The organism is Corallococcus sp. M7 (assembly GCF_054512695.1).
The window spans coordinates 457,930-515,299 of record NZ_CM137252.1; the positions used below are offsets into that span (position 1 = coordinate 457,930).

Genomic DNA, 57,370 nt, shown 5'->3' on the forward strand with positions numbered 1-57,370 from the left:
CACACGCGCGGTCCCTGAAGGCCCAGGCGGCGACGCTCGCCGCCGAGGGCAAGCTGGAAGCGGCGCTGGCCGGCTACCAGGAGGCCCTGCGCGCCGAGCCGGAGGACGCGGAGGTCCACCAGCGCGTCGCCGAGCTGCTCGAGTGGCTGGAGCGCACCCCGGAGGCCGCCCACGCCTACGCCGACGCGGCGCTGGCCTGGACCCGCGCGGGAGGGCTCCTGCGCGCGGTGGCCGCCGCGGTGCTGTCGCGAGGCCTGCGGGGCGCGCGTCCCAGGACGGTGCGCACGCTGGCGGAGCGCTTCGCCCTGCCGCCCGGCGCGCTGGCCCCCACCTTCGCCTGGGTGCCCGACGGCAAGGACCCGGGCGTGCCCGTCCTGTCCGGCGTGGGGCGCGACGCCTTCGTGGCGCTGGTGGAGGCGCTGGAGGTGCGCGCCTTCTGGCCGGGCCAGCGCGTGGTGGAGGAGGGGCAGCCGGGCGACTCCATGTTCGCGCTGGTGGAGGGCCGCGCGGAGGTGACGCGCAAGGTGGAGGGCAACGCGCGCCAGGTCGTCGCCACGCTGGGGCCGGGGGACTTCTTCGGCGAGGTGGCGCTGGTGTCCGAGGGGCCCAGGCTGGCCAGCGTGGAGGTGCGGGAGCGCTCCGTGCTGCTGGAGTTCAAGCGCGGCTCCCTGGCCCGCGTCAGCGCGGCGCACCCGGAGGTGGACGCGGCCGTGCACGCCTTCTACCAGCGCCGGCTGGTGGACAACCTGCTGCGCACCAGCCCCCTGTTCACCAACCTGTCGCCCGCGCTGAAGCAGGCGATGTCGCGCGAGTTCGACCTGCGCGCCGTGCCCGCGGGCCAGGTGCTCCTCACGCAGGGGCAGCCGGGGGACGCCTTCTACCTGCTCTTGCGTGGCCAGTGTCAGCTGTCGCTGGAGCAGCCGGGCCGCATCGTGTTGCTGCCGGAGCTGCGCGAGGGCGACGTGTTCGGGGAGATCTCCCTGCTGCTGGACAAGCCCGTGTCCGCGACGGTGCGCACGAAGACGCCGTGCGTGGTGCTGCGCCTGGAGCGCGCCGCCTTCGAGCGGCACGTCGTGAGCCAGCCCGGCCTCAAGGGCCAGCTCATGCGCATGGGCACGGAGCGCCTCCAGCAGACCGCGAAGGCGCTCTTCGTTTGAAGTGAGGCGTGATGAAGCGCGTCAGGCCTCCGCGTCCAGCCGCACGGGGTGCTCGCGCAGCCAGTCCTGCGCGCGGCGGATGCGGTCCGCGCCGGACGCGCGGCCCTCCTTCTCCATGAGCTGCCGGTAGGGCTCCAACTGCTCCGGCGTCCACGCGGGCAGGGCCTTCAGGTCCGCGAGCGCCACCATCTCCTCCGCGCTCCGTCCCTTCGCCTCCTGCCGCGCGGTGAGCAGCGCCGCGAGCACCAGCCGCGCGGGCTCGGCCTCGAAGGCGATGGCCGCGTCGGTGAGCCACTCGCGCGTGGGCTCGTCCGCCGCCGGGTCCTTCGCCCCCGCGCGCATCCGCTCCAGCATGCCTTCGAGGAAGTCCGCGTCCACCGCGCCCTTCACGGCCTTCAGGAGCGCGGCGATGACCTGCCGGCGGCCTTCGGGGTCCTTGGGCTGGGACTTCATCGCGCGCAAGGGCTCCCACAGCACGACGGTGAGCCACAGCTCCTCCTCCGGGGAGAAGACGGACGGCGTGGCCGGGTCGCGCAGCTTCGTCTCCACCCGCTGCGCGCGCTCCTTCGCCTCGCGCGAGATGCGCTCCACCAGCGCGGGGTCCGCCTGCACGTGCTTCACCAGCGCGTCCAGCTCGCCGGCCTCCGCCTTGCGCATCGCCTCCGAGGCCTCGGGCGTCAGCTCCTCCTCTTCCATGCTCGCGACCAGGGACTCGTACTTGCGCACCACCTCCGCGTGCTTCTGGCTCCACTCGCGGAACTGCACGTCGAAGACGACGTCCAGCACGGGGTTGTCCTCCGGCCGCACCTTGCCCGTCTTCTTCGCCGCCGTGGCCAGCAGCGCGCCCACGCACAGCGCGCGCCGCTCCTCCGGCGTGCGGCCGCTCTTCGCCGCCTGCGCGAGCAGCCCCGCGCCCAGCTTCTCCTGGAAGCCGCGCGTGCCCAGCTCCCGCACCACGCCCACGCGCAAGGAGTTGCGCGCCTGCATCGCGTCCAGGCCCTCCTGCGCGGCCAGCTTCGCGAGCGCCTGGCCCACGTGGTCGCTGAAGGCCTTGTCGTCGTAGCGCAGCCCCGGCTGGGGCCCCGCGGCCTGGAGCAGCACGCCCAGGTGCTCCAGCGCCTGGGACAGGCGGGACACGTCCGCGTCGCCCAGGAGCGACATGGCCGCCTCCAGGTCCTGCTTCAGCGGGTGGGCGGGGGCGGCGGTGGGAGGCGGCGCGGCTTTCGCGCGGTCCTCGGCGGCATGACAGGCCTTGTACTTCTTCCCGCTGCCACAGGGGCACGGGTCGTTGCGGCCGGGCTTGGAAGGGCTCACGGCCCGGCACCGTAAGCGAAAGCGCCCGGCCCTTCCATGAACGGAAGGAGCCGGGCGCCCCGGTGCTTCAGGAAATGCTCAGCCGGTTACTGGAGGTTGAAGCCCAGCGTCAGGCCCAGCACGTGCGCGTTGCCGGAGTACGTGCCCGGCATGCCCGGGGCCGTGCTCTCCTTGTCCGCCAGCGCGACGAACTGGTAGCCCAGGTCCGCGCGGAACGGCTTGAACTGGTAGCCCACGCCCGCGGACACCTTGAAGCGGTTGGCGTCCGGGAGGTCCGGCGTCAGCGTGCTGTTGGGGCTGGGGGACGGGTCGTACGTCAGACCCAGGCGCACCTGCAGCGCGTCCGTCACGCCGTACTCGCCGCCCAGCGAGTACTTCCACTTCGCGCGCCAGCGCTTGGGGATCGGGTTGTCGATGGACGGGTTCTCGAAGCGGATGGCCAGCTCCGCGAACGAGGACCAGTCCACCCAGCTCGCGTCGAACGCCAGCAGCAGGTTGTCCAGCGGCCGGTACGCCAGGTCCGCCGTCACGGTGGACGGCAGGACGACGTCCGCGTGCGCCTTCTGGTCCGTCAGCCGGCTCTGGAACTCCACAGGGATGTTCTGGAAGTCCGCCTGGCCCTGGAACTGGATGTCGATGGCGCTGCGGTAGTGGATGCCCAGGTCCAGGTTGTCCAGCACCTTGGCCTGCACGCCCACGTTGAAGCCGGAGCCCCAGTCCGCGCCACCCAGGTGGATGGAGCCTTCGCTGTTCACGAAGTCCAGGCCACGCGTCAGCTCGATGGTGGCCCGCGCGATGTCCAGACCCACGCCGAAGCGGAAGCGCGGGTGCAGCTCATACGCGAACGACGGGTTGATGTAGTACGTCGCCAGCGAGGACTCGTAGCCGCGGAAGCGGCCGCTGAAGCCCTCCTCCCAGCGGCTGCGCGCGCCGTAGGGCGTGAACACGCCCACGCCGAACGCCGCCTTCTCGAACGGCTTGTAGACGACGAACAGGTGCGGAGGAGGAGACAGCGTGGTGCGCTGCCCTTCCGCCTCCTGGCCCGGCCGCTGGAACGTGATGCTGGGGAGGATGCCCGTGTCGCCCAGCGTGATGTCCAGCGTCTTCACGCCGACCATGTTCGCCACGTTGTAATAGATGGAGGACGAGTCCTCCAGCCATGCCGTGGCCGCGCCGCCCGCGCCGGTGGCGCGAGCGCTGTGGGTGTCGACCTGGAAGCCCGCGGCCTGGCTGGTACCGGCCGCCAGAATCGCCACGAGGGAGAGTGTCTTTTTCATGTGAGTGTGATTCCTCTCTCAGTGGGTGCCGTTACTGCGCGACGGCGCCGGTCTTCAGGAAGCCGATGAGCTGGTCCTGGGCCGCGTTGCGCACGGTCTCGGGGATCTGCGGGTTGTTGAGGAACGCGTGACGGCCGGCGGCCGGGATGGCGCCGATGACCGCCTCCGGGAACATGTACGTCGCCACGGTGCGCGGCGCGTCCGCGCGGTTGGCCGCGTTGATCAGCGCCTGCGTGTTCGCGTTCGGGATGACCTGGTCGCCCTCGATGTACTGGATGAACGCGCGGTGCACGGCGGGGTCCTCACCGGCGGCCGGGTTGTTGTCCAGCAGGTACGCGTAGTTGCGCGCGTCCGCCGGGTCCAGGATGGTGTTCGCCAGGCTGATGAACGTGTCGAACGTCGGGGAGCCCGGGTTCACGCCCGCGGAGGCGAGCGAGGCCAGGAACGCGGTGCGCTGCGCCTGGAAGGCGGGCGCGGTCAGCAGCACGCCGGCCAGGTTGCCGCCGGCCACGTTGAGCACCGAGCGGTGCACGCGCGGGGACACCGCGGTGGACATGGTGCCCAGGATGCCGCCGAGGCTCTGGCCCACGTAGTCCACCTGGGCCGCGTTCAGGCCGCCCACGGCGTCGGACAGCTCCTTGCTGCCCAGCACGCGCAGGAACTGGCTGAAGTCCACCACGTGGTGGCGGAAGTTGTCGCGCGTGGTGAACAGGTTGCCCAGGTTCAGGAAGTTCCAGCCGGAGATCTGCGGGACGCCCTGGGCGTTGCGCAGGAAGTCGCCGCCCTCGCACTTGTTGTCGGCCATGCACTGGCCCTGGTTGGCGATGTTGGAGCAGTACACCTGGCCGTTCGGCACGCCCTGCGGCAGCGACGCGGCGCTGCAGTCCGCGCGGGCGGCTTCCGTGCGCGCCACGCAGCGGCCGTAGGACAGGCTGGCCGGGTTGGTCTCGCAGCGCTGGGTGGAGGGGTCGGCGCACGCGGCGTCGTCGCCCACCGGGTTCGGCGTGGGGAGCACCGCGGCGGCGCCCACGCAGCTGGTGCGCTCACCGTGGTAGACGGCGTCCATCGCCGCGACCGCGTAGCCGGCGCCGGTCAGCTTGTTGGCCACGCCGAGCACCGCGGTGCGGTTGCTGGTCAGGCCGTGGCCGAACACCACCACCGGCCAGCCGCCCGTGGGCGCCGCGGTGGCGGGGGTGAACAGCATGAACGGGTAGCGCGTGGGACGGGGCTCGGCCGGGTTCAGCGTGCCGAAGGGGCCGGTGAGCAGCCACGGCGTGTTGGCCCGGACCTCGTAGACCGCGCCGACGTTGGTGGACGCGAAGCCGGCACCGGCCATCGCGGACTTCACCTGCGACGTGACGGGGAAGACGGACGTGGGCGCCGCGGGCGTCCCGTACACGCCGCCCGGCAGCGTGTAGAGCTGCTGCAGGATGGACGTGGTGCTCTGGGTGGTGAACGCCCAGCCCAGCGCGACCTTGGAGCGCGGCAGGCCGGCGGCGGCCAGCGCGTCGAAGAACGGCTTGTGGGCCGCGCGCACCGGCTCCAGCGCCTGCGCCAGCTCGTTCGGCACGGAGGAGATGGTGCTCTTGCCGTTGGCGAACACCGGGTTGGCCAGGCGCAGCAGCGCGAAGGCCGTGGCCGGAGCGACGTTGCGGCCACGGGTGTCCTTCAGGTCCGTGGTCAGCACCGCGCCGTACTGGGTGGCGCCATCCAGCGGCGCCTTCGGGACGATCTGCAGCTGCTGCGGGACTTCAACGACGCCCGCCGCGCCCACGCTGGTGCCGCAGTCACCGGTCTTCTCCACCAGGCAGGGCGCCACGTCCGGCTTGGTGCCCTTGTCCAGGTTGGACAGCTTGAAGAACTTCACGCCCGCGGCCAGCGACGCCGCGTCCACGCGGGGGGCCGGACCGTCCGCCGCCTCGCGGAACATGGTGCCGTCCAGCACGCCGTGCGCGTCGCCGTTCTCCGACACGAGCGCGCCCGTGGTGGAGAAGCCGTCCAGCGTGTTCAGGCCCGTGAACAGGTCCTGCTGCAGGCCCGGCGTCGTGGGGATGGGGAAGTTCAGGTGCGCCGGCGCGGTGGCCGTGGCCGGCACGCGCAGCAGGTCGTTGGGGAAGGGGATGATGGTGGGGACGCGCGCGTTGGCCGCCAGGTTGATGGTGGCCTCCGGCTGGTTGACGATGCTGAAGGTCCAGATGAGGACGATGTCCTCACGCTTGAACCCCTGCGGCGCCAGGGCCTTGTTGAAGACGTCCGCGTAGCCGCGGCGCAGCTGCTCCAGCTGCAGCGACTTGGCGGTCTGGTCCGCCAGGCGCTTGGCCGGGTCCGTCTCCGTGGAGGGGATGAGCTCCGTGGCCGGGCCGCAGTCCGGCGAGGTCAGGTCCTCGCAGGTGACCAGCGACTTGTCGGAGTTGATGAAGGCCCACGTGGCCGACCCGATGATGGACTGGCCGGAGTTCGTCTTCAGGCCGTTCTCACCGCCGACCAGCGCCACCGCGTAGCGCGAGCCCTTCGGCCACGCCGGCAGGCCGGTGTTCGGATCCACCGGGGGGATGATGTTGAGGAGGTCCGTGTCCTCGTTGTACGCGAGCGTCGGCGTCACCGGCTTCGTCGCCAGCGGCGTGCCCTGGTACAGGTCGATGAAGATGACCGTCTTCGGGCTCACCGTGCGCGGATCCAGATCCTTGATCTTGGTATTCGCGATGGCGGACGTGGGGAAGCCGTTGAGCGAGTTCAGGTAGTCGCGCGTGAACTCCTGCTCCGCCGCGGACGCCGCCGGGTTGATCGGCGCGTTCACCCGCTTCGTCTGCGCGTCGATGGTGATGATGGCCAGGTCGTTGGGGGAGGGGACCACGGCGGGTGACGCCGAGGGGTCGAACTCCGCGAGGCCGACGTTCAGATTCGGAGCGTCCTGCGCGATCTCCGGCGTGCAGGCGACAGCTCCCAGGGCCATGGCCCCGAGGAACAACTGTTTCTTCATGGTGGGAATCCCCTCCAGCCCAAGGTGAACTGCTGGAAACAATGCAGTGAGTAGCACGCCGTCCCCCGGTCACAAAGTGAGAGGGATTGACGCGCCGAGTCAGGTGTGGGGGGCCCGCGCGTGCACGCGGGTGGACGTCTCACGCGGCGTGCGCGGTCGCGAGGGCGTGACGCGCGGAGGAACGCGGATACGCTGCCGGCCATGAAACGACTGCTGACTGTGTTGGCGATGACCGTGGCGATGGGCGCGAGCGCGGAGGAGGCCGGAGGGCTGACGTGGAGCGCGCCGCCGGAGTGGGCCGCCCAGCCTCCGCGTCCGATGCGCGCGGCGACGTACAAGGTGCCCGCCGTGAAGGGAGACGCGGAAGACGCGGAACTGGCTGTCTTCTACTTCGGGCAGGGGCAGGGCGGCGCGGTGGACGCGAACGTGAAGCGCTGGGTGGCGCAGTTCCAGAAGCCCGACGGCAAGCCCCTGGAGGACAAGGACGCGAAGACGAAGCAGGAGAAGGTGAACGGGCTGCCCGTCACCACGGTGGAGGTGAAGGGCACGTACGCGGGCGGCGGTCCCATGATGGGGCCCTCCACGCCCAAGCCGCACTTCAAGCTGCGCGGCGCCATCGTGGAGGGGCCGGAGGGCGCCATCTTCTACAAGCTCACCGGGCCGGAGAAGACGGTGAACGGCGCGGAGAAGGGCTTCCGCAAGATGGTGGAGTCGGTGAAGCCCGCGCCGAAGAAGTAGGGCGGGCAGGCGGATCCGCGGGGGCCCTGGAGACGCTCCGGGCCCCTTCGCGGGGCGTTGGCAATCGGATTGCTAAGGCCTTCCGGCACACGGCGCCCGAACGCCGAGCACCGGAGGCCTCACGTGTCGATGTGCCGCAGCCCTGAGTTCCAGAACCTCGTCTCCCGCGCCATCACCCTGTTCCCGGAGGACACCGTCCTGGGAGCGCTCCAGCAGATGTACCGCCACGGCGTGCACGTGCTGCCCGTGGTGGAGGGGCGTGGGGGCGACCTGCTGGGCGAGGTGACGGAGGACGAGCTGCACCGCGTGGCCCGCCGCCGTCCGCTGGCCCGGCTGGCTGAAATTCTGACCGTGAAGGCGCTGGCGGCGCCGGAAGAAACGACCGTGGAGACGGCCGCCCCGCTGCGGCTTGCGACCTCCAGCGGCTGGCTGCACTGAAGGGCCTCCTGGCGCCCATCCGGCGCGGGGGTGGGGAAGCCCTTGGGGCCACCCGCCTGACCGCTGGTGGACACCCGGCCTTGCCCAAAGGGCTGGCAGCGAACACCTCCTCGTGTGACTGGCGGCTGTCTGACGACTCGTACTGGCGGGCGGGCTGCAATCCCGGAAGGAGGTCAACAGCCTGTTGGCGGTGCCCCCGGCTTTCCGTCGAGGGCGAGGAGGCGGGTCATGAAGGCAGTGGCGATCATCCTTGCGGCGGGCAAGGCCCGGCGGATGTCCCACCCCAAGGCGCTCATCGAGCATGAAGGGGGCAAGAGCTTCCTCCAGTCGCTGGCGTCCACCTTCGGAAAGGCGGGGTGCGGGGTGCTGGGTGTGGTGGGCAGCGACGAGGCCGCGGTGCGCGAGCAGCACCCGAGCCTGGAGCTGGTGACGAGTCCGAACTGGGAGCGCAGCCTGCTCTCGTCGGTGAAGGCCGGGTTGGAGGCGGCCATGGCCGAGGACGCGGACGTGGTGCTGCTGCATCCGGTGGACATGCCCGCGCTGCGGGTCACCACCGTGAAGTCCATGCTCAAGGACATGGAGCGCGGCGGCACCGACGGCGTCCTGGCGCTGAGGCCGGAGTACGACAACGCCACGGGCTGGCCGGTGGTGCTGTCCAAGGGCGCGGCGCGCAAGCTCCTGGAGGCGGAGGGCGAGGACCTGGAGGCGGCGCTCAAGGTGATCAACCCGCGGCGCCTGAACGTGAAGGACCCCGGCGTCATCGTGAACATCAACACGCCTGAAATCTACGGGCGCGTCTTCAGCATGGAGCCCAAGCTGGCCCCGCCGCCCAAGCGGCGCATGAAGCGCGCGGGCGCGTCCAACGGCTCCGGGGCGGACACCACCCCGGCGTCCTACGCGGCGTCGTCGGAGGAGTAGCCCCGACGCGAAGACTCCCGGGGCCCGCGCGATGCGGGGACCCCGGGAGTTTTTACTTCAGGCTTCCAGGCCTCCGGTTCTTCAGAACGACAGGCCCAGGCCCAGGTAGGGGCCGGTGAAGTGGTCCGCGTGCACCACGCCGTCCAGGTGGCCACCGTCGCTGAGGTACAGGGTGCGCCAGCCGCCGCGCAGGTTGAGGGCGCCCAGGTGCAGCGCCAGGCCGGCCTGCATGTCCACCTGGCGGTGCGGGAAGGGCACCACCTGGATGCGCGCCTCCACGTCGAAGGGCGAGGGGCCGATGCACGCCTCCAGCGACGCCGCGAGGCTGGGGCCCACGAAGATGGCGTCCGGCGCGTGCGCGCTGGCGATGCCGGCCTCCATGCGGAAGCGGCCGCGCTCGGTGGACCAGGGCGAGATGGTGAGGTGCGCGTCCAGCAGCGTCAGCCGGTCCGTGTCCGGCGAGCCGTCATCCGCGTCCAGGGCGATGCCGCTCACGCGCGCGTCCATGCCCCAGCGCTGGCCGTCCAGGGCCATGAAGAGGTCCAGCGCGCCGCCCACCTCGCCAAAGCTGTTGCCCTGGAGGTTCAGGTGCACGAGCGGCGCGGGCCGGGGCGCGCGCTGGCCGCGGGGCACCTCCGCGCGAGCGCGGCGGTGGTAGCTGGCCGGGCCCGCGATGAAGAGGACGTCGAACCAGCCAGGGCCGACGCCGGAGGAGCGCACGCTGGAGCGCACCGGCGCGTCCGAGGCGCGGCCCACCGGCGTGGCGCGGTGCTCATGCTTGCCGTCCTTGTCGTCCTTGTCCTTGGAGTCGGAGGTGTTCGGCTTGGAGCGCTTGCCGAAGCGGGCCTCGGCGGGCGCGGACCCCAGCAGGACAGCGACAGCAAGCGCGGCACACAGCGTCTTCCAGAAGCCCACGGCGACCCCTCCTCTTCTTCATGGGCCCACGGGATGGGCCGCGGCATGTGGACGCCTGCTCGCCCGGAATATTCAACCCTCATCACCCCCGGTGGAACCAGGGCCCCGGGGACGGGGAGCGCTGTCCGGAAGGGGGCATGTGCACCCCCGGACATGCGGGGGCTTCAGAAGGCCAGACCGACGCCCGCGTAGGGGCCCACGAAGCTGTCGATGTGCTGGATGCCGTCCACCCGGCCCGCGTCGTCCAGGACGAGGCCGCGCACGCCGCCGCGCACGTTGAGGGCGCCCAGGTGCAGCGCCAGGCCGGCGCTCGCGTCCAGCTGCCGGTAGGTGCCGGCGGTGCCCTGCACGCGCGCCTCCAGGTCCAGCGGGCCCGCCACGCAGACCTCCAGGGACGTGGCGAGGCTGGGACCCACGAAGAAGACGTCCGGCGCGTGGGCGGTGGAGAGGCCACCCTCCAGGCGCCAGCGCACGCGCTCGGTGGACACGGGCGAATAGGTCAGGTGCATCGTCGCCAGGCGGATGTCGTCCGTGCCGGGCGAGCCGTCGTCGGTGGGCAGCACCAGCTGCGTGCCCTGCACGGCGATGCCCAGCGCCTCGCCCTCGATGCCCAGGAACGCGTCCCCGGCGACGCCGCCGCCCAGGACGCCCCCGTTGAGGCCCGCGCGCAGGTGGAGCGGCTGGACGTCGCGCTGCTCACGGACGGCCATGGAGGGCCCGGGGCTGGAGGGCTCCGTGACGACGGCCAGCACGTTCGCGGCCGCCACGATGGCGTCACCGTAGATGCGGGCGGAGTACGAGGGCCGCTCGCGCGGGGCCGGGCGGTAGGAGCGGGATTCGCTCCGCGAGCTGGAGCGGATGGGCGTGGCGGCGTGCACCTTGGAGCCCCTGTCGTCGCGCTTCTTGTCGTCCTTCTTGTTCTCGGACGTGTCCGGGGACTTCTTGCCGAAGCGGGCCTCCGCGGGAGACGCGGCCAGGAGCAGGCCGGCGGCGAAGGTGGCGCACAGCGCGGGGCGGAAGGCGGACACGGGAGGCTCCGAAGCGGGGGCGAGGTGAACCCTCTGCACCCCTGGACGGGCAGCCAGGCGTTCTATTCACTCCGTGCGTCAGCGCTGCGCCGTCTTCTTCGCCTTGGCCTTCGCCTGGCGCTTCATGGGCCGCGGCGGCGGCTCCGTGCGCGCCACGGCCGCGCTCTCCGGCGTCACCGGCGTGGGGGACACCCGCAGCGTGATGCGCCGGTTGCTGGCGCGGTGGGGCGGGCTGTCGTTGGGCACCCGAGGCCGGTACGCGGCGTGGCCCGTGGCGCTCAGCCGCTCCAGAGCGAGCCCCTCGCGCTCACCCAACTGCCGCACCACCACCACGGCCCGCGCGGCGGACAGCTCCCACGCGGTGGTGGCGGGAGCGCCGGGCGCGGCGGGGAGGACTTCATCGGTGTGGGCCTCCACCGCCACGCGGTGATCCGCGAGCGGCCCCCGGAGCACCGCCGCGGCCTGCTTCAACACGCCAGCGCCCTCCGGCGTGAGCGACGTGGTGGCGGGAGCGAAGAGGAGCCGCTCGGACACCTCCACGCTCAGGGCATCGTCCTCCAGCGCCACGGTCACGTCGCCCGCCTTGAGCGCGTCCTGCAGCGTCCTGCCCAGCGTCTCGAGCGCCGCCTCGCGCTTCGTGCGCTGCGCCTCCGCGCTCTTCGCCTGGAGCTCCGCCGCCGCGCCGCCCCACTCCTGCGCCTGCTGCTGACGCTCCAGCGCGCGCAGCCGCCGCTCCATGGCCTGCCGCAGCGTCTGCAACTGCGCGACGTGGGCCTCGGACTCGGCGGCTTCGCGCTCCAGTTGCGCGCTCCGGGTCTCCAGCGCGTGGAGCGAGCGCGAGCCCAGCCACGCACCCGTGGAGGCCACCACGCCCGCGACGGCCAGCAGCCCCCAGGGCAGCCACCGCCAGCGTCCGAGCGCTGCTGTCGTCCGCGCGTCGTCCATGGCCCTGGAGGGTAATGGCCCCCGGGGTGTGGGCGGCAAGGTGGCGCCGTGCGACATGCGCCCGCCTGCTTCAGCCGGGGCCGCTCAGGACGGTTTCTTCCACCGGGGAAGGTGCAGCACGAAGCGCGAGCCGGGCCCGCCCTCCGGTGGCGCCTCCACGAGCAGGTCGCCCCCGTGCGCGCGGGCGAGCTGCCGGGAGATGTAGAGCCCCAGGCCCAGGCTCGCGCGCGCGTGCTCGCCGGTGTTGCGCGCGAAGCGCTCGAAGATGCGCTCGCGCGCCTCCGGAGGGATGCCGGGGCCCCAGTCGCGCACGGCGATGATGGCCTTCTCCGCGTCGCGCTCCACGTACAGCTCCACCGGCAGGCCCGGCGCGTACTTCATCGCGTTGGTGAGCAGGTTCATCAGCACCTGCTCCACGCGCGGCCGGTCCGCCAGCGCCACCACCGGCTGGTCCGCGTGCACCACCGCCACGCAGCCCGCGGTGGCCAGCGCCTCCTCCATCCGCGCCACCAGCGCGTGCACCAGCGAGGACAGCTCCACCGCGCCCAACTCCAGCGCCATCTGCCCCGTGCCCAGCCGGGCCACGTCGAACAGGTGCGCCACCAGCCGCGTCAGCCGGTCCGCCTGCCGGAGCGCCCCCGACAGCCCCTGGCCCAGCCGCTCGGATTCATCCGACGCGAGCTTGTCCACCGTGCGCTGTAGCGACGACAGCTGCAGGTGCAGCGCGGACAGGGGCGTGCGCAATTCGTGCGTCGCCACCGCCACGAACTCGTCGCGCGCGGCCACGGCCTGCTCCGCCTGCCGGTACAGCCGCGCGTTGTCCACGGCCAGCGCCGCGCGCCAGGCCAGGTCCTCCAGTTGTGACAAATCCCGCATGTTGAAGCGCCGCGTGGGCGAACACGTCGCCGCGCTCACGATGCCCAGCGTGCGCCCGCGCGCCATCAGCGGGACGACCATCACCGAGCGCGGGCTCAGCCCCTCCAGCACCTCCCGGTGCACGTCGTTGACGGCGAAGGCGCGCATGGCGTTCTCGTCCACCTCCGCCACCAGCTCCGAGCGGCCCGTCTCCAGCACCCTGCGCAGCAGGGTCTGGGCGCCGGGTTGCGGCGCGTAGGGCATGGACTTCTCCAACTGGGCCTGGAGCCTCTCATTGCGGGCGCGGCGCTCCACGCGCTCCAGGTGCTGGCCGTCGTCGCCCAGCATGTCCACCAGGCAGTAGTCCGCCATCTGCGCCACCACCAGCTCCGCCACGTTGCGCACGGTGGTGCGCCAGTCCAGGGACGTGGCCAGCCGGGTGGTGGCGTCCGTGAGGAAGCGCAGGTGCGTCTCCATGCGGCGCTGCTCGGTGATTTCGCGCACCACGCCGCCCACGCCCAGCAGGTCCATGCCGGAGCGCACGGGGAAGTACGTGGCCAGGAAGGTGCGCGGCTCCGGGCCCTTCACGTACTCCACCGGGTCGTCCACCACGGCCACCTCCGACTTCAGCACCTGGCGCAGCAGGTCCTCGATGGGGCCGCCCGCCGGGCCCATCAGCTCGCGGGGCGTGAGGCCCAGGTGCTTCTCCAGCGGGATGCCGTTGTTCTCCGCGATGACCTTGTTGAGCCGCACGTAGCGCAGGTCCTGGTTCACGAAGCCCATGCCCACCGGTGACGCGGCGAAGAAGGACTCCAGCATGGCCGCGGAGGCGTCGCGCTCGCGCAGGGCCTCGCGGGCCTCGCGGTACAGCCGGGCGCTCTCCACCGCCAGGGCGGCGCGGCGCGCGAACTCCGTGGCATAGCCCAGCTCCCGCTTCGTGTAGCGACGCGCGGGCGACGCGGAGACCAGGTTGATGATGCCAAAGCGCCGGCGCCCCACCGCCAGGGGCAGCAGCATGGACGAGCGCGGCGCCAGTTCCTCCAGCAGCCGGCGGTGCTCGCGGGAGCGGGAGGCCTGATCCAACCACTCGGGCGTGATGTCCGCGATGAGCACGGGCTTGCCGCGCGCGAACGCCCGGCCCAGCGGCGTGTCCGAGCCGACCTCCGGTGGGAAGGACATCGTCTGGTCCAGCAGCGACTGCTTGCGCGGGTCCTTCGCGCTGAGCGCCAGCCGGTGCAGCGCGCCGTCCGGGCCCAGCACGTCCACCATGCAGTAGTCCGCCCACTCCAGCGTGGCCAGCCGCGCGATGGCCTTGAGCGTGGTCTCCCAGTCCAGGGACTCGGCGAGCAGCCGGCTCGCCTCGCTGACGAAGAACTCCGCGCGCTCGGTGGCCTTGCGCTCGGTGATGTCCACGTTGATGTTCACCGCGCCCACCAGCCCGCTCTCCGCCGAGTACAGCGGCGCGGAGGAGTTGAGGATGGTGCGGCGCGCGCCGTCCTTCCCGACGATGTCCACCTCCTCGTTGGAGACGGTCTGCCGGGTGCGCAGCGTGCGCGCCACGGCCCACTCCTCGCCGCGCAGGCGCCTGCCCGTGCCGGGCCAGTACGCCTCGAAGGTGCCGAAGTCCTCCAGCTGCATCCGCGCCAGCGCGTCCTGGCCCCACAGCGCGCTCGCGGCGGCGTTGGCCGCGAGCAGGCGGCCCGCCGTGTCCACGATGACCACGCCTACCGGCAAGAGGTGCAACACCGTGCGCAGCCACTCCTGCGGCACGGGTGTGGACTCCGCCAGAAAGGTGCCAGTCGGCTCGGACATGGGCGCGGAGCCCCCCTCCCCCGCGGGAGGCTCTAGGGTGGGGGTGACGACGAAGGGGGGCCACCCGACCCGGGTTCCATCCGGCTTTCCGGGAGTTGGCATCCGCCTCCACCCGGAGGCAGGGCAGGGGGCTTGATTCGGAGCGGCCGACGGGGCGTCATTCGGGGCTTTCGTTCACGGCCGCGCTTCCAAGCGGCCGGGCTGCAAGGACAGGTGGATGGGAATCGCGTGCGTGGTGCTGGACTTCGATGGGACCTTCACGGACGTGCTGGCGGAGGGCGAGCCCTTCCTCAAGCACTTCCAGGACGCGCTGTACGGGGTGCTGGGGCAGGACGCGTCCCAGGCGTGGGCGGAGGAGGTCGCCGCGCTGCATGAGGGCGTGGACCAGTACGGCTGGGAGGTCGCGGGGCGCATCGTGGCGCCGGCCACCGCGGACCCCTACCTGACGGCCACCTGCACCGCGCACCGGCTGCTCAAGCGCTTTGGCAAGGGCGACGACGAAGCGCTGCGCACGGACACGGTGCAGACGCTGTACCGCGAGGCGTACCGGCACTCGGCCACGGCCTTCAAGGCGGAGGCGAAGGAGGTGCTGGAGGCGCTGCTCGCCACGGGCCTGCCCGTGTCCGTGGTGACGAACGCGCACACGGAGCTGGTGGAGGCGAAGCTGGACAAGCTGGCCCCCAAGGGCCGCGAGCGGCTGAAGGTCTTCGGCGACGCGCGCAAGTTCCAGCTGGAGGACACGGAGCCCAGGGACGCGCGCTTCGACGCGCTTCCGGAAGCGCTCCACCTGGACGGCGTGCTGGGCCGGCCGGTGTACCTGCGGCGCGGGCGCTACTTCTCCGCGCTCAAGCGCATCTGGGACGCCACGCACACGGGCCCGGAGTCCACGCTCGTCGCGGGCGACATCTTCGAATTGGACCTGGCCATGCCCGCGGCGCTGGGCGCGCACGTACAGCTGGTGGAGCGCGCCAACGTGATGCCCTACGAGCGCGCCGCCGTGCAGCGCCTGGGCACGCGGGGCAGCGCGGACAAGAGCCTGCGCGCCATCCTGCCCCGGCTGCGCTGAAGGCAAACGAAAAGCCCCGCCTCCCTTCTGAAGGGAGGGCGGGGCTGTCCGTTACGGCCACCGCGCGTGGGGCGCGAAACTCAGACCTTGGCGCCCGGGGTCGCCTGGAACAGGTCGTTGAACTCCGTGAGCGCCTTGTTGATGTTCGTCTTGATGTCGGCGGTCAGCTCGCGCTTGGCGACCAGGTCGGAGACGATGTTCGGGTACTTGCTGTCCACGAACTCCAGCATCTCCTTCATCCAGCGGACCACGTCACCCACCGGCACGTTGCGGATCCACCCGCGCTTGCCCGCGTCGTCCTTGTTGGTGGCGGCGTAGATCTGGATGACCTGACGCTCGACGGAGAGCGGCTCGTACTGGCCCTGCTTGAGCAGCTCCACCATGCGGGCGCCGCGCGCCAGCGTCTCCTGCGTGGCCTTGTCCAGGTCGGAGCCGAACTGGGCGAAGGCGGCCAGCTCGCGGTACTGCGCCAGCTCCAGCTTCATGGAGCCCGCGACCTGCTTCATGGCCTTGATCTGCGCCGCGGAACCCACGCGCGACACGGAGAGACCGACGTTGATGGCCGGCCGGACGCCGGAGAAGAACAGGTCCGTCTCCAGGAAGATCTGCCCGTCGGTGATGGAGATGACGTTCGTCGGGATGTAGGCGGACACGTCACCCGCCTGCGTCTCGATGATGGGGAGCGCCGTGAGGGAGCCCGCGCCCTCCTCGTCGGACAGCTTGGCGGCGCGCTCCAGCAGGCGGCTGTGGATGTAGAACACGTCGCCCGGGTACGCCTCGCGGCCCGGCGGGCGGCGCAGGAGCAGGGACAGCTGGCGGTACGCCACGGCCTGCTTGGAGAGGTCGTCGTACACGATGAGGCCGTGCATCTTGTTGTCGCGGAAGTACTCGCCGATGGCGACGCCCGCGTACGGCGCGAAGTACTGCATGGGCGCCGGGTCGGACGCGTTCGCCGCGACGACCGTCGTGTACTCCATGGCGCCGTGCTTGGTCAGCTTCTCCACCACCTGCGCGACGGTGGACTGCTTCTGCCCGATGGCGACGTAGATGCAGTAAACGCCCAGGCCCTTCTGGTTGATGATGGCGTCGATGGCGACGGCCGTCTTGCCCGTCTGGCGGTCACCGATGATGAGCTCGCGCTGACCGCGGCCCACCGGCACCAGCGCGTCCAGCGCCTTGATGCCCGTCTGCAGGGGCTCGTGCACGGACTTGCGCTTCACGATGCCGGGCGCCTTCACCTCCAGGCGGCGGTGCTCGGTGGCCTCGATGGGGCCCTTGCCGTCCACCGGCTGTCCCAGCGCGTTCACCACGCGGCCCAGCAGGCCCTTGCCCACCGGCACGGAGGCGATCTGCCCGGTGCGCTTCACGGAGTCACCCTCGCGGATGTCCTTGAACTCGCCCATGATGGCGACGCCGACGTTGTCCTCTTCCAGGTTGAGGACCAGGCCCTGCACGCCGTTGGCGAACTCCACCAGCTCACCGGCGAGCGCGCCCTCCAGGCCGTACACGCGGGCGATACCGTCGCCCACGGTCAGCACGGTGCCGGTCTCGGCGACGGTGACCTTCTTGCCGTAGTCCTTGATCTGCTCCCGGATGATTTTGCTGATCTCGTCGGCGCGGATTTCCATGGGCGTCTAGCGTCCTTGCGGAGGGGGCGGCCTGAGGAAACGGGGATGGCCGCCGCGAATCTTGATGTACCGGGTGGCCCCCTATCACGGGCACCGGGACTCTCGCAACGCGCCACGCGCCAGGGACTTCCCCCACCCCCGCGCTCCTTTATCGCGCACGTAAGCCGACCCCCCGGACACAGGGGGCCCCGCCCGGCCGGAAGCCCAAGGAGCCTGGCGTCCGAGCTGGCCTCAGACGCCGGAGACGGAGAGGCCGTCCTCGCGGGGCAGCCACACGATGAAGCGGGTGCCGTCCGCCGCCCCCGACTCCACGGAGATGCGCCCGCCGTGGGCCAGGGCGATCTGCCGCACGATGAAGAGCGACAGCCCCAGCCCGTCATCCGCGGAGCACAGGGCCCGGTGCTTGAACGGCTCGAAGAGGGTGCCCTGGTACTCCGGCGGCACACGGCAGTCCGGGTCGTGCACCTGCACCGTCACGCCGTCGAAGCGCCCCGTCAGTTGGAGCACCACGGAAGAGGACACCGGGCCGTGGTGCAGGGCGTTGCCCACCAGGGAGTCCATCAACTGGGTGAGCCGCTCGCCGTCCCAGGTGCCCCTCAGGTCGCCCGTGGCGACGAGCCGCAGGTCGCGGCCCGGGTGGGCCCGCTGCCGGTCCGCCAGCACGCGCTCCGCCAGCTGTCCCAGGTGGATGGGGGAGGGGTACACGGGCAGGCCGTTGGACAGCCGGGCGCGGGTGAAGTCCAGGAGCTGGCGGATCAGCCGTTCCACCCGGCGCACGCCCTGGCCCACCCGGCCTACCTGCTCGGTCAGGCCCTCCGGCATCGCCGGAGCGTGTTGGAGGGCGAGCACGTCGCACTGGAGCGACTGGAGCGGGGCCTTGAAGCCGTCCCCCGCCGCGTCCAGGAACTGGTCGCGGAAGTGCTCCATCCGCATCAGGCGCTCCTCGGCGGCCTTGCGGATGCTCACGTCCCACACCGCGCCCATGCGCACCGAGCGGCCCTGGAACGTCGCCGGCCGGCCCATGACCTCCACGGGGATGCGGCGGCCGTCGCGGTGGAGCACGGCCAGCTCGTACGGCGCCTCCACGCCGCGCTCCATCACGTCGCGCGCGGGGGCGCGGAACTCCGGCGCCACGCACTCCAGGATGTTCCGGCCGATCAGCTCCGCCGTCTCATAATAGCCCAGGAGGCGCCCCAGGCCGGGGCTGATCTCCAGGAACTGCCCGCGGTCGTGGAAGAAGTACCCGTCGCAGGAGATCTCCACGATGGAGCGCATGTGCTCCTCGCTCGCGCGCAGCGCCGCCTCTTCACGCAGGCGCGCGGAGGAGTCCCGCAGCAACAGCAGCACGCCCACCCCGGGGCCCGCCGGCATGGCGCTCACGGTCAGGTGGCGCAGCGTGCCCACCTCGCCGAAGCGGCCGGACACCAGCTCCTCCGCCACGCGCTCACCGGACTGGGCCCGCGCGAGCAGCGGCGACAGCGGCGGCGCCAGGCCGGGCCACGCCTCTGAAAGGAAGCGCCCCACGCACAGCTGCGCCGGACGGCCGCACAGCGAAGCCAGCAGGTCGTTCATCCAGACGAGGCGGGAGTCCCCGTCCACCAGCGCCACCCCCCAACCCGGCGCGTTGAGCAACGCACCCAGGAAGGGCAGGGTCTCCTCGGGAACCCCCGGGGTCGGAAGGGCTCCGGGAAGCCGTTGGAACACAGGCTGCGGCATGGGCGGGTCGTCTCGGAAAACGCGGCCTTGTCCGCGTTGCCCAGAAGTATACCCATTCCCCGAGCCGACGGGAAATACAGGTTTGACTAGGACTGCGGGGCAACCCGGACAACCCGGCACGTCCACCGTACCGGGAGTGCGGTTCGGGTTACTTCAGCTCGCGGCGCATCTGCTCCAGCTGGGTGCGCAGGGAGCCGTCGTAGAGGGTGCCACCGACCTGGGCAGCCACGCCGCCGAGCAGCGCGGGGTCCACCTTGGTCTCCAGCACGACGTTGCGCTGGGTGATCTGCGTGAGCGACTGCTGGAGCTGGGTGACGGCGTCCGCGGAGAGCGGGACGGCGCTGGTGACCTGGCCCCGGACGCGGCCCGCGCGGGCGTCCGCCATGTCGCGGTAGAGCCGGGCGATGTCGGGCAGGTAGCCCAGGCGGTTGCGGTCCACCAGCAGGCGCACCGCGTTGGCCAGCGCGGGCTCCGCGGGGGAGGGCATGGCCTGGAGCAGGGCCTCCACCACGCGGCTGCGCTGGGCGCGGCTGTAGGCGGGGTTGAGCAGCACGTCCGACAGGTCGGGGCTCTTGCCCACGACGGCGGCGAAGGCGTTGAGCTGCTCGGCGACGGCGTCGGTGCGGTTGCCTTCCGCTGCGACGTCGAGGATGGCGCGGGCGTAGCGGCGGGCGATGGAGACGTTCACCATGACGCTGGCGCCCTTAGCATGGGGCGTCCCTGGCGGCAATGATGCCGGCGCCATGCGTGGATCGCCGTGGCCGCTTGGGGCCTCCCGGGGTCTGGAGGGAGCGGGCGGGGAAGCGTCTCCAGGTGGGCGCTCCAGGTGTGTGCTGGTGGCCGTTCTTGGAGCCCGAGGGGGCCCCGTGAGGCAGGCCGGCGCCCGGCAACGGACGGCCTGGGTGCGACAGGACTTGGCGGAAGCGGGCGCTTACCCGTAGCGTGGGCCCCACCCTCGCCATGCAAGAACCTGTCATCGGCATCGACCTGGGCACCACCAACAGCGTCGTCGCGACCGTGGAAGACGGCCGTCCGCGCCTCATCCCCTCGCGCTCGGGAGGACGCCTCACGCCCTCGGTGGTGGGCCTCACCCGGGCGGGCGACCGCCTGGTGGGGCAGCCGGCCCAGGCGCTGGGGGAGGAGCACCCGGACGCGGTGGTGTGGGCCACCAAGCGCTTTCTGGGACGCCGCTACACGCCGGAGCTGGTGCAGCAGGCGAAGGCGGTGGTGCCGTATCCCCTGGTGGCCGGCCCCACCGGCGACGTGCGCGTGAAGCTGTCCGGCCGCGTGCTGCCCGCGACGCAGGTGTCCGCCTTCATCCTGGGCGAGCTGCGCCTGGACGCGCAGGCGCACTTCGGGCGCGACGTGCGCAAGTGCGTCATCACCGTCCCCGCGAACTTCGACGACAACCAGCGCCAGGCCACGCGGGAAGCGGCGGCCATCGCCGGGTTGGAGGTGGTGCGGCTGGTCAACGAGCCCACCGCGGCGGCGCTGGCGTACGGCCTGTCCCGAGGCTTCGAGGGCAGCGCGCTGGTGTTCGACCTGGGCGGCGGCACCTTCGACGTGTCCATCCTGGACGTGAAGGCGGGCGTCTTCGAGGTGAAGGCCACGGGCGGCGACCACGCGCTGGGCGGCGAGGACTTTGATCAGCGCATCGTCCAGTGGCTGCTGGCGCAGGTGGAGGACCCCTATCAGGAGGCGGTCTCCAAGGATGCGCAGTCGCTGCGGCGCCTGAAGGTGGCGGCGGAGGCGGCCAAGCGCGAGCTGACCGAGTCCGAGGAGGCCACCATCTCCGTGTCCGGCCTGGGCGACCACACGGCGGGCGTGAAGCGCTTCACGGAGATCAACACCGCGCTCACGCGCAGCTTCTTCGAGACGCTCTCCGAGCCGCTGTCGCGCCGCTGCCTGGAGGTCTGCAAGAGCGTGATGGCGGAGGCGCGGATGGATCCGCGCTCGGTGGACGTGGTGCTGCTGGTGGGCGGGATGACCCGCGTGCCGCTGGTGCGCCGGCTGGTGGCGGACTTCTTCGGCCGCGCGCCCTCCACGGACGTGCACCCGGACGAGGCCGTGGCGCTGGGCGCCGCGGTGCAGGCGGACGAGCTGGTCCGCCAGGCGGGCCAGGCGCTGCTGTTGGACGTGGCCAGCCAGAGCCTGGGCGTGGGCGTGATGGGCGGCCGGGTGAAGCGGCTCATCCCCAAGAACACGGGCGTGCCCGTGGTGGCGCGCGACATCTTCTTCCCGGGCACCTCCGGCCAGTCCGAGGCGCGCATCCCCGTGTACCAGGGGGAGAGCGAGTTCCAGGACGAGAACCACAAGCTGGGCGAGGTGGTCCTCAAGAACCTGCACGTCGCCAACCGCGGGGAGACGCCGCTGGAGGTCGTCTTCGAGCTGTCCGGCGAGGGCATCCTCTCGGTGCAGGCCACCGACCTGACCTCCGGCAACATGGAGCTGGTGCGCCTGGAGGCCCGGGCCGGCCTGCCCCAGGGTGAGGCGGAGAAGCTGGGCCAGGAGCAGTCCCACTACGCGCAGGCGCAGGGCGTGGTGGACGCGCGCAAGGCGGAGGAGACCTTCCGCAAGCTCTTGGAGCGCGGGGAGAAGCTGGCCCGGCTGCTCCAGCAGAGCGCCCGGGAGAACCCCAGCCCGGAGGCCGAGTCCGCCGTGGGCACCGTGCAGCAACTGCTGGTGGGCGGCAAGGACGCGCTGGCCGCCGGTGACGCCGCGCAGTGCGCCCTCATTGCCCGTCAGCTCACGAAGCTGCTGTCCGGCCGCGCGGAGCCCCGCGGCTGACGTCCCGCGGCACACGGAACAGCCGTCCACCAGCTCACGTTGTGGCGCCGGGTGCGTGGTGCCTTCCCCGGAGTCCGCGTATCTCCGGGAGTCATGACGACCCCCGGCTTTTCTCCCCGCCCGAGAGATCTGGTCTTCGTGGTGGACGACTCGCGGACGGCGCGGGACGTGATGCGGCTGCACCTGTCGCGCATGGGCTGCGACGCGGTGGGGCTGGAGGGCGCGGATGCGTGCCTGGCGGAGCTGGCGCAGCGGACGCCTGCGCTCATCCTGATGGACCTGCACCTGGAGAAGCTCCAGGGCGACGAGGCCTGCCGCCTGGTCAAGGCGCACCCGGCGGGGCGCAACGTCCCGGTGGTGATGTTCACCGCGGCGGACGAGCCCCATGAGGTCATGCACTGCGGGCGCGCGGGCGCGGACGACTTCCTGCCCAAGCCGGTGAGCCAGGAGGCGCTGGCGGCGAAGGTGGCCGCGGTGCGCCTGTCGCGCGAGCGCGCCTGGACGGGCCCTCCGCGCGGGCGGGGCGTGCTGCTGGTGGAGGGCGGCCGGTTCCTGCACACCTTCCTGGGCGGAGCGCTGGAGCACGAGGGGCTGCACGTGCTCTACGCCAAGGACCTGGACGACGCGGCGGCGCAGGCCACGGCCCATGGCGACCGGCTGGACGGCTTCGTGGTGGACGTGTCGCGGCTGCCGCGCGAGGCCCTGTCGCTGGCCACGCGCCTGCGCGAGCAGTTCCCGCGCAAGCCGCTGGTCCTGATGTCGCGGGTGGAGGAGGCGCCGGACGTGCTGGCCCGCGCGCAGGAGCTGAGCGGCGCGCCGCTGCTGCTCAAGCGGCAACTGGGCGCGGACGAGCTGCTGGCGAAGGTGCTGGCGCGCCTGTCGCCGGGCACGGTCCCCTTGAGGGCCGCGGAGCGGGTGCCCTTCTTCACCGTGGTGGAGTTCAACACGCCGGGGGGCCCCACGCTCAGCGGCTTCAGCCATGACGCCAGCCCCCAGGGCCTCTTCGTGCGCACGCTCACGCCCGCGCGCGAGGGCTCGCGGCTGTCCCTGCGCCTGGTGATGGCCGGCCAGCGCACGCCCTGCGAGGCGCAGGCGGTGGTGGCGTGGTGCAACCCGCCCGGGATGGGGAGCGCGTTCCGCTCGCAGACGGGCATGGGCTTGAAGCTGGAGGGCATGGACGCGCAGCTGCAGCAGCGCTTCGTGCGCTTCGTGCCCCAGTCCCTCGGTTTTCCCACCGCGGGTCCGGTGCGCGCCTCAGGTTTCTGAGAGCGGCGGTCGCCCCCGCACGCTTCCCAACCCCCCGCAATCACGGACAGACGCGACGGGATTCTCCCCTGGCATGGGCGTGGCAACGCGCCGAGCCCCACGAGGCTTTCGAGGGAGGATTCACGGATGCGCTTCAGTCTTTTCGGAACGGTGGGGCTCACGCTCCTGGCGGTGGGGTGCGGTGACGGTGGGGGCAAGGCCCCGGACGGGCTGGACAACGAGCCCGTACAGCAGTCGCTGAAGCTGGAGACCTTCAACGACTGCTCGGCGCTGGAGCGGTACATCGAGGACACCGCGACGAAGCAGATGCGCGCGAGCCTGGAGCAGCAGAAGCCCGGGTACTGGGACCGCTTCGGCCGGCGGGGCGGAATCGTCTTCGGGCCCATGCCCGCGGAGGACTCGGCGGGGGGCGGCGTGACGTCCGGCTCCGGCAACCAGGCACCGAAGGACTCCACCGGCACCAACAACCAGGTGGAGGGCGTGCACGAGTCGGACTTCGTGCAGAACGACGGCACCCGCATCTTCGTGCTGTCGGGCAACCGGCTGTACGCGCACCGCTCGTGGCCCGCGGAGCAGCTCACGCTGGCGGCGACGCTGGAGGTGGAGGGCTGGCCCCGGGAGATGCTGCTCGACGGGCAGAACCGGCTGGTCATCGTCTCGCAGGTGGCGCAGTCGCTGCCGGGCAACCCGGCGAAGGGCGGGGGCGTGGGCGGAGGCATGGTCCCCGCCGTGGACATGGCCTGCCAGGGCTTCGGCTGCGGCTACTACAACGCCGACAGCACCAAGGTGACCACGGTGGACGTGTCGGACGTGGAGCACCCCACGGTGGTGGATCAGGTCTACCTGCCCGGCGTCTTCAACCAGGCGCGCCGCGTGGACAGCAACGTGCGGCTGGTGCTTGCGGACGCGTTCCGCTGGCCGGAGGACGTGAAGTTCTGGGTGGACTACTCGGAGGACCTCTACAAGGACGAGGGCAAGCTCACCAAGGCCATCGACGCGCTCATCGACCAGAACGAGAAGCGCATCCGCGCGAACACGCTGGCCCAGTGGCTGCCCGCGGGCCGGCACGTGGACGCGGCGGGCGTGGAGACGGCGCTGCCCACGTCCTGCGGTGACTTCTACCGGAGCAACGCGCCGTCCGCGCTGGGCTTCGTGACGGTGGCCTCGCTGGACCTGGACGCGCGCACGGCGGCGCCGGGGCGCACCAGCCTGGTGGCGGAGCCGGGCACGGTGTACGCGTCCAAGGAGTCGCTGTACCTGGCGCACCCGCATTACTGGTGGTGGCCGCTGCCGGGGCAGAAGGACTTCACCTACCTGCACAAGTTCGACCTGAGCCAGCCGGGCCGCGCGGTGTACGCGGGCTCCGGCACGGTGGAAGGCACGCCCATCAACCAGTTCGCCCTGGACGAGTACGAGGGCGTGCTGCGCATGGCCACCACGGTCACCACCCGCATCCCGGAGCCGGAGCATGACGACTGGTGGTGGGGCCGCACCACGACGGCCAGCCGCGTGACGACGCTGGGCCTGAAGAACGGGCACCTGAAGGAGCTGGGCCGCAGCGAGGACCTGGCCGAGGGCGAGCGCATCTTCAGCGCGCGCTTCGTGGGCAACCGCGGCTACGTGGTCACCTTCCTCCAGGTGGATCCGCTCTTCACCTTCGACCTGAGCGACCCGGCGAACCCGCGCAAGGTGGGCGAGCTGAAGGTGCCCGGCTTCTCCACGTACATGCACCCGGTGGGCGACCACCACCTCCTGACCCTGGGCATCCACACGGATCCGAACGGCGGCTGCTGCGGGACGCGCGCGCTGAAGCTGTCCCTCTTCGACGTGGGCGACATGGCGAACCCGAAGGAGGTCTCCACGCAGCTGGTGGGCGAGGCCTACGGCTGGAGCGAGGCCATCTACGAGCACAAGGCCTTCAACTACTTCGCGGCCAAGGGGCTGGTGGCCATCCCGTTCACGGACTACTCGCGGTCCTACGGGTCCTACGAAGACTACTGGAGCGGCTTCCGCACCGACCTGCGCGTGTTCCGCGTGGACCTGGCGGCGGGCATCTCCCCGGTGGGGGTGCTGCCCATGTCGGACCTGTACCCGACCACGGGCCTGCCTCAGTGGAGCTACTACTACACGCCAGACGTGCGCCGCAGCGTGATGGCGGATGACTACGTCTACGCCATCAGCAACGCGGGGGTGCGCGTGTCGAAGGTGCAAAGCCTCCAGACGCCGCTCGTCACGGTGCCGTTCCAGGTCAGCGCGCCCTGACGCAGGAGGGCGGGCGGTCAGACGGGGTGGGGGATTGCGTCGCTTGCACCAGCGCGATCCCTTCCCTATAGGCCCCGTCATGCCGCCCGAAGCCGTCGAGACCTCCGTGTCGTCCTCCCCCCCGGCCCGAGGCGCCAAGGGGGAGCTGCGCGCCCTGCTGCGGCTGGCGATTCCCCTGTGCATCGCGCAGGCGGGCCAGTCGCTGATGAGCGTGACGGACACCTTCATCGTCGGCCGGGCAGGCACGTCCGCCCTGGCGGCGGTGGGCTTGAGCCACGCCCTCTTCTTCGCCGTCAGCAGCTTCGGCATGGGGCTGATGATGGGCGTGGACCCGCTGGTGTCCCAGGCCATTGGCGCCGGCAACCCGCGCCGCGCGCGGGACGTGCTCTGGCAGGGCGTGTGGCTGTCCGCCTTCGTGGGCGTGGTGCTGTGGGCGGTGCTCATCACCGTGCCGTCCGGTCTGCCGTGGGTGGGCGTGGCGGAGGAGCAGATCGTCCAGGTGCGCGCCTTCCTGCACTTCCGCGCGCCCAGCCTGCCCCTGATGCTCATCTTCCTCACGGTGCGCGCGTACCTGCAGGCCATCGGGACGCCCCGGCCCCTGGTGGTGTCCGCCGTGCTGGCCAACATCGTCAACGTGATGCTGGTGCCGCTGTTCGTCTTCGGCGGCGGGTCGTTGCCCGCGTGGGCGGGACCGCTCACGCACGTGCCGGCCATGGGCGCGGCGGGCGCGGCGCTGTCCACGCTGCTGTGCACGGCCATGGAGGTGCTCATCGTCGCGCGGGCGGTGCAGGCCATCCCCGTGCCGGGCACGCCGTCACGCAGGCCGGTGAAGGCGGATCAGCTGCGGGCCTTCCGCGTGGGGCTGCCCATCGGCCTGCACATCGCGGCGGAGGTGGGCGTCTTCGCGCTGGCGGGCGTGCTGTCCGCGAAGCTGGGGCCGGAGAGCGTGGGCGCGCATCAGATCGCCATCTCCTTCGCCAGCCTCACCTTCACCATGGCGCTGGGCATTGGCAACGCGGGCAGCGTGCGCGTGGGCTGGGCCGTGGGCGCGCACGACACGCCCCAGGTCCGCCGGAGCGGGCTGATGGCCTTCGCCCTCGGCGCGGTGGTCATGTCGCTCGGCGGGCTCGTGTTCGCGCTCTTCCCCCGGGGCCTGGCGAGGCTGGCCGGGGCTCCGGAGGACGTGCTGCCGCTCCTGCTGCCCCTGCTGATGGTGAGCGCCATCTTCCAGATCTTCGACGGCGTGCAGGGCGTGGGCGCGGGCGTGCTGCGCGGCGCCGGCCAGACGCGCTTCACCTTCGTGGCCAACATCGTGGGCCACTACGCCGTGGGCCTGCCCCTGACCCTGCTCCTGGGCTTCCACCTGGGCATGGGCGTGCTGGGCATCTGGTGGGGCCTGTGCGCGGGCCTCATCTCCGTGGCCGCCGCCGTGCTGTGGCGCTTCTGGCGCGTCAGCGCGGGCACCCTCCGCCCCCTGGAGAGTTGAGGTGATGTAGCTGTAAACTTTCAGTTCGGACGGAAACTCCAAGAATCTGGGAAACGGACGCAACACGGACCCGGAAGATCCGACAATTGGCCCAGGAGCTTACATGTCCAACTACCGCATCCGCCCTGGCGACACCCTCTCTGGCCTGGCCGCTCGTTTCGGCACCTCCGTGCAGAAGCTGGCGCGCGACAACAACATCTCGAACCCGGACCTCATCATCTCGGGTCGGACGCTGCGCATCGGCCACTCCGGCCGTGACAGCTTCGACGCGGGCGGTGGCCGTCAGGGCGTCCGGGGTGGGAGCGGCGTGGGCGGTGGGCAGGACGTGGGCGGCCCGACGGGCCCGGCCCCCACCGGCGGGACCGCCACGGGGCGCCGGCTGGCGGAGGCGGCGCGCGCGGCGGCCATGGGCATGGGCGGCTACAACAGCCAGGGCCTGTGCGCCACGGGCGTGAGCCGGGCCATCCGCAACTCCATGGGCCTCGGCGTGTCGGGCAACGGCAACCAGATCGACAACAACCTGCCGCGCGACAAGTTCCGCCAGGTGGACATGTCCCTGGAGGACGCGCTGAAGATTCCGGGCCTCGTGCTCACGTGGGAGAGCACCTCCACGCGCCTGGGCAGCATCTACGGCCACACGGCGGTGACGCTGGGCGACGGCCACTCGTCCGCCAGCGACTTCATCGAGCGCAACACCACGAACAGCGGCCGCTCGGGCTTCAAGGTGTTCATGCCCATCGAGTAGCCCTCGGCTCCTCACGATGGCGCATCACGAAAAGCCTCCGGGTCCTTCCGACCGGAGGCTTTGTCGTGTCCGGAGTCCCAGGCTCGGAGCCCGGAGCTCAGGCCGGCAGGTACTGGCGGATCATCTGCCGCCACACGGGCCAGTCGTGGGTGCCGCCGTCCCAGATGGACAGGTCGTTGCGGATGTCCTTCTGCCAGAGGACCTTGGAGAGGTTCTCGTTGGAGGGGCGGCAGAAGTCGTGCTCGCCCACGGCCAGGGTCATCTCCACGCGGCGCAGGGCGGACAGGCGCCCGGTGTCGTGCAGGCCAGGCAGCCACTGCGGCGCGGTGTGGAAGTACACCTGTTCGTCGTGGTGGCCGTCGAGGAAGTCCTCCGTCTCGAACTTGCCGCCCATGGAGATGAGGCGCTGGAAGACGTCCGGGTGGCGCAGGCCCACGTTGTACGTGTGGAAGCCGCCCAGGCTGCACCCGGCGAGCGTGAGGCGGCCTCCGGTGGAGCGGCCCCTCGCGAGCGGCACCACCTCATGCAGCAGGTAGTCCTCCCACTGGGCATGGCGGGCCACGCGCACGGCGGGGGCGACGCCCTTGTTGTACCAGGACTCTTCATCCACCGAGTCCACGCACACCACGACGTAGCGCCCCGCGGCGATGCCGTCCGCGATGGCGCCGATGAGGCCGAAGTCCTCGGCCTGGAAGAAGCGGCCCTTGCTGGTGGGCACCAGGATGACGGGTTCGCCCGAGTGCCCGTACAGCAGCACTTCCATGTCCCGGTTCAGCCGCGGGCTGTGCCAGCGGTGGTATTCGCGGTTCATGGCCGCCACATTAACCAACGCGTTCGCGGCGCAAGCAAAGCGGCCACACGGACGCGCTCGGCTCAGCCGCCAGTGAACACCTGCCGCGTTTGCTCCACACCTCTCCAGGGCGTGAGAAAGGCATCCGCCTCCCTCGCGATGAGCTCCAACGAGGCGGTCAGCTCGTGGCCGTCGTCCACCTCCACCAGGCGGACGTGGCGTTTGCCTTTGGACCATTCGCGCGAGTAGCGCACGTCGCAGGTGTCGTCCTGGCGGCCGTGGATGATGAGGGTGGGCACGCGCACGTCGGGCCAGGGGCCGCGCTTCGCGTCCATGAGCTCGGCCTCCTCCATGATGCCGTGGTGCACGCGTGTGCGGCGCTTCTCCGCGTGGTCGTCCGTCTCCAGGTAGCCCGTGCGCTTCCACTCCGTCCAGTTGTTGGGGCCCAGGCGGCGCTGGAGCTGCTCCACGAAGCGGAAGGCGGGGGCCAGCAGCACCAGCGCGCCCACGCGGGCGTCGGCTTCCGCGGTGCGCGCTGCGACGAGCCCGCCCATGCTGGAGCCGATGAGGACGGCGCGGTCGTTGGGGGCGCCCAGCGCGTCCCGCACGGTGTCCAGCATGGCGTGCAGGCTCAGGTGCTCCAGGGACGGCACGCGCAGGTTGAGGCGCTCCAGGGTGATGCCCTGCTTCGCCCAGTACGCGTCCAGCCAGACGCCCTTGGCGGAGAGAGGGCCGGAGGCGAAGCCGTGCAGGTAGAGCCAGCGGGGACCGGAGGTGGGGGGCGGCGGCGCGTTCATGGGCGCGCACTGTACCCGCGCTAGAAGCGCAGCACGGGTCCGGCGACGATGCTCTGGAGCGGTTTGGCGCACATGTTCACGCTGACGCCCGCGCTGGCGCTGGTGTCATCCGAGGCCTTGGTGAACTTCACGTCGCAGAACTGGATGGCGGTGGCGAGCGAGATGCCCCACCGGTCGCTAATCCAGCCGTCCAGGTCCACGCGGAAGGCCATGCTGGTGACGTCGAAGTCCTCGCGGCGCAACTGACCCAGGCTGTCCGGGGTGAAGGGCTGCGACCAGCTCTTGGCCAGGCGCGCACCCACCCACGGTGTCACCGGCTTGTCTCCGAGGAAGCGCAGGCGGGCCTCCAGGCCCACGGCCGTGTAGTCCAGTTGCACGCGGCTCATCTCGGACGGGTTCTGGGCCTCCGCGAACTGCTGGCCCCAGGTCTGGGTGGTCTCGAAGACGACGCCCAGGGACAGACCGGGCGGCGTTTCCAATCCGAGCCAGGCCTGGAGTGCGGGGCCCTTGGCGCGCCAGTCGCTGAAATGATCCAGGGTGATGCCCGCGCCCAGGGAGGCATAGCCATGCCACCCGTCCGCGACCGCTGGCCCCGCGCCCAGGACGCCGGCCAGGGTCAGCCACTTCCACTTCGTATCCATGCCGCCACTGTATGCCGGACCGGGGGCGAGGCTAGGCTTGTGGGCATGTCCGTATCTTTCGAGGTCGCGGCGGCCGAGGTCCGCGACGCGCTCACCGACGCGAGCCGGGGGCTGGTCGAGCGCGAGGCGATGGTGGAGCTGGTGGCGCTGTCGGCGGTGGCGGGCGAGCACCTGCTCGTGGTGGGCCCGCCGGGGACGGCGAAGAGCGAGGCGGTGCGCAGGACGGCGCGTGGTCTGGGCGGTTCGTACTTCGAGTACCTGCTGGGGCGCTTCACGGAGCCGTCTGAAATCTTCGGGCCGGTGGACCTGCGCAAGCTGCGCGAGGGGCTGGTGGAGACGGAGACGGCGGGCATGTTGCCGGAGGCGGAGGTGGCCTTCCTGGACGAGGTGTTCCTGGGCTCCACCGCCATCCTCAACACGCTGCTGGGCCTGCTCAACGAGCGGACGTTCCGGCGTGGCCACACGCGCATGCAGTGTCCGCTGCGGGTGTGCGTGGGCGCGTCCAACGCGCTGCCGGAGGACGACGCGCTGGCCGCGTTCGCGGACCGGTTCCTCGCGCGCATCTTCGTGGAGCCGGTGCCGGATCCTCGGTTGGAGGAGCTGCTGGAGGGAGGCGCGTCGCTGTGGGCGGACGCGGCGCCGCGAGTGGCATCGCTCCAATCCCTGGACGTGGTGGCGCAGGCGGCGAGGCGCGCGGACCTGGGACCGGTGAGGCCGCACCTGGCGCAGGCGCTGCGGACGCTGCGGGCGGCGGGCATCGCGCTGTCGGACCGGCGCGCGGTGAAGGTGCAGCGGCTGGTGGCCGCCGCCGCGGCGCTGGCGGGGCGGACGACGCCGGGCGTGGCGGACCTGTGGCCGCTGGTCTACGCGGTGCCCACGAAGGAGGCGCAGGCGCTGGCGCGCGACGTGCTGCGTGACGTGCTGTCCGCGTCGGAGAACCTGGCGCTGCCGGCCGCGGCGCTGGAGGCGAGCGCGGGGCCGCTGGCCCGGGCCCAGCGCATCGCGCAGGCGGGGCAGGTGTTGCTGGAGTCGCGGCCCGTGGATGGGGACGTGGAGGCCGTGGCCGCGTGGCGGCTCAAGCTGGAAGGCGTGGCGCGCGAGATGGACGCGGGCTTCGCGCCGGAAGCGCTGCCGGAGACGCTGCGTGCGTTGCGTGGCGCGGTGGCGGCGGTGCTGGAAGAGGCGAGCATTCGCGCGGCGTGACGTGAGTCATCCAGGCCAGCCCTCGATGGCGTCCCATCCTTCGGGAGGCGCATGGAACCCGAGGGCCTCCAGGCACTGACGGGACCGGTGCATCCAGTCCGTGCCTGAAATGCTATCGGAGGGAGTCCGGATCGCGTTGTCCGCGAGCGCTGGTACCTGGAGCGCCGCGGCTCGGAATCGCTCCGCGTCAGGGCTTCCCGTGGCTTGTTCGCAGAAGGTCGTGAGCGAGAGCAGCCTCGCGTCTAGTGCCTCACGCAGAGCGGCTGGAGGGGCCTGCGTGGACCATTGTGCATCCAGGCGAGGCGCGGCGAGGTCGTAGGTTGCTCTGTGCAATCCCCAGTGGCGCTCAAGGCGCCACCGGGCGGTTGCATCTCAGGACCAACTCAGGCAGCGGCTGTTCCTGTCGTGGATGTCCTTGCTGCGCGATTGCCGAGGGTGATAGCCCAAGCGCTGGCAGATCTCGGCGATTGCTCGGCCCAACTGGGTATGGAGCGAGTGCAGGGGGTTCCGCTTCGTGCCGCATGCCGCGAGAGCTATTTTGTATCGAGCGGGGTAGCGGGCCATGAGCCGCTTGATGACATCGTGGGTGTCGAACTGGCGGCGGGATAGCGCGATTTCACGGATCACGTTCTCGATGTAGAGACTTGGAATCGGCACTGCCATGGATGGGCCTCTGGGCAAAGCGGGTGAAGCCCAGTCCCTACTCCACGGTTTTCAGCCAAGGGCCGAATCGGGCCTTTAGCGCCTCATTCTTGAGGCGATCTAGCCGCTTGACGGCTCTGGGCGTGAGTTTCCATGGGAGCGATCCGTGCACCCAGTGATTTCAATGGGTTGCCGCGCGAGGCCGGCCAGGTGGAGGGGGCATCGGAAAGCGTCGACGATGAACGCCGCCGCGGCCGAGCCGTCGAGGATCACGGTTCCGGGCTTGGGCTCAGGTCGCTTCTTCGGACTTATCTGATTCAGATGAGGGGATGCCTCAGGTGCAGCCCGGCGTTTTCGTCAGAGGCGGGTCTGCGGATGCGAGCGGGGATTGCGACACGGCGAGCACACCGAGGCCCATCACCAGACGTTTCAGTCGCCCAGGGCGTTGCAATGCGTCCTCCATATCTTGTTCACGTGCCCTGCCATTACGCTGACGGAGTCTGTTCGACGTACTTCGCGAGCTTCTCCAGGGACATCCGCCAGCCGAGTTCGTTGTCGGCCGGGGGCACGCCGGGCGGGAGTCCTTCGTGCACGGCGTCGACGTTGGTGCCTCCGTCCTGCGCGTCGCTGAGCGTGAAGGTGATGCGCATCTCGCCTTGAAGCGCGGGGTCGGAGGTCTCGAACTCGGTGGTTTCGATGACCTGTTCGTCTGGCACGAGCTTCACGAAGCGGCCGTGATGCGTGTCCGTTTGCGCGGTCGTCTTTCCGTTCTCCGTGGGCGCGTCGTAGGTGAGCGAGATTCGGAACGCTCCGCCCTCGCGCGGTTCGAAGACGTGCACCTGACTCGTCATGCCGTCGGGCACCATCCACGTCTGGACCGCTCGGGCGTCAATCAGGGCGCTGTAGACGCGCGAACGGGGCGCCTTCACGTGGTAGCGGATCCGGGTCGTGCTCATGCTCGGGAGCATGGGCAGGGGCTCTGGCGCTGTACAGCGAGATGCTCTGTTGGCGCTCACGCCCCTTCGTTAGAGTGCGGGAGTGAGCAACGGTGTGATGAGGCCGCCATCGGAACCAGCCGTCGCGGGGCTCCCCGTGCGCTGGCGCCCCCGGGCCCTGCCCCTGGAGCCCGTGGCCGTGGCCGGCGTGGGTCCCGTGGCGCTCGCGCTGGGACACCGGGCTTCGCGGGCGGAGGACTCGGTGCTCGCATCGTGGAACGGTGTCGCGGGTCCGGACGTGCTCGTGCTGCTGGGGACTGCTGCTTCGCTGCCCTGGGTGGATGGCGCGGTGTACCTGGGCCGTGACCCGCTGGCGCCCGCGCTGCTGCTGCCTTGCTCGCTGGAGCCGGAGGTGGCGCCTTCGCTGCTGGAGCGTGCGCTGCTCGCGGGGCAGGGGGATGCGCCGCTCGCGGTGCTGCCTGCATCCGGGATGCTCGTCTCCGTCGCGGCGGCCAAGCCTGTCGCGCGCGTCTCGCTGAGCGCGTGGCTGTCTTCCATGGCCGTGGAGGCCACTTCGTGACGACCGCGCTGCCTCCCGCGCTGCGCCCCTGGGCGGCGCAGTTGTCCCTCTTCCCTGAAGACCTGGCGCGGCACCTGGGGCCGCACGTGGCGCGGCTGTCCGCGGCGGTCGGGACGCTGCGGCCTCGCGGTGAGGCCGAGGGCGGTGAGCCCCAGGGCTATGACGGGCTCTCCCGACGAGGGCCCTTCGACCGGCTGCTCGTCAGCGAGTGGCTCTGGGCACTGGAGGCTCCGGAAGAGCTGGTGCGCCGCGCGGCGTTCGGTGAGCTGTCATTCCTCAAGCCCGCGTTCCGGCAGCCGCAGGGGGCTCGGCGCACCGTGGTGTTGCTGGACGTGGGGCCGGATCAACTGGGCCTGCCGCGCATCGCGCACCTCGCGCTCCTGGTCGTGCTCGCGCGCCGCGCCGAAGCCGTGGGCGCGGCGTTCACCTGGGGCGCGCTCCAGACCGAGCCCTCCCGCGCCACCCATGAGGGCCTGGGAGGCACGTCGCTCCTCGCGTGGCTCAACGCCCGCTCCTCCACGCCCGCCTCCTCGCGGCACCTGGCCGCGTGGCGCGAGGCCCTGGACCTCTCACATGCTCCCGAGGACGTGTGGCTCGTGGGCTCGTCGCGCCTGGGGCGACTGGAGGGCGCGGAGGGGATGTCCCGCGTGGAGGTCTCCGAGCCGATGGAGCCCGGCGCGCACCGGCTCAGCGTGGACGTGCGGCCCGCGGCCCGTGTTCCCCGATCGGTGGTGCTGGAGCTTCCGCCCCCGGAGGATTGCCTGCGCCTGCTGCGCAATCCCTTTGCTTCCCATCCGCCGGCTTCCGGGTGGATGCCGCGCAAGGCCGACCGGCGCATCGTGAAGTTCTCCTTCTCCGGAGATGGCCGGCGCGTGCTGCTGTTCTCCGAGAGTGGCGCCGTCGAAGCCATGGCGGTGCCACATTCTCCGCGCGCGACCGTGCCCAAGCCCCGGCGCATCCAAGTGCATCCAGGACAGAAGGTGATCGCGGCGGGGTGGCGCTCGTCGGGTGGGTTGCTCGTGCTCGCCAGTCACCGGGACGGCTACGTGATGCACGGGCAGGTCCACACGCCGGGGGGATTGCGGAAGGCGCGCTACCACGCAGCGGATGACGGCCAACAACCATACCTCGCGTCGGGGGGGCTTCCGTTGAGCCTCGTGAGCTGGTTGGACCCGCGTGGACAGGAGCACCTGTGGTTGAAGGACGGCGAGGACCGGTTGTTCTCGCTGGCGCCACCGTCGCCGGGAGGGACCTCGGCGCTGAGCCTGGAGGAGATGGGCGTCTCCGCGATGGCGGAGGTGCACTCACGCCCGCTTTGCGTGCTGCGCCCCCAGCGACTGGGAGCGGGGCGCGCGATCATCTCGCGGCTCAAGGTGCTGGGCGAGGAGCCCGCGCGATTCGGTCCGCTCAACGCGCGGCACGGGGATGCGTACTTCGGATATTCGCCGTCGGGGGCGCATCCTGAGGCGGGGCTGCTCGCGGTGCGTGACAGTGAGTTGGACTGGCGGCTGTTCCTGGACACCGGTGTGTCGGTCGTCACCGTGCCAGAGAAGCACCGCGTGGTGGGCGTGGTGCAGCCGCCTGCTCCGTCCCTGCCTGGACTGGTCGTGTTGAACCCGGATCAACGCACCCTCTCTTTCTTCTCGACCCAGGCGTCCCGGACGCTCGTGGTGGCCAGTGGCCCCGTGGTGCAGGCCGCGGCGAGCCATGGGCAGCCGGTGTTGGGATGGCTGACGCAGGCGGGGGAGTTCGTGTTGTGGGACCTGATGGAGCAGGCGGTGTTGTACCGCTCCGTCCCGGAGGCCACGTCGTGAGCACCGCGGCCGGAGTGGTGCGTCCTCGCGCCCAGGTGCACCGGGGCACCGTGGTGGCGGCGGCCTGGTGGTTCCATCCCGGGCTGCTGGGAGAAGCCGAGGCACGCCGTCGCGTGCTGGCGGCCTGGAGGCCCGGCGCCACGGTCTGGGCGCTGGCGGGAGGCCACCTGCTGAAGCTGGCGACACCGTGCAAGAGCGCGGTGGAGTCCGCGCCCGGGCTGCCGCTGGTGCTGGAGTCCGGAGTGCTCACCAGCGCGCCGCTGAGTCCGAAGGAGCGCGAGCGATTGGAGCCGCCGCCGGGAGCCGTCGTGCTGGTGCACGAGGGCATCGCACGCGTGTACAAGCCCTGGGACCTGCGTCAGGTGGATCCGGGGACGTGGTTGGACGTCTCGGAATGGCGGCGCGTGCGGGTGAAGGGACTGGGTGCACCGCCTCCGCCCATGAAGGTCGCGCTGGAGCCGCTGCCTCCGCCCACGCGCGCGACGTTCGGACCGAAGGTGCCCGCGCTCGCGCCCGAAGCGGAGCGCATGCTGGCGCGCATGGCGGGGCATGAGGTCCCGGTCGTGCGAGAGGGCTTCTTCGCGCACCTGCGGAAGGCCTTCTCGCGGAGGCCCGGCGAAGCAGTGCTGACCGTCCGTCACGAAGGCCTGCTCGCGCGCCTGCGGAAGGCCTTCCGTTCGCAGCCAACTGGCTCGCGCGATGGCGCGGTGACTGCCCATCGCGAAGGCCTGCTCGCGCGCCTGCGCCAGGCCTTCCGCCCAGGGCCGGAAGGCTCGCGCGATGGCTCGGTGACCGTGCAGCGTGAGGGATTCTTCGCACGGTTGCTCCAGGCCTTCCGCACGGAGCCGCAAGGCACACCGGGCAACGCGTTGGGCCCGAGTCGCGCGGGATGGCTCGACCGTCTGCGGAGCGCCTTCTCCTCGGACACGGCTCACGCCTCCGCTACGGGCCCTGGTGCACGGGCCGGTTGGTTCTCACGGCTCCTCGCCGGGATGCGCGGAGGTGACACCGCCAAAGCCTCACAGGACTCCATCACCCACACGCATCCCTCCGAACCCGAAGGCCCGGGCGCGATCGAGCAGCTCAAGGAGTGGATGCTTCGCAACACGCCCCTGGGGCAGCTCGTGGGACGGCGCAAGGGCGACTACCTGCGCCACCTCTTCGAACTCTTCGAACAGGGCAACCTCGACGAGGCCCTGCGCCACGCCATTCCCCTGGGCAAGGACATGGATGCACGCGCGAAGCTCGCTCTCGGTGTACCCGGCCCGCGCGAGACGCTGCGCATCCAACCCCAGGGCCGTAGCGGTGCCGCGCAGTCGTTCGGCGGAGGCCCCGCCGTGTTCGAAGCACTGCGCGAGCGCTACCGCGAGACCTTCCGCCGCCTGGAGCGCGAAGGCCGCATCGACGAGGCCGCCTTCGTCCTCGCGGAGCTGCTGGAAGCGACCGAGGAGGCCGTGTCCTTCCTGGAGCGCCACGGCCGCTTCCAACTCGCGGCGGAGCTCGCGGAAGGGCGCAACCTTCCGCCAGGACTCGTGGTGCGCCAGTGGTTCCTCGCGAAGGACGTGGAGCGCGCGGTGGCCATCGCACGGCGCTCGGGCGTGTTCGCGGACGCGGTGCTGCGCCTGGAGAAGACCCATCCCGCCGAAGCGCAGGCCCTGCGCCTCTTGTGGGCGGAGTCGCTCGCGGAGGCCGGAGACTGGTTGCGCGCGGTGGACGCCGTGTGGCCCGTGGTGTCCGCGCGCCACCTCGCACGCGCCTGGGTGGAGCGGGGCATCCAGGCCGGAGACACGGGCAGCGCGAAGCTCCTGGCGCGCCTCGCGCTCGAATTCCCGGAGGGCTTCGGCGCCGCGCGCGAGGACATCCAGACCCTGTTGTCGGACGAAACGCCGACGCGCGCTCCGGAGCGCCTGACCTTCGCCACGGAGCTGCTGCGCGCGGAGACCTCCGATGCCCGGAGCGCGCTCCTCGTCCCCACCGTGCGCTCGCTGATGCGCGACGAGGCGGTGGAGGAGCTCCCCTCCAACGCCCGGCTCCTCCAGCAACTGCACGCGCTCAAGGATCCGGCGCTGGCCGCGCTGCGCACGGACCTGCCGACGCCGCGGGCCTCCCAGCGGCACCCCTGGGCCGAAACGCACGACCTGCCTCACGTGCGCGTGTGGATGGACCGCGGCCACGCGGGCGCCCACGCCGTGCATGACGCCGTGGTGCTGCCGGGTCAGCGCGTGCTGCTCGCGCTGGGGGAAGCGGGCGCGCGGCTGGTGGGACCGGATGGCCGCACGCTCGCGGGCTTCGACGTGCCGGCGTTCTCCCTGGTCCTGTCCTCGCAGGGAAACCGCGCGCTCGCGCTGGCGCGCCGGGGCGACCTGTGGCGCGTGTCGCGGCTGGACCTGGTGGAGCGCAGGGCCACGCGCTGGTGCGATCTGGAGCTGGACGCGTGGGCTCCCATCTACGACGGGGAGCGGTGGTTCACCGCCACGCGCGACACCGTGAGCATGGTGGACACGCTGGCCTCGGAGCCGCGCTCGCTGTGGCGCGTGTCGGAGGTGGGCGGCACCGTGCTCCGGATGGCCGTGGACGCGAAGCACCTGTCGTTCCTCGTCCTGCACCTCACCCCGGACCAGGGCTTCGAACGGCTGGAGCGCTGGGCCTACGAACTGTCGGGCGGCCCGGTCCTGCGCGGGCGCGTGGACATGAAGGACCTGAGGGGGGCGCCGGACGCGCTCTCGCTCACGCCCGACGGCGAGGCGATGGGCGTGCGCATCGAGGTCCCCGAAGGCGAGGAGCCCGGACCCTTGCCCTACTACGTGGCCCCCACCCTCTCGCGGCGCTTCCACCGCCCGGCCCGGCCGGACGCGGAGCGCGTGGGCGAGGTGCTCGCGCACTCCTGGCGCGTGACGCGCTTCCAGAAGGGCGAGCTGCACACGGCCGTCCTGCGCACCGTCGCCGACCACGCCCGCGCGACGGTGGAGTTCTCCGGCACCCCGCCTCAAGTCGTGCGTCTCACGGAGGACTGGTGCGTCGTCCACGACCTGCACGGGCGCGTGGTGTGGCTGGACCTGCACTCCGGCGAGGTCCACCGCGTGCCGGTGGTGTGATCAGGCGCAGCGCAGGTGGCTGGGCACGATGACGATGCTCGCCGTCAGCGCGCAGCCGGTGTCGTCCACCTCCAGCACCACGCGCACGCCCTCCACCGTCACCAGCAGCGACGGCTGCTCGCTGTGCAGCGCCATCAGCCACGACGACGCCAGGGGCAGCTCCGAGGCGGCCAGCTCCGCGGCGCGCAGCAGGTGCACGCGCACGGCGTGACGGACCGGACCCGGCAGGGCGTGCAGCGCGTAGAGCGACTCGTCCGTCAGCCGCAGCGAGTACGGAACGCGCGGCGGTTCCTTCGGACGTTCGGGCAGCTCGCGCAGCCGTTCCGCCAGCGACCGCACCAGCGCCTCCGGCTGCGGCGGCTTGTGCAGGAAGCCCACCACCCCGTGCAGCGGCACGTCCGGCGTACCGCTCGCGGAGGACATCAGCATCACCGTCAGGTGCCGCAGCCTCGCGTCCGTGCGCAGCTGGCCGTACAGCTCCCAGCCATCCACCCGGGGCAACACCAGGTCCAGCAGGATGAGGTCCGGGTGCTGCGCGCGCGGACGATGACGCAGCCAGTCCAATGCCTCCGCGCCATCCGCCACGGACGACACAAGGAAGCCCGCTTCACGCGCAGCGCGGCCCACACCCTCTCGCCATGTCCGATCGTCCTCGACGAGCAGCAGGTGGTGGACGCCCAGGGCCATCCCCCGATTCGACCTGTTTTTCCTCAAGTTCTTGAAGCGCACCCGGGTCTGACGGGAGCCCCAGCGTCACCTGTCCGACAGTGAGCCCCAGCGACTGTTTCTCCCAGACGCCCGGTGCCCGACAGCTCACATCACCGTGTCACTGTCATCTTGCAGTTGGGCTGTAGATGTACACCCTTGGCGGCGCTCATGGCCTACCGCTGCCAATTGGAACCCCCGGTGGTGCGCACGCTCACGGCGTGTACGCCCGCGGTGCGTGAGCGGCTTCAGGCGGAGCTGGGGGCGCTCGCCAGCCGGATGCCGTGCCTGCCGGTGCCGCCGTCGGGGCGGGAGGGGGCGACGGTGCTCGCCTGCGGCTTCCAGGTCCGCTACCGCGTGGAGCCGGGCGTGGGGCTCCTGCGGTTGACCGCCTTGTGGCCGCTGGAGCTGGTCCGTTCGCCTTCCTCCTGACAGGTCGCCAGCCGGTCCTTAGACGGTCCTTGTCGCATGGGAAGCAGGAGCCTAAGTCGCAGGGAGACCTCGTCTTCTTCCCGGATGCCTCCCAGGCCCCCTTCGCCCCGCGAGCCGCGCACCGTGTCCCTGCCCCTGGCCGACTTCCTCTTCCAGTCCCGCGACGTCTTGCAGGACGCGTGGCTCCACGAAGCCCCGGGCTCTGGCGACACCTTCACGCGCGGGCTGTCCGCGGTGGCTGCCAGGATGTCGAACCCGGACGCGCGCGTCTCCGACGCACTGGCGCGCGAGCTGTCGCTGCTGGTGCAGGGCTCCGACGGGCACCCCACGACGACGAACTTCCGGCGCCTGCGCGACACGGTGCTGCGGCTGTGGCGGGAGCGGGGCGGCGGTGGCGGCCCGGGCGACGAGGAGCAGGTGGAGCGCTTCCACGACGCCGTGGACGCGGTGGAGGCCTCGGCGCTGGAGGCCCATGTCCAGGCGCGGATGCTCGCGTCGCGCGAGGCGGCGGAGGTGGCGCGCGAGCAGGGCGCCCCGGACGCGTCCAGCTCCCAGCGCTGGGAGGACATCTTCACGCACCTGGGCGTGGGCGTGGCGGTGATGGCCGCGGAGGACAGCGCGTTCGTGGCGGCGAACCCCGCGCTCGCGCGCATGCACGGGCAGCCCGTGGAGGCGCTCAAGGGCCTGCGGCTGGAGGACCTGGTCGCGCCCGAGTCGCGCGGCGCGCTGCCCCGGCACATGGCCGCCGCCAGCTCCAAGCCGTTCCACGAATACGAAGCGCTGCACCTGCGCCGCGACGGCAGCCGCTTCCCCGCGTTCGTGCACGTGACGTCCCTGCGGGATGCCACGGGCCGCCGCGTGGGCCGCGCCGCCACGGTGCTGGACATCACCCAGCGCCGGAACGCGGAGGCGGAGCGGCAGCGCCTGCTGGCCACCATCGAGGCGGAGCGCGCGCGGCTGGCGGCGGTGTTGGATCAGCTCCCCGCGGGCGTGCTCATCGCGGAGGCGCCCAGCGGCCGGCTGCTCTTGGGCAACCGCGCGCTGGAGTCGCTGTTGGGCCATCCGTTCCGCCCTTCCGCCAGCCTGGCGGACTACGAGGCGTCGCATCAGATGTTCACCGCGGACAACCAGCCGCTCGCGGACGACGCGTGGCCCATGGCCCGCGCGCTGCGCACCGGTGAGACGCGGCAGGCGGAGCCGCTCCAGGTGCGCCGGCCGGACGGCACCACCGCGCACCTCTTGGGCTCCAGCGCGCCCGTGCGCGACCGGGACGACCACATCGTCGCGGGCGTCGTCACGCTGGTGGACGTCACCGAGCGCCGCCGCGCGGAAGAAGCGGCGCGGGAGGCGGCGCAGTTCGGCGAGCGGCTCATCGCCATCGTCAGCCACGACCTGCGAAACCCCCTCAACGCCATCCAGTTGTCCGTCACCAAGCTGCTGCACGGCGACGCGCTCCAGGAGCGCGACCGCAAGGCGGTGTCCCGCATCGCGCGCTCCAGCGAGCGCATGGCGCGGATGATCTCCGAGCTGCTCGACTTCACCCGCAGCCGGCTGGGCGGCGGCATCCCCATCGAGCGCGTGCCCGGCGACGTGCGCGCGGTGGTGCGCCAGGCGGTGGAGGAGCTGGAGGCGGCGTGGCCGGAGCGCTCGCTGACGCTGACCGTGGGCCCGGGCCGCTACGACGGCGCCTGGGACGCGGGACGGCTGCTCCAGGTGGTGAGCAACCTGGGCGGCAACGCGCTCCAGTACAGCCCGCCGGAATCCCCCGTGCGCTTCACGCTGTCGGACGCGGACGCGCACGTGGTGCTGGAGGTGCAGAACGGCGGAGACCCCATCCCGCCGGACCTGCTGCCCCGTCTGTTCGACCCCTTCCGGCGCGGCGCGGGCGGCAACACGCACGGCGGCCTGGGGCTGGGGCTCTACATCGTCGAACAGGTGGTGAAGGGCCACGGGGGCCGCATCGAGGTGCGCTCGCGCGCGTCGGAGGGCACCGTCTTCCGCGTGCTGCTGCCGCGCGAGCAGGCGCAGCCCGCGACGCCGCCGGCCGCTCAGTAGGCGGCGGCTAATTGCGACTGCGCGGAGGAGCGGAACGGCTCCAGCGCGCGCATCAGGTCGTCCAGGTCCAGCGGCTTGGGGATGGACGCCCGGATGCCCTGGGGCACGGGCCGGGTGGCGCCCGCGCCCGACACGACGATGACGGGCAGGTTCTTCAGGCGCGGCTCCTTCTGCACGCGCTCCATCAGCTCCCAGCCGCTCATCACCGGCATCATCAAATCCAGCAGCATCACGTCCGGCGTGGGGCCGCGCCTCAGGCGCTCCCAGGCGTGCAGGCCGTTGCCGGCGACCTCCACGGCGAACCCTTCCAGCGTGAGGAACTCCTCCAGCATCTCACGGCTGTCGACATGGTCTTCCACGAGGAGGATGAGGCTTCGCATGGCACCCGGGAGCCTCCCCCCGTCCGGCTCCGTCCGAAAGACCCCGTGTCCAGGGAACGTCCAGCCCTGGACGATAGGCCATTGGCAATGTGAAACCCTCGCCACTCCGGGGGCCTTGGAGGGCAGGCGGCCAGGGCCAACCCCGCGAAAAAACGGATGGGGCCTCCCCCTTCCAGGCGCCAGGAGCGCGGGAAGGCGAAGGCCCCATCGGGGACTTCAGGCGACAGGTCTGTTCAGCCCCGGTACTGGTGCACGGACATGATGGGGTAGTTCATCGACGTGTAGCTGATGCGCTGCGAGCCGTCCGAGTTGATGTTGTTGGAGCCGATGAACTGGGGCTTGCCGTCCTTCCAGCCCGCGAACATCACCACGTGCTGGCCGCTGCCCACCTTCATGGAGACGACGTCGCCGGGCTTGGCGTCCTTCAGGCTGACGCGCTGGAAGTTCGGGTCGCGGTCCAGGTTCGCCTGGAGCGTCATCACGGACGCGCTGTGCTGGCTGTCCTTGATCTGCCCGGCCTGCTCCAGGCACGCGGAGACGAAGTTGGCGCAGTTCACGTTGTTGGGGACCCAGTCCTCCATGTCCGCGCCCACGCCGCTGCCCTCGAGCTTCAGCGAGCCGGCGTTCTTGCCCAGGTGCGACACCGCGATGTCGAACGGGCTGCCACCGGGGCCGCGCGTGGCCGGACCCGCGCCGCCCGGAGGCGCCGACACGTCACCCGCGCCGCTGTTGTTGCCGCCGGCGTTGCCACCGCCGCGCACGCCCTGGCTGCCGGACTCGAAGCTGTCGCGCGAGCCGGGGATGTTCAGCGTCTTGCCCGCGTAGATGAGGTCCTTGTTGGTGATCTGCGGGTTGGCCTTCATCAGCGAGTCCACGGACGTGCCGTAGCGCTGGGCCAGAGCGGACAGGGTGTCACCAGACTGGATGCGGTAGCTGCTCATGGGGGGGCTCCTTGGGGGAGCAGTGACCCGGAGTGGTCACCGGCTGCGATTGTTTCCATTCTCGGCGTTCGAGAACCGGTGTTGCGTCCCCCACCTGCTTTTCACTCCAGGCGCACACATGTGTGCGAATGGACGCACCCGGAGCGGAATCCCGGCCACGGAAGTGCCGCACCGGCGACAGGGCCCCCGGGGGGCCGCCCGGGAAGGCCCTTGTCGCGGTGCGTAATTCCGGGGGATTTAGCGGCTCTGGGCGTCGTGCTTCTGGCGGGCGATGCGGCGGCTGAGGGCGTCCTGCTTCGCGTCGATGCGGGCGCGCTCGGCGGCGTCCAGGTGGCCGTCGTCCCGGCGTTCCTGGCGGATTTCGCGGTTGAGGGCGCGGTGCTGGCGCTCCAGCCGCACGGCCTCGCGGCCCGTGAGCTCGCCGCTCTTCACGCCTTGGTTGATGCGCTGCTGCTGGTTCACCTGGCGTTTGTCGGCCTCCGCGGCCATGGCCGGCAGCGCCACCGTCAGACCCAGCACCGCCGCGAGCATCCCCAGTCCGTTGCGCTTCATGGTGATTCCTCCTCGATGGGCGCGGGCGTGAGTGCCAGCGCGTCGTCCTTGAGGAAATGAACCCGGGATTCGCGCGGTGGTTGCGGGGGAAGCGTTTGACAGGGTGCGTCCAGGTGGGTGGCCCTTATGAAAGGGGAAACAATCCGAGGGGATGGCGATGCGCGGCGTCCTTGAATGGGTGGGAGCGCCCGCGCATGGTGGCGGGGTGACGACCATTGCTCATCCCGACTTCACGGCGGCGCGGTTCAGCGGTTTCCCCGACGCGCGCTTCACCCCGGCTCCGGCGGACGGCGTGCTGCCGGAGGGCTTCTTCACCACGACGAACCTGCCCACGTACGTGCGGTTGGACGGGCGGTGGCGGATGCCGCGCGAGCCGCGCATGGACGGCGCGCTGGTGCTGGACGCGCAGGGCGAGCTCTGGGTGCGCGAGGGCCGCCGGGTGCGCGCGGGCGAGCAGGTGGTGGTGGGGAAGGCGGAGGACGGCAGCGAAGGCGTCTACGTGAACATGGCCTACCTGCAAGAGGGCGGGGAGGGCGAGTTCAAGTTCATGACGAGCGAGGTGTCGCGCGAGAAGCCCATCGACTACGCGCACATGGCGCGGCTGTTGGTGGAGGAGCGCGAGCGGGGCGGCTATCCCATCTGGGTGACGGGGCCGGCGCTGGTGCACTCGCGGGCGCGCACGGACATGACGTGGTTCGTGGAGAACGGCTTCGTGGGGGCGCTGCTCGCGGGCAACGCGGTGGCGGTGCACGACATCGAGGCGTCCATCTACGGCACGACGCTGGGGATGAGCGGCGCGGGCGAGGCGACGTCGGGCGGGCACGGGCTGCACATGCGCGCCATCAACCGGGTGCGGCAGGCGGGCTCCATCGCGAAGGCGGTGGAGGCGGGCGTCATCACCAACGGCATCATGCACGCGTGCGTGAAGCACGGCGTGCCGTTCGTGCTGACGGGCTCCATCCGGGATGACGGGCCGCTGCCGGACGTGGTGACGGACAACCTGGCGGCGCAGGACGCGATGCGCCGGCACGCGGTGAAGGCGACGATGGCGGTGCTGGTGGCCACGGCGCTGCACGCCATCGCGACGGGGAACATGCTGCCCGCGTTCGTGACGGAGAAGGACGGCTCCCTGCGGGAGCTGCCCACCATCTGCGTGGACTCGTCCGAGTTCGTGGTGAGCAAGCTGAAGGACCGCGGCACGCACCAGGCCTTCGGCGTGGTCACGAACGCGCAGGACTTCATGCACATCCTGCGGCTCTACGTGGAGCGCGAACTGGCCGCGCGAGGCACGGCGCCGAAGCCGGCGTAGTCGCGGCCGTCCCCAGGCGGATCAATAGGCTCCGCGCTGGGGGACCCGCCCTCGCTCATCCGGAATCTTGCCGTCCGCGAGGATGAGCGCTTGGGTGCAGGTGGCTTCGAATGACCAAAGGGTGAAGGCATCGCCGGGCTTCGACTTCTCCTTCATGTAGGTGATGAGTTCGTCGAACACCGTGAAGATCATGAACTCGGAACCACGGCTCCCCCGGTAGAACCAATGCTGCACGATGAGGGGGCCCTCTTCCTCCAGGACCTTGCGGAATCGTTCGAGCATCGCGTCGTCCGTGATGCGCACGCCCTGGTCACTCCAGCCGTCTTCTTCGACGATCCACATCGTGTCCCTCCTCGGAAGGTGCGTAATGAGAGCACCGGAAGGGGTTTCGAGGCCAGCGGGCCTCAGCGCTGACTGAGGGCCGGAGCGGAGACGGCCTTCCAGGCTGCGCTCGACAGTCCGCCCTCGGTGCCGAAGAGGGCGGAGTCACCGTCGGGGAGCACCGCGTAGACGCGCGGGTCGGCCAGCTTCGGCAGGGCGCGCGTCTCTCCCGTGGCCGCGTCGAAGTACGACGCGCCGAGCAGCGTGCCCACCAGCGCGCCACCGGGCACGAGCGCGGCGGAGACGATGGCGGAGGAGGGCAGACCGGGCGCGGCGCGCACGCGGGTCCACTTCGCGCCGTCGAAGTAGCTGAAGCCATCCTGGCAGGTGCCCGCGACGGCGCGCCCCTGCGCGTCGGTGGACAGCGCGGTGATCCAGTTGTCGGTGAGGTCGCGGCCGTCGTGGAAGCGCTGCCACTTCGCGCCGTCCCAGCGCAGCAGGCCCCGGTCCTCACTGCCCATCCACAGGAAGCGGCCCGAGGCTTCCCCCACGGAAGGGTGCTTGCTCCACTCCTTCGGCAGCGGCAGCCGCTTCACGAGCGACAGAGGCGCGGTGCCGGGAGTGACCAGGGACACGCCCCGGCCGTCGACCAGCGCGACTCCGTCATCCATCTGGGACACGTTGAGCACGGACAGCTTCCCCAGCTTCACGGGGTTGCGAGCCCCGTAGGCAATCTGCGTCCACGTCTTCCCGTCATGGAATCCCAGGCCATACGTGGTGGCGACGTAGAGGTTCGGTCCGTCGCTGCTGATGCCCAGCACCTGGTCGCTGGGCAGCGAGGGCGCGCGGACGGTCTGCCACCGGCCGTCCTCGCGCTGGATGCATGCGCCCCGGTCGAACGTGCCCACCACCAGCCGCCCCTGATGCCGGGCGAGCGCGGTGATGTGATTGCCGCAGAGCTGCCCGGTGGGCGTGACGCGGCGCCACCCCTTGGGTCCAAGCTTGAACACGCCGGAGGTCCGCGTGCCCGCCCACTCCGTGCTCAACACGGTGGCACCCTTGGGAACGCTCACGGCCTGGAGCGGCACGGACTCCGTCTCCCACGCGTGCACCTCGCCGTGACTGCCCACGATGCGCACGCCCTGCTCCGTCACGGTGAAGGACAGCGGCCCGGTGGGCACGTCGCGCAGCGCGGAGAGCCGGCCACTGGCGCTGATGGAGAACGCGCCCTCGGTGGTGCCCACGTCCACGCCGTCGCGCGTGTCGGAGATGAAGCGCACCGGTCCCGGCAGGGACCACGCGCGCTCGGTGCCCAGTTCGAACAGCCGCCCCTCCGCCGTGCCCGCGAAGCGCGGAGAGAACGCCGTGTACGTGGCATTCGGCGCCAGCACGGAGGCCAGTGACTCCAGCCGGCTCACGTAGTCCGGCGTGCTCGCGTCCTCGGCGGGAGGCAGGGCCTGCCAGCGCACGTCCAGCACCGGCGTCACCTGGAAGCGGGCATCCAGCGACACGAGCCCTTCATCCGTGGCGACGAAGAGCCGGTCACCCGTGGACTCCAGCGCGCGGCAGTAATGGCTGGGGAGCCCGTCCTCCACCGTGAGCACGCGCACCGGGCGGCCAGCGGGCGTGAACAGCTCCAGGCCGCCTTCGGTGCACGCGACGACGTGGCCGCTGAACGGCTTCAGGTCGTGCACGGTCTCGGTGTTGGTGACGGTGGAGGCCAGGGCCAGGGCGGTGAGGGTGGAGAGCATCATGCGCCACCCCTATTGCGAACCCCGGGCCAGCCCGGTGTGTGTCCCCGGAGCCGCACCCGCGGCGGCCCGGTTGATATGGTCGAGCGGGGGGGATTGGGGCCGGGCCTCCGTGGGAGTCCACGACATGCTGCGTTCTGCTTCTTCCCTGGCGACGGCGCTCGCGCTCGCCATCCTCTGCGCTTGTGATTCCGATTCGTGCGAGGACGCCGACTGCGGTCCGGGCCAGTGTGTGACGTCCTCCGGAGAGGCCGTGTGCACCTGCCCCCAGGGCTACGTCCCGGCGGCACTGTCCTGCAGGCGGGACGTGCGCGAGGGGGATGACCATGGGGACTACCTCGAGGCCGCGACCCCCGTGGAGCTCATGGACCCCTCCTCCCCATGGGTGGACGCGAACCTGGACAGCCGTGAGGACGTGGACCTGTTCTCGTTCCACGTCACGGCCGGCCGCATCTATCGATTCAGCTGCCAGAGCCTCATCGCCAGCTACGCCCCGTCCTGCCGTGTCGAGCTCCTCGGAGCGGACGGGCTCAAGTTGGCGGGCTCGGAGGGCACGGGGGGCCCTACGCACTTCCATGCGTCCGTGCTCGCCACGCAGGAGGGCACCGTGTACGCCCGCGTGCGGAGCAACTCCGCCGCCTCCACCTACTTCGACCCCTCGTACAAATACTCGCTGCTGGACCGGGGGCCGGACGAGTTCGCGGACACCCTCACGGAGGCCCCCGTGGTGCCCGTCGGTACTGTCTCGGGGAAGGTCGAGCCCTATGGCGATGTCGACGTCGTCGCGCTGGACGCCGTCGCGGGCCGTGCCTACCGGTTGAGTTGCAGCGTGAGCACCTCCGTCAATCACTGCGGCATGCGAGTGCGCGGCCCCGGGGGCGAGGTGCTGTACGAGTCGGCGATGTACGACGTACGACCGACGCTCGCGACGTTCGACCTCCAGGGGATGCCGGAAGGCCGTTATACGGTCGAGCTGTTCTTCACCGACGGGCTTCTCTTCTCCGACAGCGTGGGGGACTACACGTTCTCCATCGCCGACCTGGAGCCCTGAGCGCGCGGCTAGCGAGCAGTGCCCGCCGGGACCCCGAGGCGCTGCTCATAGGCCTCCAGCGTCCGCTTCCAGGCGGGCCGCGCCTCACAGCGCTCTCGATAGGCGGAGACGCGGGGGAAGCCTTCGAGCACGCCCGCGTTGCGCACCTCGCGCAGCACCGTGGTCATCAGGATGTCCGCCACGGTGAAGGCCTCGCCGGCGACATACGGACGCTCCCGCAGCCAGTCCTCGAGCGCGGCCAGATGGTGCTCGGCGTACTTCACCAGGCCGGGACGCCGCTGCTCGCCGGTGGGGTCGGAGGCGCCGAGCAGGTCGATCATGATGATCTGCGACAGCGGGAGCTCCACCGTGGTGAGCGCGGCGAAGCACCAGCGCGTCACCTGGGCGCGACCCTGGAGGTCCGCGGGCATCAACTGGCCCGTCTTCTCCGCCAGGTACAGCAGGATGGCGCCCGTCTCGGTAAGCACGAAGCCGTCGTCATCGAGCACCGGCACCTGACGGAACGGGTTCAGCCGCTGGTACGCCTCTCCTCGGGTTTCCCCCGCGGGATGATCCACGCCGTGCACCCGGTAGGGCAGCTCCAGTTCTTCAAGGGCCCACAGGACGCGCAAGTCGCGCGTGAGTCCTACGACCTTCGAATGGACGCGGCCAAAGCCATACACAGTGAGCATCGCGGCATTGTCGGTGCCATGCCGAGCACTGTCGAGGCAGAACCCGCGGGTGGCGGCGCGCTCCAGGAAGCGCGCCGCCAATGCGTCGCTAGAACGACTCTTCCGGAACCTCCATCAGGTCCAGGTTGCCGTTCTCCACCATGCGCGCCGCGTGCGCGATGCCGGGCAGCACCTCATGGCAGTACCAGCGGGCGCTGGCCACCTTGCCGCCGTAGAACGCCTTGTCGCCGGGGTTGGACTTCATCCGTTCCAGCGCCACGGCCGCGTGGCGCACCAGCAGCCAGCCGATGATGACCTCCGCCACCGCGAACAGCACGCGGTTGCCCTGGAAGCCCACGTGGTAGACGGACTCGCCCAGCTTGCCCATCAGCGTGCCGAGCAGCGTCTGCAGGTGGCCCACCGCCTCGCCCAGCGCGGCGCGCTCGGTCTTCAGCTCCGGACCGCCCTCGTCGCCATCCGCCGTCGCACGGACGCGCTCCAGCAGCCCCATCAGCGTCGCGCCGCCGTCGCGCGCCACCTTGCGCATCAGCAGGTCCAGCGCCTGGATGTGCGTGGTGCCCTCGTAGAGCGAGTCGATCTTCTGGTCCCGGATGTACTGCTCCACCGGGTAGTCCGTGAGGAAGCCCGAACCGCCGTGCACCTGGAGCGACAGGGACAGCAGCTCGTACGCCTTCTCCGAGCTGTACCCCTTCACCAGCGGCAGCAGCATGTCGTTGAGCACGTCCGCCTCGCCCGCCGCGGTGGAGCGGTGGCCGCCCTGGAGCTCCACCTGGTCCTGCACGGACGCGGTGAACAGGGCCAGCGCGCGCAGGCCTTCCGCGTGCGCCTTTTGCGCCATCAGCATGCGGCGCACGTCCGGGTGCTGGAGGATGTTCACGCGCGGCGCCGTCTTGTCGCGCGCCTTGCCCAGGTCGCTGCCCTGCACGCGGTCCTTCGCGAACGACAGCGCGCGGAAGTAGCCCGCGGAAAGCGCGGCCATGGACTTGAGGCCTACCGCCATGCGCGCGTTCTCGATGATGTGGAACATCTGCCGGATGCCGTCGTGGACCTCGCCCAGCAAGAGGCCGCGCGTGGGCTTGCCGTCGCCGAACGTCAACTCGCACGTGACGGACCCCTTCAGGCCCATCTTCTTCTCCAGCTTGGTGCACACGACGTTGTTGTGCTCACCCAGGCTGCCGTCCTCGTTCACCCAGTACTTGGGCACCACGAACAGCGACAGGCCCTTGGTGCCCGGCGCCGCGCCTTCCGGACGCGCGAGCACCATGTGGATGATGTTCTCCGCGATGTCCGACTCGCCGTTGGTGATGAAGCGCTTGACGCCTTCAATCTCCCAGACGTCGCCGTCCACGTGACGGGCCTTGGTGCGCGCGGCGCCCACGTCGCTGCCCGCGTCCGGCTCCGTCAGCACCATGGAGCCGCTCCAGCGCTTGTCCAGGATGTGCGGCAGGAAGCGCTGCTTCTGCGAGTCCGTGCCCAGCTTGTCGATGACGCGCGCGAGCAGGTTGCCCAGCGTGAAGAACGCCAGCGCGGGGTTGGAGCCCAGGAGCAGCTCGAACGCGGCCCAGCCCAGCGACGGCGGCGCGCCCAGGCCGCCCAGGTGCGGGGGCGTCTCCAGCAGGTGCATGCCCGCGTCGTAGTAGGCGCCCATCGCGGCCTTGAGGCCGGGGGGCAGCTTCACCTCGCCGTTCTCCAGCTTCGGCGGGTTGTGCTCGGACTCGTCGAAGCTCTTCGCCAGCTCCTGCGTGCACAGCTGCGCGAACGTCTGGAGCGTCTGCCGGGCCGCCGTCTCGTCCAGGTCCCCGAAGGGCGCCTTGCCCAGCGACGTGTGGCCGATGTCCAGGAACTCGAAGAGGTTGAACTCAATATCGCGGAGGTTGGGCGTGTAGTGCAGGGACGACGACATCGAAGGACTCCTCGCGGCCGGGTGCCAAAGAAACAGCCCCGCGCCGGTGAAGGCGCGGGGCCGCAAGCGGACCGCCAGGGTACCCGAGATTGATTCGCGGGTCAGTCACGCCGAGCGTGGATGACGCGCAGCGTCTCGCGGCGCTCGAAGCGGTTGCCGGCGGCGTCGCGGGCGACGAACACCAGCTCGTAGGAACCGGCGGGCGTGCCCTCCGGGATGACGAGCGACTTGTTGAAGCGCAGGCCGTCCGTCGAGTCGAAGAGGTGCTGGTCCTCGCCGAAGAGGTCGCCGTACACGCTGACCTCCTGCGTGGCCTCCACCGCGTCCACGTCCAGCGTCAGCGTGTCACCGGGGGCGAGCTCCTTCTGGGAGAGGATGACGTCGAAGTCGTTGCCCTTGGAGTCCAGGCGGTAGCGAACCTCGCTGCGCTCCACGCGGCCGTCCGCCAGCTCCGCGATGATGAACACGGTGTAGTAGCCATCCGCGACACCCAGCGGCACGAGGAACCGGCCGCGCCACGAACGGGTGAGGTTGTCGAACGTGAGCGGCTTCACCAGGCCGAAGGGGAAGTAGGCGGTGACGCGGCGGGCGTTGCGCGGGGCGCGCACGGAGATGATGGGGTCACCGGGGGGAATCTCCTCGCGGCTGAGGGCGCCCGCGACCATGCCGTCGGGGAGCTGCACGGGGACCATCTCGCGGATCGTCTCGCCGTCGGGGTTCGTGCGGGCCACCTGCTCCACCGCGACGAAGGACGTGTAGCGGCTCATCAGGTGGTACTGGAGCGCGGTGTCGGTGATGCCCTGGATGACTTCGGGCGTCTCGCCACGGTAGCCCTCCACGGTGAGCTCCTCGATGCGCTGGCGGGCCCAGAGGCTCTTGAGCGAGTCGTGCTCCGGAGCGGCTTCGGGGAAGTGCACGGGCACGTCGAAGTGGCGGACCTGGCCACGCACGCGGCCGGAGATGCGGAGGACGCCGTCACCGGTGCCGGTGAACTTGCCCACGAGGAACAGCGGCTGGCCGGCGAAGAGGTCCGGCACGGACTTCGGGTACACGTCGCTGACGGGCAGGCCTTCCGTGTCCACGTTGACGGAGGTGAGGACGGGGCCGCGCATGCGCTGCTCGAACTCGCGGGCGACGTCCTCCTCCGGGCGGTTGAGGTTGACGAGGGTGGAGGCGCCGCGGCCCAGCTCACCCATCTTGGTGATGAGGTAGCGGTTGGTGCTGGAGCCCACGCCGGCGGAGAAGATGCGCGTCTCTTCACGCAGGTGCTGCTGGAGCGTGGAGAGGACCTGCTCGTCACCACCGATGAGGCCGTCCGTCATGAAGAGCACCATGCGCAGGCGGGCGGGGTCGTTGGCGGGGACCATGGCTTCGCGGGCAGCGATGTTCACGTCGGTGCCGCCACCGCCCCAGAAGTTGGCGACGTAGGGCAGGGCGTTCTGGATGTTCTCCGGCGTGGCGGGGACGGCGGTGGGCGCGAACTTGGTCACCTGCGTGTCGAAGTTGAGGACCTGGAAGGTGTCCTCGGGCATCAGGTGGGTGAGCACCTCCTTCGTGATGGCCTTGGACTTCTCGATGGCCAGACCGGACTGCGAGCAGGACGTGTCGAGCACCATGTAGAGCTCGCGCGGGACGATTTCCCGCTGGGTGGGGGACAGCTGCGGGTTGAGCATCACCAGGAAGTAGCCGTGGTCCGCGCCGGGGTCGCGGTGCATGAGGACGGCGGGGCGGATGAGCGCGTCGGCGACGACGTATTCCAGGACGAAGTCCTTGTTGGGGATGCGGTCATCGCGGCCCAGGCTGACGGTGGCGCGGGACTGTCCGTCGCGCTTCACGTCCACGCGGTGGGTGGTGGAGCGCAGCGAGTGGACCGGGAGGCCCGCGTCCAGGCGCACGGTGAGCTGGATGTCATGGCCGCTGCGCGTGTCGGTGAGGACCGGGGGCGTGATGCGGCTCGCGTCGGGGACGGAGGTGGTGTCGGGCTCCACGCCTTCGCCCTGGCGCGTGGGCAGCGGTTCGCCGCCGATGTAGCGGGGGGCGACGACCATGGGGAAGCTGAAGCGGTAGGTGCCGGCGTCGTAGGTGAGGCGCTCCACGTAGTGGATGCGCACGCGGATGGTCTCACCGGGGAGGATGTTGGCGACGGACTGGGTGAAGATATTGGGGCGCTCCTGGTCGAGCAGCGCGGCCGTCTTGCCCTCGGCCTTGGCACGCTCGTAGGTGTCGCGGGCCTGCTCACGGGTCTGGATGACGCCGGTGATGACGCGCTCGCCGATGTGCATCTCCATGCCATCCACGGCGGCCAGCTCCGGCAGCGGGAAGACGTAGAGCGCTTCGAGGGGCGCGGAGTAGGGGTTCTCGAACACCTGCGTCACGGTGACGGAGGCGAGGAACCCGCTGACCTCCGCGTCCACCTGCGTCTGCTTGAGGCTGAAGGTGCGAGGTTCGGTGTCCGGGCACGCGGCGTCGGGCTGCGCACGAAAGCGGGCCACCAGGGTGCCCTGGGCGACGCCCGCGGTGGGCGAAGCGGCCGGAGGGCAGGGTTGCTGGGCGGAGGCCGGGGCGGCCAGAAGACAGACGAAGAGCGCGGCGAGCAGGACTCGCATGGTCGGGAACCTTGGTTTCAGGGTGTGCCCGGGGACATTGCAGCCCCCGGGCCAACCCCTGTTCCCCTCTGAAGAAGCAGGCCGTGTGGCTGTGAAGCCACACGGCCGTGTGTCAGCCGCCCTTGAGCTGCAGCGTGGGCACCGCGCCCTCACCGAGCACGAGGTGCACCTGACCCACCTTCGCGGCCAGGTCCTTGTACGCCTCCAGCTCCTTGAGGCGCACGAGCAGCGGGTTCTCCGCGAGCACCTTCGCCGTCTGCGCCATGGAACGCGTCGCCGCCGTCTCCTCGCGCCGCAGGATGACGTTGGCCTCCGCCTCCTTCTGCGCCTGGATGACCCGGTTGAGCAGGTCCTTCATCTCCTTCGGCAGCACCACGTCCTTGATGCCGAAGCGCAGCAGCTCCAGGCCCACGCCCTCCGCCCCCGACTTCACCTGCGCGTACAGCTCCGTGGACACGGCCTCGCGCGCGGCCAGCAGCTCGTCCAGCGTGCGCGTGGACACGGCCTCTCGCGCCGCGAGCTGCATCGCCAGGTAGAGGATTTCATCCGGCGCCCGCGCCACCACCGCCAGCCGCCGCGCGTCCACCACCCGGTACGCTGCGGACAGGTTGAGCCGCAGCGTCACGCGGTCCTTCGTCATCACCTCCTGGCCGGTGACATGGAGCAGCTTCTCGCGCAGGTCGATGACCGCGAACTGCACCTTGTTCGCGACCGTCCACGCCGCGTGACGGCCCGGCGGCAGGACGGCGTCCAGCACGCCGTTCACGTACCGCAGCGCCACCGTGCCCTCCGTGGCCGTGGTCTCCACGTAGTCGCTGGCCGGAATCAGCGCGCGCACCTCGTCCCGCGGGGGCTCCGTCGCCACCCCGGACACGTCCACGCGCTCCACCCGCACGGTCGGCGTCTCGGGCCGACCGGTACGACCGGGCAGCCGCTGCGCCGTCCACACCTGGTGCTGGCCCCGTCCCAGCCACCGCACCGGCTGGCCGTGATGGAAGACCACCGCGCGCTCGTCCGCGCCCAGCTCCACCACCTGGAGGTCCTTCTCCGGCACCAACGCGAGCTTGGCTTCATCCAGCCGGGTGACCGGTGGCTCCAGCGGCACGCGCTCGAAGCGGACGGTCTGGAACGGACGCACCACCCAGTGCCGGCCCGGCCCCAGGTACTGCTCCGCCTTCCCGTTCACCACGACGAACAGCCGCTCGTTCTGCGCCACTTCCACCCGACCGATGCCCATGACACGTCACCTCGACGACAAGAAAAGAGTGCAGCCCGGATGCTGGGAAAGGACCCCGCCGTCCCACGGGCGCGTCGCGCGAACAGACCGTCCGGATCCGCGTTCAGCCTCCCGGGCTTCCGCACCGGATGCCGGTCACGGACGGCGACCGGAGCGTTCCGCGTGATGCACGGAAGCCTCCGGAGGCCCTGGCGGCCAGCCAGTGTGCGGCGTGGGGAGGAGGACGCGGTGGACTCGCGTTGACACCAGCGAAAAACGACGGGGTCCCGATGAACGAAGGAATCGAACCTTCAAATGCGAGAGTGACCGTCTCGTGCTCTACCGTTGAGCTAGTTCAGGTTGTGCCCAGCCAAGGGCCTCGATGCGCGCCTCACGGTATGGCGTGCGACCGGTACGGCCTTCGATATGAAAGGAACCTCGGGCGGTGATGGCCGTGAGGAACGTCCGAACCCCATGCCCCGGCGCAAAGCGCCCCCGCATGGAACCGGACGCCTCGGGACAACCCCGTGCGCCCCCCTGAAGCTGCCGACGAGGCCACCGGACGCAGGCGCGCGGAAATCCTGACGGCGCCTCTCTTCAGCCGCGCGTCACGTCCCACCAGCCGAACCACATCACGCGCTCCTCGGCCATCAGCTCCCAGCCGGGCCCGTGTACGTACTCGCGGACCCGCAGGCCCGCGGCCTCCACCGCGCGCGCCGTCTCCTCCGCGCTGTACAGGTGCAGCGTCACGTCCGTGTCCGCCGTGCGCACCTGGCGCGTGGGCGCTTCGTGCGCCTCCAGCCCGGGCCTGCGCTCCAGCACCGTGAACAACATCCGTCCGCCCGGCTTCAGCACCCGGCCCAGGTGCTCCATCACGCGCAGCAGGTCGTCACAGAAGTCCAGGCACCCAATCACCAGCACGACATCGAACGTGCCCAGGTCCTCCGGCACCGGATCCGTATAGCTGTGCACGCGCCACGTGCCGGACGGCCGTGAGCGCTTCGCCAGCTCCAGCATCTCCGGCGCCAGGTCCAGGCCCACCACGTCCACGGACGCGTCCAGCCCTCGCGTGTGCAGCGCCGGGCCACAGCCCATGTCCAGCACGCGCATCCCCGGCTTCATCACGTCCGCGAGGAATCTCTCCACGCGGTCGCCGTAGCGATGCAGGGACGGGTAGAGCACCTCGTAGGCGGAGGCGATCTCCCCGTACACCCGCGCGACGGCGGCCTCTTCACTCCTGCCGCCGTCGACCTCGTCCGCCATTGTCGTGCGCTCCCTCGGGTGAACAGGATGCGCACGCTCTATCACGCGACGCCGTTGGACCCGGGTCCAGGCTTGCGGAACACCGCGAGCGACCGTCCGGCCATCTCGAACTTCCCGGGCTTCATCTCCTCGTCGCCGCGCTTGTCGTCCGCCGTGTACAGCTCCAGCCGCCACGCGCCGCCCTCGCCCGGCGGCGGCACCGTGAAGGTCACCGTGTCGTGGTGCGCGTTGAGCAGCACCAGCAGCGAGTCGCCGTTCACGCGCTGGCCCCGCTCATCCGGCGTGGGGATGGCGTCGCCGCCCAGGAGGAACGCCAGCGAGCGCACGAAGGGCTTCTGCCAGTCCTCCGCGCCCATCTCCGTGCCGTCCGGCCGGAACCACGCCAGGTCCTTGTGCTCGGACTCCCACAGGTGCTCGCCCTGGAAGAAGCGGCGGCGCTGCAACACCGGCTGCCCGTGGCGGAACTGGATGAGCTTGCGCGTGAACTCCAGGAGGTCCTGGCGCGTCTTGTCCAGGTTCCAGTCCACCCACGACAGCTCGTTGTCCTGGCAGTAGGCGTTGTTGTTGCCCTGCTGCGTGCGGCCCATCTCGTCGCCCGCGACGATCATCGGCACGCCCGTGGACAGGAACAGCGATGCCAGCAGGTTGCGCTTCTGGCGCTCGCGCAGGGAGATGATGTCCTTGTTGTCCGTCTCCCCCTCCACGCCGCAGTTCCACGCCTGGTTGTCATCCGCGCCGTCGCGGTTGTGCTCGCCGTTGGCCTCGTTGTGCTTGCTGCTGTACGTGACCAGGTCGTGCAGCGTGAAGCCGTCATGCGCGGTGACGAAGTTGATGGACGCCTGCGGACGCCGGCGCGCCGCCGCGAACAGGTCCGCGCTGCCCGTGAGCCGGTAGCCCACCTCCGCGGCCTGGTTCTCGTCGCCCTTCCAGTACTTGCGCAGCGCGTCCCGGTACTTGCCGTTCCACTCGTGCCACGGCGCCGGGAAGCCGCCCACCTGGTAGCCGCCGAGCCCCACGTCCCACGGCTCCGCGATGAGCTTCACGCGGGAGAGCACCGGGTCCTGGTTGATGATCTGGAAGATGGGCGCGTTCGGGTCGTAGCCGCCCTTGCCCATGCGGCCCAGCACCGTGGCCAGGTCGAAGCGGAACCCGTCCACGTGCATCTCCTCCACCCAGTAGCGCAAGCTGTCCACGATGAAGCGCGCCGTCTGAGGGTTGGAGGCATTGAGGCTGTTGCCGCACCCGGTGAAGTCCAGGTAGTGCCGCGCCTCCGGCATGGTCCAGTAGTACGACGCGTTGTCGATGCCCTTGAACGACAGCGTGGGGCCCAGGTGGTTGCCCTCGCACGTGTGGTTGTACACGACGTCGAGGATCACCTCGATGCCCGCTGCGTGCAGCGCCTTCACCATCGACTTGAACTCGGCCACCGCGCCGCCCGGCGTCTTGCGGCTGGCGTAGCGCTGCTCCGGGGAGAAGTAGTTCAGCGTGCTGTAGCCCCAGAAGTTCGACAGGCCCTTGTCGTTGAGGAACGAGTCGTCCGCGAACTCCTGCACCGGCAACAGCTCCACCGCGGTGACGCCCAGCTTCTGCAGGTGCTCGATGATGGCCGGCGAGCCCAGGCCCGCGTACGTGCCGCGCTGGTGCTCCGGCACGCCCGGGTGGCGCATGGTGAGGCCGCGCACGTGGGCCTCGTAGATGACCGTCTTGCGCCACGGGATGTCCAGGCGCCGGTCGTTGCCCCAGTCGAAGAAGTCGCTCACCACCACGCCCTTGGGCATGCCGGCCGCGCTGTCGCGCTCGTCGCGCATCAGGTCCTTCTTCGGATGCTCCAGGGGGTAGCCGAACACCGGCTGCTTCCAGTCCACCTCGCCGTACAGCGCCTTGGCGTAGGGGTCGACGAGCAGCTTGTGCGGGTTGCAGCGGTGCCCCTTCTCCGGCTCGTAGGGGCCGTGCACGCGCAGGCCGTACAGCGTCCCGGGCTCCAGGTCCGGCACGTAGCCGTGCCAGACGAACTCGGTGCTCATCGGCAGGTCGAAGCGTTCAATCTCCTTCGTGGGGTCCGCCCGGTCGAAGAGACACACCTCCACGCGTGTGGCCACCTGCGAGTAGACCGCGAAGTTGGTGCCAGAGCCGTCGAAGGTCGCGCCACGCGGCCAGGGCTTGCCCGGCCAGACTTCCCGCTTGCCGCTCATGCGTCTCACTCGATTCCGTGGGGAAACTGCCGACGGAATGTGGGTGCGACGGCGCTACGCGGCAAGACGTCTGGGCGCGCTGACTGTCCACCGGGCAGCGCTTTGGCAAGTGGTCGGTGCTGAAACGAATGCCCGCCGTCAGGCGGCGACGGCGTGGTCCAGTGAACGCCAGGTGCCCAGGGCCCAGTCCTG

General features: G+C 70.9%; 46 protein-coding genes and 1 tRNA gene (2 of these 47 running past the window's edge). 18 read left to right on the forward strand and 29 right to left on the reverse strand.

Annotated elements, in window-relative coordinates; translation table 11 throughout:
* On the forward strand, positions 1-1,157 hold the 3' portion of the coding sequence (locus tag ACX114_RS01915; protein ID WP_459294113.1) for a cyclic nucleotide-binding domain-containing protein. The gene continues 13 nt to the left of window position 1, outside the view; the window shows 1,157 of its 1,170 coding nt (coding positions 14-1,170); its start codon lies off the left edge, out of view; its stop codon occupies positions 1,155-1,157.
* A gap of 21 nt (positions 1,158-1,178) precedes the next feature.
* On the opposite strand, the gene ACX114_RS01920 is transcribed toward ACX114_RS01915, so the two are convergent.
* The 3 genes from ACX114_RS01920 to ACX114_RS01930 all read right to left on the reverse strand — a co-directional run bounded on the left by ACX114_RS01920 (position 1,179) and on the right by ACX114_RS01930 (position 6,728).
* The gene (locus ACX114_RS01920; protein WP_459294115.1) at positions 1,179-2,471 is read right to left on the reverse strand and encodes a YecA family protein; all 1,293 of its coding nucleotides are present in this window, start codon (positions 2,469-2,471) and stop codon (positions 1,179-1,181) included.
* Between the two features lie 86 nt (positions 2,472-2,557).
* Positions 2,558-3,748, reverse strand: coding sequence for an OmpP1/FadL family transporter (locus ACX114_RS01925; RefSeq protein WP_459294117.1), 1,191 nt, complete (start codon positions 3,746-3,748; stop codon positions 2,558-2,560).
* A 31-nt stretch (positions 3,749-3,779) separates the two neighbouring features.
* The gene (locus ACX114_RS01930; RefSeq protein WP_459294119.1) at positions 3,780-6,728 is read right to left on the reverse strand and encodes a hypothetical protein; all 2,949 of its coding nucleotides are present in this window, start codon (positions 6,726-6,728) and stop codon (positions 3,780-3,782) included.
* Between the two features lie 201 nt (positions 6,729-6,929).
* Between ACX114_RS01930 and ACX114_RS01935 the strand changes: the two genes are divergently transcribed.
* The 3 genes from ACX114_RS01935 (at position 6,930) to ACX114_RS01945 (ending at position 8,822) form a co-directional block, all read left to right on the forward strand.
* Entirely contained in the window at positions 6,930-7,466 is a 537-nt protein-coding gene (locus ACX114_RS01935; RefSeq protein ID WP_171424739.1) for a hypothetical protein, read from the forward strand.
* Positions 7,467-7,595: 129 nt separating this feature from the next.
* Entirely contained in the window at positions 7,596-7,904 is a 309-nt protein-coding gene (locus ACX114_RS01940; protein ID WP_459300040.1) for a CBS domain-containing protein, read from the forward strand.
* 228 nt (positions 7,905-8,132) lie between these two features.
* The gene (locus tag ACX114_RS01945) at positions 8,133-8,822 is read left to right on the forward strand and encodes a nucleotidyltransferase family protein (protein WP_459294121.1); all 690 of its coding nucleotides are present in this window, start codon (positions 8,133-8,135) and stop codon (positions 8,820-8,822) included.
* Between the two features lie 81 nt (positions 8,823-8,903).
* On the opposite strand, the gene ACX114_RS01950 is transcribed toward ACX114_RS01945, so the two are convergent.
* The 4 genes from ACX114_RS01950 to ACX114_RS01965 all read right to left on the reverse strand — a co-directional run bounded on the left by ACX114_RS01950 (position 8,904) and on the right by ACX114_RS01965 (position 14,377).
* Complete coding sequence (locus ACX114_RS01950; protein WP_459294123.1) at positions 8,904-9,737, reverse strand: porin family protein; 834 nt, start codon at positions 9,735-9,737, stop codon at positions 8,904-8,906.
* 164 nt (positions 9,738-9,901) lie between these two features.
* Positions 9,902-10,765: a hypothetical protein gene (locus tag ACX114_RS01955; RefSeq protein ID WP_459294125.1), complete on the reverse strand. Its 864-nt coding sequence runs from the start codon at positions 10,763-10,765 to the stop codon at positions 9,902-9,904.
* Between the two features lie 78 nt (positions 10,766-10,843).
* Positions 10,844-11,710, reverse strand: coding sequence for an OmpA/MotB family protein (locus ACX114_RS01960; protein WP_459294127.1), 867 nt, complete (start codon positions 11,708-11,710; stop codon positions 10,844-10,846).
* Between the two features lie 84 nt (positions 11,711-11,794).
* On the reverse strand, positions 11,795-14,377 hold the full coding sequence (locus ACX114_RS01965; RefSeq protein ID WP_459294129.1) for a sensor histidine kinase: 2,583 nt from the start codon (positions 14,375-14,377) through the stop codon (positions 11,795-11,797).
* Between the two features lie 217 nt (positions 14,378-14,594).
* Between ACX114_RS01965 and ACX114_RS01970 the strand changes: the two genes are divergently transcribed.
* Positions 14,595-15,443, forward strand: coding sequence for an HAD family hydrolase (locus ACX114_RS01970; protein WP_459294131.1), 849 nt, complete (start codon positions 14,595-14,597; stop codon positions 15,441-15,443).
* Between the two features lie 80 nt (positions 15,444-15,523).
* Here the strand turns inward: ACX114_RS01970 and atpA are convergent, their stop codons facing one another.
* From atpA to atpH, 3 genes are all read right to left on the reverse strand, one after another.
* Positions 15,524-17,071, reverse strand: coding sequence for a F0F1 ATP synthase subunit alpha (gene atpA / locus ACX114_RS01975; RefSeq protein WP_459294133.1), 1,548 nt, complete (start codon positions 17,069-17,071; stop codon positions 15,524-15,526).
* A gap of 231 nt (positions 17,072-17,302) precedes the next feature.
* A complete protein-coding gene (locus ACX114_RS01980; protein ID WP_459294135.1) occupies positions 17,303-18,787 on the reverse strand; it encodes a PAS domain-containing sensor histidine kinase in 1,485 nt (494 codons plus the stop codon).
* A gap of 148 nt (positions 18,788-18,935) precedes the next feature.
* A complete protein-coding gene (gene atpH / locus ACX114_RS01985; RefSeq protein WP_459294137.1) occupies positions 18,936-19,478 on the reverse strand; it encodes an ATP synthase F1 subunit delta in 543 nt (180 codons plus the stop codon).
* Between the two features lie 269 nt (positions 19,479-19,747).
* Here atpH and ACX114_RS01990 point away from each other — a divergent pair, with 269 nt between their 5' ends.
* The 5 genes from ACX114_RS01990 to ACX114_RS02010 all read left to right on the forward strand — a co-directional run bounded on the left by ACX114_RS01990 (position 19,748) and on the right by ACX114_RS02010 (position 27,333).
* Complete coding sequence (locus ACX114_RS01990) at positions 19,748-21,574, forward strand: Hsp70 family protein (RefSeq protein WP_459294139.1); 1,827 nt, start codon at positions 19,748-19,750, stop codon at positions 21,572-21,574.
* Between the two features lie 93 nt (positions 21,575-21,667).
* Complete coding sequence (locus ACX114_RS01995; protein ID WP_459294141.1) at positions 21,668-22,840, forward strand: TIGR02266 family protein; 1,173 nt, start codon at positions 21,668-21,670, stop codon at positions 22,838-22,840.
* A 126-nt stretch (positions 22,841-22,966) separates the two neighbouring features.
* Entirely contained in the window at positions 22,967-25,102 is a 2,136-nt protein-coding gene (locus ACX114_RS02000; protein ID WP_459294143.1) for a beta-propeller domain-containing protein, read from the forward strand.
* Between the two features lie 79 nt (positions 25,103-25,181).
* Positions 25,182-26,588: an MATE family efflux transporter gene (locus ACX114_RS02005; RefSeq protein WP_459294145.1), complete on the forward strand. Its 1,407-nt coding sequence runs from the start codon at positions 25,182-25,184 to the stop codon at positions 26,586-26,588.
* Between the two features lie 103 nt (positions 26,589-26,691).
* Entirely contained in the window at positions 26,692-27,333 is a 642-nt protein-coding gene (locus ACX114_RS02010) for a LysM peptidoglycan-binding domain-containing protein (protein ID WP_459294147.1), read from the forward strand.
* A gap of 97 nt (positions 27,334-27,430) precedes the next feature.
* Here the strand turns inward: ACX114_RS02010 and ACX114_RS02015 are convergent, their stop codons facing one another.
* The 3 genes from ACX114_RS02015 to ACX114_RS02025 all read right to left on the reverse strand — a co-directional run bounded on the left by ACX114_RS02015 (position 27,431) and on the right by ACX114_RS02025 (position 29,561).
* On the reverse strand, positions 27,431-28,144 hold the full coding sequence (locus ACX114_RS02015) for an esterase family protein (protein ID WP_459294149.1): 714 nt from the start codon (positions 28,142-28,144) through the stop codon (positions 27,431-27,433).
* A 62-nt stretch (positions 28,145-28,206) separates the two neighbouring features.
* Complete coding sequence (locus ACX114_RS02020) at positions 28,207-28,920, reverse strand: YqiA/YcfP family alpha/beta fold hydrolase (protein ID WP_459294150.1); 714 nt, start codon at positions 28,918-28,920, stop codon at positions 28,207-28,209.
* Positions 28,921-28,940: 20 nt separating this feature from the next.
* Positions 28,941-29,561, reverse strand: a complete 621-nt coding sequence (locus ACX114_RS02025) for a hypothetical protein (RefSeq protein WP_459294152.1) — start codon at positions 29,559-29,561, stop codon at positions 28,941-28,943.
* A 45-nt stretch (positions 29,562-29,606) separates the two neighbouring features.
* On the opposite strand from ACX114_RS02025, the gene ACX114_RS02030 reads away from it, so the two are divergent.
* The gene (locus ACX114_RS02030; protein WP_459294154.1) at positions 29,607-30,764 is read left to right on the forward strand and encodes an AAA family ATPase; all 1,158 of its coding nucleotides are present in this window, start codon (positions 29,607-29,609) and stop codon (positions 30,762-30,764) included.
* A 372-nt stretch (positions 30,765-31,136) separates the two neighbouring features.
* Here ACX114_RS02030 and ACX114_RS02035 read toward each other — a convergent pair whose 3' ends face one another.
* Positions 31,137-31,427: a hypothetical protein gene (locus ACX114_RS02035; protein WP_459294156.1), complete on the reverse strand. Its 291-nt coding sequence runs from the start codon at positions 31,425-31,427 to the stop codon at positions 31,137-31,139.
* Between the two features lie 464 nt (positions 31,428-31,891).
* Positions 31,892-32,362: an SRPBCC family protein gene (locus ACX114_RS02040; protein WP_459294158.1), complete on the reverse strand. Its 471-nt coding sequence runs from the start codon at positions 32,360-32,362 to the stop codon at positions 31,892-31,894.
* Positions 32,363-32,459: 97 nt separating this feature from the next.
* Between ACX114_RS02040 and ACX114_RS02045 the strand changes: the two genes are divergently transcribed.
* Genes ACX114_RS02045 through ACX114_RS02055 form a run of 3 tightly spaced genes read left to right on the forward strand, consistent with a single transcriptional unit; the run spans position 32,460 to position 37,830 of the window.
* A complete protein-coding gene (locus ACX114_RS02045; protein WP_459294160.1) occupies positions 32,460-32,921 on the forward strand; it encodes a bpX5 domain-containing protein in 462 nt (153 codons plus the stop codon).
* A complete protein-coding gene (locus tag ACX114_RS02050; RefSeq protein WP_459294162.1) occupies positions 32,918-34,735 on the forward strand; it encodes an LpqB family beta-propeller domain-containing protein in 1,818 nt (605 codons plus the stop codon). The genes ACX114_RS02045 and ACX114_RS02050 overlap by 4 nt, the downstream gene beginning before the upstream one ends.
* Positions 34,732-37,830: a bpX6 domain-containing protein gene (locus tag ACX114_RS02055; protein WP_459294164.1), complete on the forward strand. Its 3,099-nt coding sequence runs from the start codon at positions 34,732-34,734 to the stop codon at positions 37,828-37,830. The genes ACX114_RS02050 and ACX114_RS02055 overlap by 4 nt, the downstream gene beginning before the upstream one ends.
* Here the strand turns inward: ACX114_RS02055 and ACX114_RS02060 are convergent, their stop codons facing one another.
* Positions 37,831-38,517: a response regulator gene (locus ACX114_RS02060; protein WP_459294166.1), complete on the reverse strand. Its 687-nt coding sequence runs from the start codon at positions 38,515-38,517 to the stop codon at positions 37,831-37,833.
* 189 nt (positions 38,518-38,706) lie between these two features.
* Between ACX114_RS02060 and ACX114_RS02065 the strand changes: the two genes are divergently transcribed.
* Together ACX114_RS02065 and ACX114_RS02070 are read left to right on the forward strand one after the other, a co-directional pair.
* Positions 38,707-38,967, forward strand: coding sequence for a hypothetical protein (locus ACX114_RS02065; RefSeq protein ID WP_459294168.1), 261 nt, complete (start codon positions 38,707-38,709; stop codon positions 38,965-38,967).
* A 123-nt stretch (positions 38,968-39,090) separates the two neighbouring features.
* Positions 39,091-41,022, forward strand: coding sequence for a sensor histidine kinase (locus tag ACX114_RS02070; protein ID WP_459294170.1), 1,932 nt, complete (start codon positions 39,091-39,093; stop codon positions 41,020-41,022).
* Here the strand turns inward: ACX114_RS02070 and ACX114_RS02075 are convergent.
* The 3 genes from ACX114_RS02075 to ACX114_RS02085 form a co-directional block, all read right to left on the reverse strand.
* On the reverse strand, positions 41,016-41,402 hold the full coding sequence (locus tag ACX114_RS02075) for a response regulator (protein ID WP_459294172.1): 387 nt from the start codon (positions 41,400-41,402) through the stop codon (positions 41,016-41,018). The two genes, ACX114_RS02070 and ACX114_RS02075, sit on opposite strands and share 7 nt — an antisense overlap.
* 233 nt (positions 41,403-41,635) lie before the next feature.
* Positions 41,636-42,343 (reverse strand): LysM peptidoglycan-binding domain-containing protein, encoded by a 708-nt coding sequence (locus ACX114_RS02080; protein ID WP_459294174.1) that lies wholly within the window; start codon positions 42,341-42,343, stop codon positions 41,636-41,638.
* Positions 42,344-42,580: 237 nt separating this feature from the next.
* Positions 42,581-42,895, reverse strand: coding sequence for a hypothetical protein (locus ACX114_RS02085; protein WP_459294176.1), 315 nt, complete (start codon positions 42,893-42,895; stop codon positions 42,581-42,583).
* A gap of 205 nt (positions 42,896-43,100) precedes the next feature.
* Between ACX114_RS02085 and ACX114_RS02090 the strand changes: the two genes are divergently transcribed.
* The gene (locus ACX114_RS02090; protein WP_459294178.1) at positions 43,101-44,204 is read left to right on the forward strand and encodes a putative NPN-dependent ornithine cyclodeaminase; all 1,104 of its coding nucleotides are present in this window, start codon (positions 43,101-43,103) and stop codon (positions 44,202-44,204) included.
* 21 nt (positions 44,205-44,225) lie between these two features.
* Here the strand turns inward: ACX114_RS02090 and ACX114_RS02095 are convergent, their stop codons facing one another.
* Positions 44,226-44,546 carry a hypothetical protein gene (locus ACX114_RS02095; protein WP_459294180.1) on the reverse strand — a complete coding sequence of 107 codons (321 nt, stop codon included), beginning with the start codon at positions 44,544-44,546 and terminating at the stop codon, positions 44,226-44,228.
* A 62-nt stretch (positions 44,547-44,608) separates the two neighbouring features.
* Positions 44,609-46,279: a ligand-binding sensor domain-containing protein gene (locus ACX114_RS02100; RefSeq protein WP_459294182.1), complete on the reverse strand. Its 1,671-nt coding sequence runs from the start codon at positions 46,277-46,279 to the stop codon at positions 44,609-44,611.
* Positions 46,280-46,403: 124 nt separating this feature from the next.
* On the opposite strand from ACX114_RS02100, the gene ACX114_RS02105 reads away from it, so the two are divergent.
* Entirely contained in the window at positions 46,404-47,327 is a 924-nt protein-coding gene (locus tag ACX114_RS02105; RefSeq protein ID WP_459294184.1) for a hypothetical protein, read from the forward strand.
* An 8-nt stretch (positions 47,328-47,335) separates the two neighbouring features.
* Here ACX114_RS02105 and ACX114_RS02110 read toward each other — a convergent pair whose 3' ends face one another.
* The 8 genes from ACX114_RS02110 to ACX114_RS02145 form a co-directional block, all read right to left on the reverse strand.
* On the reverse strand, positions 47,336-47,938 hold the full coding sequence (locus ACX114_RS02110) for a glutathione S-transferase family protein (protein WP_459294186.1): 603 nt from the start codon (positions 47,936-47,938) through the stop codon (positions 47,336-47,338).
* A 148-nt stretch (positions 47,939-48,086) separates the two neighbouring features.
* Positions 48,087-49,901, reverse strand: a complete 1,815-nt coding sequence (locus tag ACX114_RS02115; protein WP_459294188.1) for an acyl-CoA dehydrogenase — start codon at positions 49,899-49,901, stop codon at positions 48,087-48,089.
* 101 nt (positions 49,902-50,002) lie between these two features.
* Entirely contained in the window at positions 50,003-52,507 is a 2,505-nt protein-coding gene (locus ACX114_RS02120; RefSeq protein ID WP_459294190.1) for a VIT domain-containing protein, read from the reverse strand.
* A gap of 112 nt (positions 52,508-52,619) precedes the next feature.
* Entirely contained in the window at positions 52,620-53,744 is a 1,125-nt protein-coding gene (locus ACX114_RS02125; RefSeq protein ID WP_459294192.1) for a slipin family protein, read from the reverse strand.
* 267 nt (positions 53,745-54,011) lie between these two features.
* Positions 54,012-54,081: transfer RNA gene (locus ACX114_RS02130), tRNA-Asp, on the reverse strand.
* Between the two features lie 239 nt (positions 54,082-54,320).
* Positions 54,321-54,986: a class I SAM-dependent methyltransferase gene (locus tag ACX114_RS02135; protein WP_459294194.1), complete on the reverse strand. Its 666-nt coding sequence runs from the start codon at positions 54,984-54,986 to the stop codon at positions 54,321-54,323.
* A gap of 41 nt (positions 54,987-55,027) precedes the next feature.
* Positions 55,028-57,178: a glycogen debranching protein GlgX gene (gene glgX, locus ACX114_RS02140; protein WP_459294196.1), complete on the reverse strand. Its 2,151-nt coding sequence runs from the start codon at positions 57,176-57,178 to the stop codon at positions 55,028-55,030.
* Between the two features lie 138 nt (positions 57,179-57,316).
* Positions 57,317-57,370, reverse strand: partial view of a hypothetical protein gene (locus tag ACX114_RS02145; protein WP_459294198.1) — the 3' end only. 1,215 nt of this gene lie beyond the right edge of the window; only the last 54 of its 1,269 coding nucleotides appear in the window; its start codon lies off the right edge, out of view — the gene reads right to left on this strand; the stop codon is at positions 57,317-57,319.

Coding starts and splice junctions, on each gene's coding strand:
- ACX114_RS01925 (WP_459294117.1), bottom strand. CDS start 3,748: ATGAAAAAGACACTCTCCCTCGTGGCGATTCTGGCGGCCGGTACCAGC.
- ACX114_RS01930 (WP_459294119.1), bottom strand. CDS start 6,728: ATGAAGAAACAGTTGTTCCTCGGGGCCATGGCCCTGGGAGCTGTCGCC.
- ACX114_RS01935 (WP_171424739.1), top strand. CDS start 6,930: ATGAAACGACTGCTGACTGTGTTGGCGATGACCGTGGCGATGGGCGCG.
- ACX114_RS01940 (WP_459300040.1), top strand. CDS start 7,596: ATGTGCCGCAGCCCTGAGTTCCAGAACCTCGTCTCCCGCGCCATCACC.
- ACX114_RS01945 (WP_459294121.1), top strand. CDS start 8,133: ATGAAGGCAGTGGCGATCATCCTTGCGGCGGGCAAGGCCCGGCGGATG.
- ACX114_RS01960 (WP_459294127.1), bottom strand. CDS start 11,710: ATGGACGACGCGCGGACGACAGCAGCGCTCGGACGCTGGCGGTGGCTG.
- ACX114_RS01965 (WP_459294129.1), bottom strand. CDS start 14,377: ATGTCCGAGCCGACTGGCACCTTTCTGGCGGAGTCCACACCCGTGCCG.
- ACX114_RS01970 (WP_459294131.1), top strand. CDS start 14,595: ATGGGAATCGCGTGCGTGGTGCTGGACTTCGATGGGACCTTCACGGAC.
- atpA (WP_459294133.1), bottom strand. CDS start 17,071: ATGGAAATCCGCGCCGACGAGATCAGCAAAATCATCCGGGAGCAGATC.
- ACX114_RS01980 (WP_459294135.1), bottom strand. CDS start 18,787: ATGCCGCAGCCTGTGTTCCAACGGCTTCCCGGAGCCCTTCCGACCCCG.
- atpH (WP_459294137.1), bottom strand. CDS start 19,478: ATGGTGAACGTCTCCATCGCCCGCCGCTACGCCCGCGCCATCCTCGAC.
- ACX114_RS01990 (WP_459294139.1), top strand. CDS start 19,748: ATGCAAGAACCTGTCATCGGCATCGACCTGGGCACCACCAACAGCGTC.
- ACX114_RS01995 (WP_459294141.1), top strand. CDS start 21,668: ATGACGACCCCCGGCTTTTCTCCCCGCCCGAGAGATCTGGTCTTCGTG.
- ACX114_RS02000 (WP_459294143.1), top strand. CDS start 22,967: ATGCGCTTCAGTCTTTTCGGAACGGTGGGGCTCACGCTCCTGGCGGTG.
- ACX114_RS02005 (WP_459294145.1), top strand. CDS start 25,182: ATGCCGCCCGAAGCCGTCGAGACCTCCGTGTCGTCCTCCCCCCCGGCC.
- ACX114_RS02010 (WP_459294147.1), top strand. CDS start 26,692: ATGTCCAACTACCGCATCCGCCCTGGCGACACCCTCTCTGGCCTGGCC.
- ACX114_RS02015 (WP_459294149.1), bottom strand. CDS start 28,144: ATGAACCGCGAATACCACCGCTGGCACAGCCCGCGGCTGAACCGGGAC.
- ACX114_RS02020 (WP_459294150.1), bottom strand. CDS start 28,920: ATGAACGCGCCGCCGCCCCCCACCTCCGGTCCCCGCTGGCTCTACCTG.
- ACX114_RS02025 (WP_459294152.1), bottom strand. CDS start 29,561: ATGGATACGAAGTGGAAGTGGCTGACCCTGGCCGGCGTCCTGGGCGCG.
- ACX114_RS02030 (WP_459294154.1), top strand. CDS start 29,607: ATGTCCGTATCTTTCGAGGTCGCGGCGGCCGAGGTCCGCGACGCGCTC.
- ACX114_RS02035 (WP_459294156.1), bottom strand. CDS start 31,427: ATGGCAGTGCCGATTCCAAGTCTCTACATCGAGAACGTGATCCGTGAA.
- ACX114_RS02040 (WP_459294158.1), bottom strand. CDS start 32,362: ATGAGCACGACCCGGATCCGCTACCACGTGAAGGCGCCCCGTTCGCGC.
- ACX114_RS02045 (WP_459294160.1), top strand. CDS start 32,460: ATGAGGCCGCCATCGGAACCAGCCGTCGCGGGGCTCCCCGTGCGCTGG.
- ACX114_RS02060 (WP_459294166.1), bottom strand. CDS start 38,517: ATGGCCCTGGGCGTCCACCACCTGCTGCTCGTCGAGGACGATCGGACA.
- ACX114_RS02065 (WP_459294168.1), top strand. CDS start 38,707: ATGGCCTACCGCTGCCAATTGGAACCCCCGGTGGTGCGCACGCTCACG.
- ACX114_RS02075 (WP_459294172.1), bottom strand. CDS start 41,402: ATGCGAAGCCTCATCCTCCTCGTGGAAGACCATGTCGACAGCCGTGAG.
- ACX114_RS02080 (WP_459294174.1), bottom strand. CDS start 42,343: ATGAGCAGCTACCGCATCCAGTCTGGTGACACCCTGTCCGCTCTGGCC.
- ACX114_RS02085 (WP_459294176.1), bottom strand. CDS start 42,895: ATGAAGCGCAACGGACTGGGGATGCTCGCGGCGGTGCTGGGTCTGACG.
- ACX114_RS02095 (WP_459294180.1), bottom strand. CDS start 44,546: ATGTGGATCGTCGAAGAAGACGGCTGGAGTGACCAGGGCGTGCGCATC.
- ACX114_RS02100 (WP_459294182.1), bottom strand. CDS start 46,279: ATGATGCTCTCCACCCTCACCGCCCTGGCCCTGGCCTCCACCGTCACC.
- ACX114_RS02105 (WP_459294184.1), top strand. CDS start 46,404: ATGCTGCGTTCTGCTTCTTCCCTGGCGACGGCGCTCGCGCTCGCCATC.
- ACX114_RS02115 (WP_459294188.1), bottom strand. CDS start 49,901: ATGTCGTCGTCCCTGCACTACACGCCCAACCTCCGCGATATTGAGTTC.
- ACX114_RS02120 (WP_459294190.1), bottom strand. CDS start 52,507: ATGCGAGTCCTGCTCGCCGCGCTCTTCGTCTGTCTTCTGGCCGCCCCG.
- ACX114_RS02125 (WP_459294192.1), bottom strand. CDS start 53,744: ATGGGCATCGGTCGGGTGGAAGTGGCGCAGAACGAGCGGCTGTTCGTC.
- ACX114_RS02135 (WP_459294194.1), bottom strand. CDS start 54,986: ATGGCGGACGAGGTCGACGGCGGCAGGAGTGAAGAGGCCGCCGTCGCG.
- glgX (WP_459294196.1), bottom strand. CDS start 57,178: ATGAGCGGCAAGCGGGAAGTCTGGCCGGGCAAGCCCTGGCCGCGTGGC.